This is a genomic window from Nocardia sp. MDA0666 (assembly GCF_003023875.1).
GTDB classification, from domain to species: domain Bacteria; phylum Actinomycetota; class Actinomycetes; order Mycobacteriales; family Mycobacteriaceae; genus Nocardia; species Nocardia aobensis.
Genome location: NZ_PYHT01000014.1, coordinates 1 through 56,328, shown reverse-complemented (window position 1 = coordinate 56,328; position 56,328 = coordinate 1). Strand labels below are relative to the sequence as shown.

53 protein-coding genes and 2 pseudogenes are annotated in these 56,328 nt (G+C 68.3%); 25 read left to right on the top strand and 30 right to left on the bottom strand.

Annotation, left to right across the window (positions count from 1 at the left end; all coding sequences use genetic code 11):
- Window positions 1–38: 38 nt before the first annotated feature.
- Both C8258_RS19950 and C8258_RS19945 read left to right on the top strand, forming a co-directional pair.
- Window positions 39–1,820 carry an MFS transporter gene (locus C8258_RS19950; protein WP_106956504.1) on the top strand — a complete coding sequence of 594 codons (1,782 nt, stop codon included), beginning with the start codon at window positions 39–41 and terminating at the stop codon, window positions 1,818–1,820.
- Between the two features lie 131 nt (window positions 1,821–1,951).
- Window positions 1,952–2,986: a Gfo/Idh/MocA family oxidoreductase gene (locus C8258_RS19945; protein WP_106956503.1), complete on the top strand. Its 1,035-nt coding sequence runs from the start codon at window positions 1,952–1,954 to the stop codon at window positions 2,984–2,986.
- Between the two features lie 7 nt (window positions 2,987–2,993).
- Here C8258_RS19945 and C8258_RS19940 read toward each other — a convergent pair whose 3' ends face one another.
- Window positions 2,994–3,791: an SAM-dependent methyltransferase gene (locus C8258_RS19940; RefSeq protein WP_106956502.1), complete on the bottom strand. Its 798-nt coding sequence runs from the start codon at window positions 3,789–3,791 to the stop codon at window positions 2,994–2,996.
- A 490-nt stretch (window positions 3,792–4,281) separates the two neighbouring features.
- On the opposite strand from C8258_RS19940, the gene C8258_RS19935 reads away from it, so the two are divergent.
- Window positions 4,282–5,778, top strand: a complete 1,497-nt coding sequence (locus C8258_RS19935; protein WP_233225213.1) for an NAD(P)/FAD-dependent oxidoreductase — start codon at window positions 4,282–4,284, stop codon at window positions 5,776–5,778.
- Between the two features lie 138 nt (window positions 5,779–5,916).
- Here C8258_RS19935 and C8258_RS19930 read toward each other — a convergent pair whose 3' ends face one another.
- Window positions 5,917–6,528: a dihydrofolate reductase family protein gene (locus tag C8258_RS19930; RefSeq protein ID WP_106956501.1), complete on the bottom strand. Its 612-nt coding sequence runs from the start codon at window positions 6,526–6,528 to the stop codon at window positions 5,917–5,919.
- A gap of 368 nt (window positions 6,529–6,896) precedes the next feature.
- Between C8258_RS19930 and C8258_RS19925 the strand changes: the two genes are divergently transcribed.
- Window positions 6,897–8,150, top strand: a complete 1,254-nt coding sequence (locus tag C8258_RS19925; protein ID WP_233225212.1) for a CdaR family transcriptional regulator — start codon at window positions 6,897–6,899, stop codon at window positions 8,148–8,150.
- 9 nt (window positions 8,151–8,159) lie between these two features.
- Here C8258_RS19925 and C8258_RS19920 read toward each other — a convergent pair whose 3' ends face one another.
- Window positions 8,160–9,347, bottom strand: coding sequence for an AI-2E family transporter (locus tag C8258_RS19920; RefSeq protein WP_106956500.1), 1,188 nt, complete (start codon window positions 9,345–9,347; stop codon window positions 8,160–8,162).
- Window positions 9,348–9,422: 75 nt separating this feature from the next.
- Window positions 9,423–10,457, bottom strand: coding sequence for an alpha/beta hydrolase family protein (locus C8258_RS19915; RefSeq protein WP_106956499.1), 1,035 nt, complete (start codon window positions 10,455–10,457; stop codon window positions 9,423–9,425).
- A 302-nt stretch (window positions 10,458–10,759) separates the two neighbouring features.
- Here C8258_RS19915 and C8258_RS19910 point away from each other — a divergent pair, with 302 nt between their 5' ends.
- Window positions 10,760–11,800 (top strand): alpha/beta hydrolase family protein, encoded by a 1,041-nt coding sequence (locus C8258_RS19910; RefSeq protein ID WP_233225210.1) that lies wholly within the window; start codon window positions 10,760–10,762, stop codon window positions 11,798–11,800.
- Between the two features lie 13 nt (window positions 11,801–11,813).
- Here C8258_RS19910 and C8258_RS19905 read toward each other — a convergent pair whose 3' ends face one another.
- Complete coding sequence (locus tag C8258_RS19905; protein WP_106956497.1) at window positions 11,814–12,407, bottom strand: dihydrofolate reductase family protein; 594 nt, start codon at window positions 12,405–12,407, stop codon at window positions 11,814–11,816.
- Window positions 12,408–12,429: 22 nt separating this feature from the next.
- The gene (locus tag C8258_RS19900; protein WP_106956496.1) at window positions 12,430–13,239 is read right to left on the bottom strand and encodes a metalloregulator ArsR/SmtB family transcription factor; all 810 of its coding nucleotides are present in this window, start codon (window positions 13,237–13,239) and stop codon (window positions 12,430–12,432) included.
- Between the two features lie 280 nt (window positions 13,240–13,519).
- Here C8258_RS19900 and C8258_RS19895 point away from each other — a divergent pair, with 280 nt between their 5' ends.
- From C8258_RS19895 to C8258_RS19880, 4 genes are all read left to right on the top strand, one after another.
- Window positions 13,520–13,906 (top strand): helix-turn-helix domain-containing protein, encoded by a 387-nt coding sequence (locus tag C8258_RS19895; protein ID WP_233225209.1) that lies wholly within the window; start codon window positions 13,520–13,522, stop codon window positions 13,904–13,906.
- A gap of 120 nt (window positions 13,907–14,026) precedes the next feature.
- Window positions 14,027–14,563: an SRPBCC family protein gene (locus tag C8258_RS19890; RefSeq protein ID WP_106956494.1), complete on the top strand. Its 537-nt coding sequence runs from the start codon at window positions 14,027–14,029 to the stop codon at window positions 14,561–14,563.
- Window positions 14,560–15,663 carry a DUF6670 family protein gene (locus C8258_RS19885; RefSeq protein WP_146161283.1) on the top strand — a complete coding sequence of 368 codons (1,104 nt, stop codon included), beginning with the start codon at window positions 14,560–14,562 and terminating at the stop codon, window positions 15,661–15,663. The genes C8258_RS19890 and C8258_RS19885 overlap by 4 nt, the downstream gene beginning before the upstream one ends.
- Window positions 15,664–15,697: 34 nt before the next feature.
- Window positions 15,698–16,042 (top strand): hypothetical protein, encoded by a 345-nt coding sequence (locus C8258_RS19880; protein WP_106956492.1) that lies wholly within the window; start codon window positions 15,698–15,700, stop codon window positions 16,040–16,042.
- A gap of 444 nt (window positions 16,043–16,486) precedes the next feature.
- Here the strand turns inward: C8258_RS19880 and C8258_RS19875 are convergent, their stop codons facing one another.
- Entirely contained in the window at window positions 16,487–17,572 is a 1,086-nt protein-coding gene (locus C8258_RS19875) for a hypothetical protein (protein WP_146161282.1), read from the bottom strand.
- A 269-nt stretch (window positions 17,573–17,841) separates the two neighbouring features.
- Here C8258_RS19875 and C8258_RS33675 point away from each other — a divergent pair.
- Window positions 17,842–17,988: pseudogene (locus C8258_RS33675) on the top strand (Mu transposase C-terminal domain-containing protein); the annotation flags it as partial.
- A 172-nt stretch (window positions 17,989–18,160) separates the two neighbouring features.
- Here the strand turns inward: C8258_RS33675 and C8258_RS19865 are convergent.
- The 4 genes from C8258_RS19865 to C8258_RS19850 all read right to left on the bottom strand — a co-directional run bounded on the left by C8258_RS19865 (window position 18,161) and on the right by C8258_RS19850 (window position 21,689).
- Window positions 18,161–19,162: a wax ester/triacylglycerol synthase domain-containing protein gene (locus tag C8258_RS19865; RefSeq protein WP_106956489.1), complete on the bottom strand. Its 1,002-nt coding sequence runs from the start codon at window positions 19,160–19,162 to the stop codon at window positions 18,161–18,163.
- Complete coding sequence (locus C8258_RS19860; protein WP_106956488.1) at window positions 19,163–19,753, bottom strand: hypothetical protein; 591 nt, start codon at window positions 19,751–19,753, stop codon at window positions 19,163–19,165. It abuts the gene before it with no gap.
- A 270-nt stretch (window positions 19,754–20,023) separates the two neighbouring features.
- A complete protein-coding gene (locus C8258_RS19855) occupies window positions 20,024–20,890 on the bottom strand; it encodes an alpha/beta fold hydrolase (protein ID WP_106956487.1) in 867 nt (288 codons plus the stop codon).
- A gap of 4 nt (window positions 20,891–20,894) precedes the next feature.
- Window positions 20,895–21,689, bottom strand: coding sequence for a dienelactone hydrolase family protein (locus tag C8258_RS19850; protein ID WP_106956486.1), 795 nt, complete (start codon window positions 21,687–21,689; stop codon window positions 20,895–20,897).
- Window positions 21,690–21,857: 168 nt separating this feature from the next.
- Between C8258_RS19850 and C8258_RS19845 the strand changes: the two genes are divergently transcribed.
- Together C8258_RS19845 and C8258_RS19840 are read left to right on the top strand one after the other, a co-directional pair.
- Window positions 21,858–22,838 carry a YafY family protein gene (locus C8258_RS19845; RefSeq protein ID WP_106956485.1) on the top strand — a complete coding sequence of 327 codons (981 nt, stop codon included), beginning with the start codon at window positions 21,858–21,860 and terminating at the stop codon, window positions 22,836–22,838.
- Window positions 22,839–22,894: 56 nt separating this feature from the next.
- Window positions 22,895–23,521 (top strand): hypothetical protein, encoded by a 627-nt coding sequence (locus tag C8258_RS19840; protein ID WP_106956484.1) that lies wholly within the window; start codon window positions 22,895–22,897, stop codon window positions 23,519–23,521.
- 52 nt (window positions 23,522–23,573) lie between these two features.
- On the opposite strand, the gene C8258_RS19835 is transcribed toward C8258_RS19840, so the two are convergent.
- From C8258_RS19835 to C8258_RS19820, 4 genes are all read right to left on the bottom strand, one after another.
- Window positions 23,574–24,569 (bottom strand): M56 family metallopeptidase, encoded by a 996-nt coding sequence (locus tag C8258_RS19835; RefSeq protein WP_106956483.1) that lies wholly within the window; start codon window positions 24,567–24,569, stop codon window positions 23,574–23,576.
- Entirely contained in the window at window positions 24,566–24,964 is a 399-nt protein-coding gene (locus tag C8258_RS19830; protein ID WP_106956482.1) for a BlaI/MecI/CopY family transcriptional regulator, read from the bottom strand. Before C8258_RS19830 ends, C8258_RS19835 begins: the two co-directional genes overlap by 4 nt.
- A 108-nt stretch (window positions 24,965–25,072) precedes the next feature.
- Complete coding sequence (locus C8258_RS19825; RefSeq protein ID WP_106956481.1) at window positions 25,073–25,819, bottom strand: hypothetical protein; 747 nt, start codon at window positions 25,817–25,819, stop codon at window positions 25,073–25,075.
- Between the two features lie 400 nt (window positions 25,820–26,219).
- Window positions 26,220–27,674, bottom strand: a complete 1,455-nt coding sequence (locus tag C8258_RS19820; RefSeq protein WP_233225208.1) for a hypothetical protein — start codon at window positions 27,672–27,674, stop codon at window positions 26,220–26,222.
- Window positions 27,675–27,745: 71 nt separating this feature from the next.
- On the opposite strand from C8258_RS19820, the gene C8258_RS19815 reads away from it, so the two are divergent.
- Entirely contained in the window at window positions 27,746–28,633 is an 888-nt protein-coding gene (locus C8258_RS19815) for an IclR family transcriptional regulator (protein ID WP_106956480.1), read from the top strand.
- Here the strand turns inward: C8258_RS19815 and C8258_RS19810 are convergent.
- Entirely contained in the window at window positions 28,630–29,676 is a 1,047-nt protein-coding gene (locus C8258_RS19810; protein ID WP_106956479.1) for an alpha/beta hydrolase family protein, read from the bottom strand. The genes C8258_RS19815 and C8258_RS19810 overlap by 4 nt on opposite strands.
- Before the next feature lie 249 nt (window positions 29,677–29,925).
- On the opposite strand from C8258_RS19810, the gene C8258_RS33570 reads away from it, so the two are divergent.
- The 3 genes from C8258_RS33570 to C8258_RS19795 are packed head-to-tail and all read left to right on the top strand — an operon-like array spanning window position 29,926 to window position 33,903.
- Entirely contained in the window at window positions 29,926–31,350 is a 1,425-nt protein-coding gene (locus C8258_RS33570; protein WP_106956478.1) for a condensation domain-containing protein, read from the top strand.
- On the top strand, window positions 31,347–32,915 hold the full coding sequence (locus tag C8258_RS19800) for a glycosyltransferase family 39 protein (protein WP_106956477.1): 1,569 nt from the start codon (window positions 31,347–31,349) through the stop codon (window positions 32,913–32,915). Before C8258_RS33570 ends, C8258_RS19800 begins: the two co-directional genes overlap by 4 nt.
- A gap of 10 nt (window positions 32,916–32,925) precedes the next feature.
- The gene (locus C8258_RS19795; RefSeq protein WP_106956476.1) at window positions 32,926–33,903 is read left to right on the top strand and encodes a glucosyl-3-phosphoglycerate synthase; all 978 of its coding nucleotides are present in this window, start codon (window positions 32,926–32,928) and stop codon (window positions 33,901–33,903) included.
- Here the strand turns inward: C8258_RS19795 and C8258_RS19790 are convergent.
- A complete protein-coding gene (locus tag C8258_RS19790) occupies window positions 33,830–35,908 on the bottom strand; it encodes an acyltransferase family protein (protein ID WP_106956475.1) in 2,079 nt (692 codons plus the stop codon). The two genes, C8258_RS19795 and C8258_RS19790, sit on opposite strands and share 74 nt — an antisense overlap.
- 188 nt (window positions 35,909–36,096) lie before the next feature.
- Between C8258_RS19790 and C8258_RS19785 the strand changes: the two genes are divergently transcribed.
- From C8258_RS19785 to C8258_RS19770, 4 genes are all read left to right on the top strand, one after another.
- Entirely contained in the window at window positions 36,097–36,696 is a 600-nt protein-coding gene (locus C8258_RS19785; RefSeq protein WP_106956474.1) for a TetR/AcrR family transcriptional regulator, read from the top strand.
- A 12-nt stretch (window positions 36,697–36,708) separates the two neighbouring features.
- Entirely contained in the window at window positions 36,709–37,173 is a 465-nt protein-coding gene (locus C8258_RS19780) for a nitroreductase family deazaflavin-dependent oxidoreductase (RefSeq protein WP_106956473.1), read from the top strand.
- Between the two features lie 60 nt (window positions 37,174–37,233).
- A complete protein-coding gene (locus C8258_RS19775; RefSeq protein WP_233225207.1) occupies window positions 37,234–39,657 on the top strand; it encodes a glycoside hydrolase family 3 protein in 2,424 nt (807 codons plus the stop codon).
- Between the two features lie 113 nt (window positions 39,658–39,770).
- Window positions 39,771–41,834 (top strand): neutral/alkaline ceramidase, encoded by a 2,064-nt coding sequence (locus C8258_RS19770; protein ID WP_106956471.1) that lies wholly within the window; start codon window positions 39,771–39,773, stop codon window positions 41,832–41,834.
- 9 nt (window positions 41,835–41,843) lie between these two features.
- On the opposite strand, the gene C8258_RS19765 is transcribed toward C8258_RS19770, so the two are convergent.
- The gene (locus C8258_RS19765; protein ID WP_106956470.1) at window positions 41,844–42,458 is read right to left on the bottom strand and encodes a TetR/AcrR family transcriptional regulator; all 615 of its coding nucleotides are present in this window, start codon (window positions 42,456–42,458) and stop codon (window positions 41,844–41,846) included.
- A gap of 99 nt (window positions 42,459–42,557) precedes the next feature.
- On the opposite strand from C8258_RS19765, the gene C8258_RS19760 reads away from it, so the two are divergent.
- Window positions 42,558–43,391, top strand: a complete 834-nt coding sequence (locus C8258_RS19760; RefSeq protein ID WP_106956469.1) for an alpha/beta fold hydrolase — start codon at window positions 42,558–42,560, stop codon at window positions 43,389–43,391.
- Window positions 43,392–43,416: 25 nt separating this feature from the next.
- Here C8258_RS19760 and C8258_RS19755 read toward each other — a convergent pair whose 3' ends face one another.
- The 4 genes from C8258_RS19755 to C8258_RS19740 all read right to left on the bottom strand — a co-directional run bounded on the left by C8258_RS19755 (window position 43,417) and on the right by C8258_RS19740 (window position 46,861).
- On the bottom strand, window positions 43,417–44,496 hold the full coding sequence (locus tag C8258_RS19755) for a DoxX family protein (RefSeq protein ID WP_106956468.1): 1,080 nt from the start codon (window positions 44,494–44,496) through the stop codon (window positions 43,417–43,419).
- Between the two features lie 84 nt (window positions 44,497–44,580).
- On the bottom strand, window positions 44,581–45,066 hold the full coding sequence (locus C8258_RS19750; RefSeq protein ID WP_232329527.1) for a universal stress protein: 486 nt from the start codon (window positions 45,064–45,066) through the stop codon (window positions 44,581–44,583).
- A gap of 9 nt (window positions 45,067–45,075) precedes the next feature.
- Window positions 45,076–45,495 carry a MarR family winged helix-turn-helix transcriptional regulator gene (locus tag C8258_RS19745; protein ID WP_106956467.1) on the bottom strand — a complete coding sequence of 140 codons (420 nt, stop codon included), beginning with the start codon at window positions 45,493–45,495 and terminating at the stop codon, window positions 45,076–45,078.
- Entirely contained in the window at window positions 45,488–46,861 is a 1,374-nt protein-coding gene (locus C8258_RS19740) for an MFS transporter (RefSeq protein ID WP_199195773.1), read from the bottom strand. Before C8258_RS19740 ends, C8258_RS19745 begins: the two co-directional genes overlap by 8 nt.
- A gap of 106 nt (window positions 46,862–46,967) precedes the next feature.
- On the opposite strand from C8258_RS19740, the gene C8258_RS19735 reads away from it, so the two are divergent.
- Complete coding sequence (locus C8258_RS19735) at window positions 46,968–48,389, top strand: amino acid permease (RefSeq protein ID WP_106956466.1); 1,422 nt, start codon at window positions 46,968–46,970, stop codon at window positions 48,387–48,389.
- A gap of 1 nt (window position 48,390) precedes the next feature.
- Here C8258_RS19735 and C8258_RS19730 read toward each other — a convergent pair whose 3' ends face one another.
- The 5 genes from C8258_RS19730 to C8258_RS19710 form a co-directional block, all read right to left on the bottom strand.
- The gene (locus tag C8258_RS19730; protein ID WP_233225206.1) at window positions 48,391–48,957 is read right to left on the bottom strand and encodes a hypothetical protein; all 567 of its coding nucleotides are present in this window, start codon (window positions 48,955–48,957) and stop codon (window positions 48,391–48,393) included.
- A gap of 117 nt (window positions 48,958–49,074) precedes the next feature.
- The gene (locus C8258_RS19725; RefSeq protein ID WP_233225205.1) at window positions 49,075–49,632 is read right to left on the bottom strand and encodes a TetR/AcrR family transcriptional regulator; all 558 of its coding nucleotides are present in this window, start codon (window positions 49,630–49,632) and stop codon (window positions 49,075–49,077) included.
- A 129-nt stretch (window positions 49,633–49,761) separates the two neighbouring features.
- Window positions 49,762–50,043 carry a hypothetical protein gene (locus C8258_RS19720; protein WP_036508560.1) on the bottom strand — a complete coding sequence of 94 codons (282 nt, stop codon included), beginning with the start codon at window positions 50,041–50,043 and terminating at the stop codon, window positions 49,762–49,764.
- 166 nt (window positions 50,044–50,209) lie between these two features.
- Entirely contained in the window at window positions 50,210–50,425 is a 216-nt protein-coding gene (locus tag C8258_RS19715) for a hypothetical protein (protein WP_036508533.1), read from the bottom strand.
- Between the two features lie 191 nt (window positions 50,426–50,616).
- Window positions 50,617–51,417 carry an SAM-dependent methyltransferase gene (locus C8258_RS19710; RefSeq protein ID WP_106956464.1) on the bottom strand — a complete coding sequence of 267 codons (801 nt, stop codon included), beginning with the start codon at window positions 51,415–51,417 and terminating at the stop codon, window positions 50,617–50,619.
- 420 nt (window positions 51,418–51,837) lie between these two features.
- On the opposite strand from C8258_RS19710, the gene C8258_RS19705 reads away from it, so the two are divergent.
- Both C8258_RS19705 and C8258_RS19700 read left to right on the top strand, forming a co-directional pair.
- Window positions 51,838–52,068, top strand: a complete 231-nt coding sequence (locus tag C8258_RS19705; protein WP_030515774.1) for a DUF397 domain-containing protein — start codon at window positions 51,838–51,840, stop codon at window positions 52,066–52,068.
- A 127-nt stretch (window positions 52,069–52,195) separates the two neighbouring features.
- Entirely contained in the window at window positions 52,196–53,095 is a 900-nt protein-coding gene (locus C8258_RS19700) for a helix-turn-helix transcriptional regulator (protein WP_106956463.1), read from the top strand.
- A gap of 99 nt (window positions 53,096–53,194) precedes the next feature.
- Here the strand turns inward: C8258_RS19700 and C8258_RS19695 are convergent, their stop codons facing one another.
- Complete coding sequence (locus C8258_RS19695) at window positions 53,195–53,410, bottom strand: hypothetical protein (RefSeq protein ID WP_063820466.1); 216 nt, start codon at window positions 53,408–53,410, stop codon at window positions 53,195–53,197.
- A gap of 607 nt (window positions 53,411–54,017) precedes the next feature.
- Between C8258_RS19695 and C8258_RS19690 the strand changes: the two genes are divergently transcribed.
- Window positions 54,018–54,860, top strand: a complete 843-nt coding sequence (locus tag C8258_RS19690) for an acyl-CoA thioesterase domain-containing protein (protein ID WP_233225204.1) — start codon at window positions 54,018–54,020, stop codon at window positions 54,858–54,860.
- Between the two features lie 18 nt (window positions 54,861–54,878).
- On the opposite strand, the gene C8258_RS19685 is transcribed toward C8258_RS19690, so the two are convergent.
- Both C8258_RS19685 and C8258_RS19680 read right to left on the bottom strand, forming a co-directional pair.
- On the bottom strand, window positions 54,879–55,703 hold the full coding sequence (locus C8258_RS19685; protein ID WP_106956462.1) for an aminoglycoside phosphotransferase: 825 nt from the start codon (window positions 55,701–55,703) through the stop codon (window positions 54,879–54,881).
- Between the two features lie 102 nt (window positions 55,704–55,805).
- Window positions 55,806–56,258: pseudogene (locus tag C8258_RS19680) on the bottom strand (PucR family transcriptional regulator); the annotation flags it as partial.
- Window positions 56,259–56,328 lie beyond the last annotated feature (70 nt).

Sequence of the window (56,328 nt, the reverse complement as noted above, 5' to 3'; positions counted from 1 at the left end):
CATAGCGAAACTGAAAGTATCGTTTCTCGGGAGGCGCGATGAACGCAACCATGACCGAGCTCGTACCCGTGCGCACCCGATGGGTGATCGTCGTGTCCTGCCTGGCGGTCGCGCTGGTCGTCGCGTCGATGGCGGGGCTCTACACCGCCTTGCCGCAGATCGCCTCGGCCACCGGCGCCACGCAGTCCCAATTGACCTGGATCATCGACGGTTACACGCTCGCGCTGGCCTGTCTGGTACTGCCGGCCGGCGCCCTGGGCGACCGCTACGGCCGCCGCATCGTGATGATCATCGGACTGGCGGTGTTCGCGATCGCGTCGGCGGTCCCGCTGGTGGTCGCCGGCCCGGAATGGCTGATCGGCTCGCGGGCAATCGCCGGAGTCGGTGCGGCACTGGTGATGCCGTCGACGCTCTCGTTGCTCACCGCCGGGGTCGAGCCGGATCGCCGCAATGTGGCGGTCGGTATCTGGGCGGGCACGGTCGGCGGCGGCGCGGTTATCGGCATCCTGGGCTCCGGAGTGCTGCTGTGGCGCTGGTCGTGGCTGTCGATCACGCTCGCGATGGCGATCTCGGGTGCGGTTCTGGCGGTCGCGGCGTGCACGGTCCCCGAATCGCAGGACGGCGAGCGGGCACGTTTCGATCCGTGGGGTGCGGTGAGCGGCGCGGCCGCGGTCGGCCTGATCGTGATCGCGGCACTCGAGGCCCCGCAGCGCGGCTGGACCGATCCGATGGTGCTGGGCGCGGTGGTCGCCGGGTTGGCGGTCGGCGCGGCTTTCGCCGTGATCGAACTGCGCGCCGAGCACCCGCTGCTGGATGTGCGGCTGTTCGCCGGGCGCGGTTTCGGAACCGGGACACTGTCGGTGGCGGTGCAGTTCCTGGTCTCGTTCGGGTTGTTCATGGTGATCGTGCAGTTCTTCCAATTGATCCTGGGTTATTCGCCGCTGCTCTCGGCGGTCGCGATGGCGCCGATGATCGTGCCGATGGTGGGACTGTCGGTGATCGCGCCGTGGCTGGCGCAGCGGTTCGGGCTGCGGGCGCCGACCACGGTCGGGTTGGTCGTCGTCGGGGTCGGGCTGCTGTGTCTGTCGCGGTTGACATCCACGAGCAGTTTCGTTGATGTGCTGTGGCCGTTGCTGATCATGAGCACCGGCCTCGGCCTGGCGGCCGCGCCGGCCACCGCGGCGATCGTGGACGGCGCGCCGGCCGACAAACAGGGTGTGGCGGCCGCGGTGAACGACGCCGCTCGCGAGATGGGCGCCGCGCTGGGCATCGCACTCGCCGGCAGTGTGCTGGCGGCCGGTTACAGCCACCGCATGGCCGAGATCGCCGACCGGATTCCCGAACCGATCCGCGGGCCCGTCACCGGCTCGCTCGCGGGCGCGCTGGCCGTGACCGAGCGCATCGGACCGCAGGCGAAACCGCTTGCGGAACAAGCGAAATCCGCCTTCGCGCACGGCCTGCACCAGGCCGCCCTCGTGCTCGGGGTGGTGACTCTGGTAGTCGCGGCGATCCTCGCAGTGTGGGCACCCTCTCGGGCACGATCCGGTGCCGAATCGCCCGGTGCTGAATCTGCCGGTGCCGACTCGGCCGGGAAGGGACCTGTCGATGCCGGATCTGTCGGCTCCGACTCTGCCAGGGTGGGATCTGCCGGGCCGGGATCTGCCGGTGCCGGATCTGTCAGGTCCGACTCTGCCGGGGTGGGTCCTGCCAGGTCGGGATCTGCTGGTGCCGGATTTGCGGGATCCGACTCTGGCGGGGACGACTCTGCCGGGTACGAGTCTGCCGACTCCGAATCGGCTGCTGGAGCCGGGAAGCGGTGAGTCGGAGTGTCGGGCCCGCCGTCCCCGCGCCGGAGTACGCGGCCGTGTTGTGATGGTCGCGGGCCGGGCACCGGTCACCCGCGGGTGTGAAGGTCGGCCCGCGCGAGCGGAGGTCGAATCGAGGAGCGGCGATGGCGCAGGCGAATGTGGCGGTGATCGGATACGGATTGTCCGGGGCGGTGTTCCATGCCCCGCTGATCGCCGCCGACCCCCGGCTCCGCGTGGCCGCGGTGGTGACCTCCTCGCCGGAGCGGGCCGACCAGGCGCGCGAGGAACATCCCGGCGTGCGGGTATTCGCCACGGACGACGAATTGTTCGGCGCCGCAACGGATATCGACCTGGTAGTGATCGCGAGCCCCAACCGCACCCACAGCTCCCTGACGCTGCGGGCCGTGGCGGCCGGGCTGCCGGTGGTGGTCGACAAACCCTTCGCCCTGACCGCCGCCGAGGGCGAGGCGATGATCGAGGCCGCCCGGCGTGCCGGCACCATGCTGACGGTATTTCAGAATCGGCGCTGGGACAGCGACTTTCGCACGGTACGCCGGCTGATGATCGACGGTTCCCTGGGTGAGGTGCGCCGCTTCGAATCCCGCTTCGAGCGCTGGCGGCCGCGGATCAAGGGCGGGTGGCGGGAGGTCGGCGGCGCCGACGAGGGCGCCGGCATCCTTTACGACCTCGGCAGTCATCTGATCGACCAGGCGCTCGACCTGTTCGGCCCGGTCGACGACGTCTACAGCGAACTCGACGCCCGCCGCCCGGGCGTGCGGGCCGACGACGATGCCTTCGTGGCGCTCACTCATGTCTCGGGCGTGCGGTCGCATCTCTGGATGAGCGCCGTTGCGCCGCAGCTGGGTCCGCGCTTCCGGGTGCTCGGCTCCGAGGCCGGTTACGTCTGTTACGGGCTGGACCCGCAGGAGGCGGCATTGCGGGCCGGTCGCCGTCCCGGCGACGGGCGCCCCTGGGGGAGTGTCGATCCCGTCGACTGGGGTCAGCTCGGCGCCGAGGGCGATCTACGCCTGACCCCCAGCGAACCCGGCGCCTATCCGGACTTCTACGCCGGGGTGGCCGCCGCCCTGCTGGACGGCGCCGAACCACCGGTGGACCCCGCCGATGCCGTCGCGGTCCTGCGCATCATCGAGCGGGCGCGCGCGGTGGCGGCTCGATGAGCGGCCGTCAGGGTTTGCGGGCGACGCCGCCGTAGGCCGCGATCTCGGCGGCGCGGCCGACCTCGCGGGAGTCGGGCAGCCACTGCGTGATGCAGGTGAAGCCGGGCTCGACGAGCTCGAGTCCGTCGAAGGCGGCGGCGATCTCGGCACGCGTGCGCGGATAGTACGGTGTACCACCGGTTTTCGCGTATTCTGCGCACAGGTCGACATACGGCTGACTGTCGTCGGTGCCGTCCCAGAGCACGAGGTAGCTGCCGGAGGGTACCGCCGCCAGCACCGTGCGCACGATGCGCAGCATGTCCTCATAGCTGCGGGCGTGGCCCAGGACGCCCATGAACATGACGGCCACCGGCTCCTGCAGATCCAGGATGGCCTCCGCCTCGGCGATGATCTTCTCCGGCTCGTGGAAATCGGCGTTGACGTAGGTGGTCACGCCCTCCGGAGTGGTGCTGGTGAGCAGTGCGCGGGCGTGCGCGAGGACCAGCGGGTCGTGGTCGACGTAGACGACCTTGGCGTCGGGCGCGACACTCTGCGCCACCTCGTGAGTGTTCTGCATCGTCGGCAAACCGGTTCCGATATCGAGGAATTGCCGGATTCCGGCCTCGCCGGCCAGGTGGCGCACCGCCCGGATCAGGAATTGCCGCGACTGCACCGCCATGGTCGCGATATCCGGATCGATCTGCAGACTCGCCTCACCGACGGCGCGGTCGACCTCGTAATTGTCCTTGCCGCCCATCCAGAAATTCCAGATGCGCGCCGAGTGCGGGATATCGGTGCGGATCTGCGCCGGATCGTCGATGGCCATAAGTGCTGAGCTCCCGTAGGTGTGGGGCGCCGCCGAACCGCGCGGCATCTCGTCGGTGCGAACTACGCGAGTATAGACCTCGTTGCCGCTGTCGTGTCGGAATATGTTGCAGGGCCGAAATATTCGCAACCGATCTAGGGGAACGGCTGTGCGGACCGAGCGGAATAGCCGGTACCTATTGTGCGGCAACGTTATTCGGGGAGACGGCGTGGCGGCACGGGGGGTGACGGCGCCCTCCTGTTGGGTTAGCTGAAAGTGTGCCAATCGACTCGACTGCTCGCGTCGGCCGTCGGTGTCGTACACTCTCGCCCTCGCTTTCGACGGCGGAAGCCTGGTGTCTCTCAACACTAATCAAGCGTCCAATCTGGAAAGTTGTCCATATCCGTCCACCGAATCGACTCGTCCCATTCGGTCTGTGCGAGCGTGGTTTTAGGTTTTCCTTGCCTCAGGACGTAAGGTTGCCAATCGGTTACTGGATATCTCTTCTCACATGGAGGTGGTAGAGGGCTTGCACAGCACAGTGGTCGTCGTCGGATCCGGATTCGGGGGGATCGGCATGGGAACGGCGCTGCGGCGCGCGGGTATGGACGATTTCCTCATCCTGGAGGAATCGTCGGAATTGGGTGGCGTGTGGCGTGACAACACGTATCCGGGTTGCAACTGTGACGTACCGGCGCACCTGTATTCGTTCTCGTTCGCGCCGTATCGCGATACGGCCGTCCGTTTTCCGGCCCGCCGCCGGACCTTGGAATATCTACGGTCCGTCGCCGCCGCCGAGGGCCTACCCGCCCACCTGCGCACCGGCACCGCCGTCACCGAGGCGACATACTCGGAATCGGAGGCGCGCTGGGAACTACGGACCGCGAACGGGATTCGGCTCACCGCCGATATCGTGGTCTTCGCCGTCGGCCAACTGCATCGCCCGAACATTCCGGAGATCCCGGGCCGCGACGAATTCGGCGGCGCGTCGTTCCACACCGCCGACTGGGACCACGCCGCGGATCTGCGCGGCCGGCGGATCGCCCTGATCGGCACCGGATCCAGTGCGGCGCAATGCCTGCCGGCGCTCGCCGACACCGCCGCGTCCGTACGGATATTCCAGCGCACGCCGCAGTGGATCCTGCCCAAACCGGCTCCCGAATTCGGCCCGGCGACCCGGGCGGCGCTCAGGCTGCCCGGCGCGCAGCGCGCCTACCGCTGGGGTCTGCAACAGGCCGCCGACTCGCTGCTGGCGCCGATGATGCACCGCCGATGGCCCGCCCGGCCCGCGGAATGGGTAGCGCGGCAGTATCTTCGACGGAGCATCGCCGATCCGGTGCTGCGCGCCCGGCTCACCCCGGATTACCCGATCGGCGCCAAACGGATCGTCTTCGACAGTCACTTCTATCGCACGCTGCGCCGCGACAACGTGGAACTGACCACCGCCGCGATCGCCCGCATCACCCGCGACGGCATCGTGACCGCCGACGGCGGACGCTACGACGCCGACGTCATCGTCTACGCGACGGGTTTCCGCGCCTCCGAATTCCTGGCCCCGATCACGGTGCGCGGCCGCGGCGGCCGGTCCCTGCAGGATCGATGGCGTTCGGGGCCGGATGCCTTCATGGGCCTGGCGGTGCCGGGATTTCCCAACGCATTCCTCATCGCCGGACCCAACTCGTTCACCCCGGCGGGCAGCAATCCGACGATGAAGGAACACCAGATCGCCTACATCATGCGCTGCCTGCGCTGGCGTGACGAGATCGGCGCGGCGGCGATCGAGGTGCGCGCCGACGCGATGGCGGCGCATCGGGAATGGCTGGCCGACGCGCTCGCGACCACGGTGTGGTCGACGGATGTGCCCAGCTGGTACACCCACGACAGCGGCGCGATCACCAATCCCTGGCCCGCCTCCGTGCGCACCTACGCCCGAATGTTGCGCCGCCCACCGGCGCTGAGCTTCGCACCGGTGCACCACACCGCCACCGCCGAAGCGGTCGGCGCCTGACCCGGCTCGCGTGAAAGGACCGCCCGGCGCGAAAGTCATTGCGCCGGGCGGCCTTCCGGTCAGGCCACGGTGGCGTTCGGCGGCGCGCGCCGTCGCGTCCGTCGGGTGACGCAATCGGTGTACGTCACCCGGTCGCGATCAGCCCTCGTCGTGGGCCAGATGTTGCTTGGCCTGGTCGTAGTCGCCCTCGAGCTGGTGCCCGGGCCCGTAGACGAGATGGACGACACCGGTACGGAAGGCGGTCGAGCGCAGCAGAGTGAGCGGGAGGGTGGCGTCGGCGTCGTCGAACAGGCGCATGCCGGACCGCACCGCGATCGGATGCACCAGCAGATGCAGTTCGTCGAGCAGCCCAGCGCCGAGCAATGCGCGCACCACCGACACCGAGCCGGAGATGGCGATATCTCCGCCGGGTTCCTGCTTCAACGCCGTCACCCCGGCGATCAGATCACCCTGCAGCACTTCGGAATTGCGCCATGTGAAGGTGTGATCGCTGCGCGACACCACGATCTTGCGGGCATCGCCCAGCTTGCGGCCGAAGTCGGCGTCCGGCCCGCCCGCGGCCTCGCGTTCCGGCCAGGCGCCGGCGAAGCTGTCGTAGGTCTTGCGCCCCAGCAGCAGGGTGTCGGCGGCGCCGAGTTGCGCATCGACCGCCGCGCCCATCTCGTCGTTGTAGTAGGGGAAGTGCCAATCCTGCGGGTTCTCGACGACGCCGTCGAGAGCGATGAACAAGCCGGCCGTGATCGTGCGCATGATGTCTCCTGGATCCGAAAGTCCCTGTCGCACAATTCGACGGCGCGAGCGCCCCGAACTCATCGCTGCGGGAGAAGGCCGCGGATGCGGGCGCGGCGGTGGGAACGGAGCAAAAAGTGAGCGGTTCCCCATATTTTGTCGGCAAATATCCCGTTCGTCCCATGCTGTCGGCGATTCGCCCAGGTCAGCGGCAATGTCGCCAGGTGTCGACTATGTCCAAAACGGAGTAGAAGGTGAGCGGAGACTCGCATTACCGTTCCATCAGGTAACACCTACGGCCGGTGATCGGGCGGTGTCGATATCGCCCGATCACCGATCCGGCAGATCTCGCGAAGGCTGCGGATCTGGTCGGTGACAAGGAGGTCAAAGTGACTACAGCAAGCACAATCGGTGCTGAGCGCGCGATATCCGGCCGCGCCACCTCGCTGTCCATGCGGGATGCGCAGGCCATGTCCCGGGAACTGGTCCTACACCTCGGCGGATCCGTGGCGCCGTTCACCACCCTGCCCGCCGACGTGATGTCCGGTGACGTGTCGGCGGTCGCGCGGATCTGTGTGGAATGGTCGATCCGCCGAGTCAACGGCGGGGATCTTCCCGAACGCACCGATCGCCTGCGGGCCGCGGCCGCGCGCTGGTGCCGCGCCGGCATTCCGATCGAAGTGGTCGTGCACGCAGTCCACGAGGGATTCAAGGCCGGACTGGACCTGCTGTTCGCCCGAGCCCAGGCCAGCGATGCCGAACTCGTCGTCAAGGGCACCGCGACCGCGCTGGAACTGCTGGATCTCATCACCGCGACCGTCAGCAAGGCCTATGTCCAGGAGCGCCGCGCCGACGCCGTCGAGCACCACACCGCCGTGCACACGCTCACCTCGGCGCTGCTCGGCGGGCACGCCACCACGAAGATGGCGCGTGAATGCGGGATCCGGATCGCCGAGCGGTATCACGTTCTCGCGCTGTGGATTCCGCCGCATCCTGACGAGACGCATCCGCGGCTGGACCGCAACGTGGTCGCGCGCCGCAAGCTGCGGCGGGTGCAGGCCGCGCTGGCGAAACTGCTGCGCGACCAGCCGCTGGCCATGCTGTCGGTCGACGGCGGCACCGTGCTCGTCCCCGAAACCGCCTGCACCGAACCGGAATTGGACAATCTCGTCGCGCAGCTGTCGGAGCTGGCCGGGGTGCCGCTGACCGCCGCGGTGGTGGGCGCCGCCGCGGCCGATGTCCCGGCCGCGGCGCAACAGGCCCACGATCTGCTCGACACGGTGCGCCGGCTCGGACGCGGGCCCGGGGTCCATCGCTTCGCCGAACTCGCGCTGCAATACCAGCTCACCCGTCCCGGGATCGGCCGCGACATCCTCGATGCCCGCCTCGCGCCGCTGGACGACCACCCCGAACTGCTGGAAACGCTGCACGTGTTCTTCAACACCGACCTCAACCGGCAACGCGCCGCGCGGCAGCTGTGCATCCACCCGAACACCATCGATTACCGGCTGCGTCGCATCGGCCAGCTGACCGGGTTCGACCCGTCGCGCACCACCGGATTGTGGTATCTGCGTTCGGCATTGGTCGCGCGGCTCAGCATCGCCGACCGCGAGGCGTCGACGCCGGCGCGCCGGCCCGCCTGAGCCCGGACGTCACGCGTCGGGGCCGGCTGGTGGCGGGTCGGTGGTGCCGTCCAGGTGCGGGTACACCACCTCCTGCACGATCAGCAGGACCGCGGCGGCGGCCGGTATCGCCAACAGCGCGCCGAGGACGCCGAGCAGGGCGCCGCCCAGGATGATCGCCACCACCGTGACCACCGCCGGCACCCGCACGGTGCGGTCCATGATGCGCGGGACGAGCAGATAGTCCTCGAGCAGCCGCATCGCGAGGAAGAATCCGGCCGTGGCGATGCTGACCGGCAGCGAAACGGTCAGCGCGACGGCGGTGATGATCAGCCCGGCGACCGTCGAGCCGATCAGCGGCACCAGGTCCAGCAGGGCCACCAGCACCGAGAGGATCAGCGGGTACGGCACCGAGAACACCGTCAGCCAGACGAAGGTGGCGATCGCGGTGATCAGCGAGATCAGCAGATTGCCCAGGACGTAGCCGCCGACCTTGGCGAAGATGGCGTCGCCGAGCAGGATGGCGCGGGGTCGGCGCGACTGCGGGAAGAACCGGTACAGGCTGTGCCGGATCCGCGGGAAATTCGCCGAGAAATAGATGGTCAGCACCGCCACGATCAACGCGCTGGCCAGCGCGCCGAAGACCCGCTCACCGGCGCCGAGCAGGCCGTGCCGCAGCGAGGGGTTGTCGGTGAGCCCGTGTTGGAGTTCCTGATCCAGGTGTAATCGCTGCGACCACGATCGGATCAGCGGGTACTGGTTCTCCAGGTCGTGCAGCTGGTCGGTGGCGTGGTCGACCAGATCGCCGCCCTGGATGATCAGCGGTGTGATGGCCGCGGCCAGGAATCCGGCGACGAGCAGTGTGGCACAACCGAATACGACGGCCACCGCCGCCCAGCGTGGCAGCCGGTGCCGATGCAGCCAGGCGACCACGGGCTCGATGCCGATCGCCAGGAACAGCGCGACGCCAACCAGGACGAGGGCCTGTCGCGCGGTCGCCAGCATCTGCACGATGCCGATCGCGAGGAGTACGCCGAGGCCGCCGGTCACGCCGATCACGAACGGAGAATTGCGGTCGAACCGCGGGCCCGGCCGCCCGTGAGGGTGCCGCGCACCGGCCGACTCGGAGGCCGCGCGTTCGGCTGCCGCGATCGGCTCCGGGACCGACGGTTCGCCCTGCGGGCCGCGCTCGGCGTCCGAATCGGCGGAACTGCCCATTCTTGGCAGCGTAGTGCCCGTGCGCCCTGCTCGGACCGGACTAGGTGAGCGGGCCCGTACCGAAACCGGGTCGGCTCACAGTCCCAGTGCCTGCGCGAAGACCGGCCAGCTCCGGTGCAGGTCCTCCTGCCAGTAGCCCCAGGAATGGGTGCCGGTGGGACGCATGTCGAAGGTGGCGGGGATGGCGAGCTCGGTGAGCCGGGTGCGCAGTTCGCGCGTGCAGCGGACCGCGCCGGTTTCCAGTGCTCCGCCGACGAGGATCTGATCGGCCAATTTCGCCGGGCTGGAACGGATTCCGGGACCGTCCAGGGTGTCGAGAGGCCCGGGGAGGCCGGTGCCGGTGGAGACGTAGATCGCGGTGCCGCGCAACCGGTCCGCGTGCAGGTAGGGGTCGTTGGCCGCCCACGCCGGGTCCGTCGGCGGGCCCCACATGTTCACCGTATTGCCCCTACCGCCGCCCACGACCGCGTCGACGATGAGCTGACCCGCAGGATCGCTGGTGCGTGCGCAGCCCGAGTACGACCCGATCGCCCGGTACAAGCCCGGGGCGGCCAGCGCCAGCTGAAAGACCGAGGTCCCCGCCATGGATATGCCGATGATCGCGTTCGTGCCGTTCCCGCCGAAACCGGAATCGATGATCGGCGGCAGCTCCTCGGTCAGGAACGTCGTCCACCGCTGCCGGCCTAGCACCGGATCGTCGGCGTGCCAGTCGGTGAAATAGCTGCTGGCTCCGCCGAACGCCACCACCACGTTCACCTGTTTGTCGTCGAAGAACTGCGCGATATCGGTCCGGTTGATCCAGTTTCCGTCGGCGCCGCCGTCGATACCGTTCAGCAGATACACCGTGGGGGCCGGGCGCGAGCGGTCGGGCGCGGGAAGGACCTCCAGCCGGATCGGACTGTTCATCGCCGCGGAGTGGACGGTGACCGTGAGGGCGCGCGGCGAACCGGGCGCCGCGGTCGTCAGGACGGAACCGTCGGGGGAGGGGTGGGCGTTCGTCATGGCTTGTGTGGCCGAAACCGAGGCGGTGGCAGGCGAATTCGGTGCGGCAGGCGGTTGGGCGGCAGGCGGTTGGGCGGCGGCCAATCCGCAAGCGAGCCCGGCCGCCATCGACAGGGCTGCGGCCAGTCGAGCCGAGGTTCGGCAGAAGCCATGTGAGACAGCAGAATTCACGCGCCGCCTTTCCTGGATACGAAACCGCGGAACCGCTGACGCCGACGATAGGGCGGTACAGTGTTGCCCGACAATCACATCGCGTCGGTTTTGGTCCGTATGCCAGCGCGGGCGCGTCCGGTCTGGTAGTGGCCACAAATTCCGCGTTATCGGCTGGCGGGGTGGGGGTCGGCGTCGTTGACTGTGGTCGGCCGTCGGGGAGTCGTGCCGCGAACACCTGTCGAGATCGGAGTGCGAGGATGGTCAGCCGTCCGCCGAGAATGCGCATCGCCCGTGCCGTCGCCGTCCTGTCGGCCGTGATCACCGTGGCAGCAGCGATCACCGCCACGAACGGTCGCGCGGGCGCCGATCCCGACGATCCGGCGACCGTCACCGCGCCGGACGGGTCGCATATCAGCGATATCCATCGGCGTGACGAACGGATCCTCGATATCGGCGTGTACTCGGCGGCGATGCGCACTGTGACTCGCGTACAACTGATCCGGGCCGCCGACCCGGACCGCCCGGCGCCGACGCTGTATCTGCTCAACGGCGCCAACGGCGGCATCAGTGACGGCAGTTGGTCCGATCGCACCGATATCGCCGAGTTCTTCGCCGACAAGCAGGTCAACGTGGTGGTGCCGTTCGGCGGCGCCAGCAGCTACTTCACCGACTGGCGCGCCGACGACCCGGTGCTGGGCCGGCAGCGGTGGCGCACCTTCCTGACCAAGGAATTGCCGCCGATCATCGACTCCGGTTTCGGCGGAACCGGAGTGAACGCGATCGCGGGAATTTCGATGGCGGGGACCTCGGTCTTCCAGCTGGCGCTGGCCGCACCGGGTTTGTACAAGGCGGTCGGCTCGTACTCCGGATGTGTGCGCACCAGCGACCCGCAGGGCCAGTTGATCGTGGACGCCGTGGTCGGAAATCGGATGGGCAATACCGTGAACATGTGGGGGCCGCCGACGGACCCGGCGTGGGCGGCCAACGATCCCTACCTGCACGCGGATCGCTTGCGCGGCACCGCGATCTACGTCTCCACCGGCACCGGGCTCCCGGGACCGCTCGACACCTTCCAGGGCGCTCACGGCGACGCGACGCAACTCGCGTATCAACTGGTCTTCGGCGCGGCCCTCGAAGGGGTGACGAATATCTGCACCCACCAGTTGCACGACCGCCTGCAGCAACTCGGGGTGCCCGCGACCTTCGATTTCCGGGCGACCGGTACCCATTCCTGGGGCTACTGGCAGGACGACCTGCACACTTCCTGGCCGCTGTTCGCCGACGCCCTCGGCGTGTGAGGACGCGACCCGGTCAACGCACGCGGTCGTAGACGACGGCCATCTCGCCCAGCTCACCCGTTTCCTGATGGGAGAGCGACCAATTCGTCGCCGGCAGGCCGTCGTCGAACAGACGCGGTCCGCCACCGGCGATCTCGGGGCAGACGATGAGGTAGAGGCGGTCGAGCAGATCGGCGGCGAGCAGATCCTTGATGACGCTCGCGCTGCTGTTGACCAGGATGTCGCCGCTGCCGGTGCTGCGCAGGTCGGCGATCACGTCGGCGGCCGGGGCGTTCACGATGCGGGTGCGGTCCCAGGGGGCGTCGGTCAGTGTGCGGGACAGCACCACCTTCTCCGCATCGACCAGCCACTTCGCATATCCGCGGTCGCGTGGGTCGGCGGAGTCGTCGGCGGCGACCGAGGGCCAGAAGCCGAGGAAACCCTGGGCGTTGAGCCGGCCGAGCACGGCCGTCGTGGCGTTCTCCCGCATCCGGGTCATCTGGTCGCGCGCGACTTCGGTGGTCGCGTAGCGCACGATCGGGCCCATATCGCCCGGGCCGGCGGGGCCGTGGTAGCGGCCGTCGAGGGTGATGCTGAGGTTGGCGGTTACTCTGCGGGTGTCGCTCATTGTGGGGCTCCTTTTGTTTGGTTTATTCGGTGGACGTGGATGCGCCGACGGCGTCGGCGAGGTTGTCGAGGACTGCGGCCCAACCGGTTTCGATTCCGGCGATGAAGGCGACCGCGTCGACGGTGGTTTCGGTGATGGTCAACGCCAAGTGCAGCCGGGTGCCCTCGGCGGTCTCGGTGAGGGTGAGGGAGTAGCGGCCGGTGAAGGCCACGGCGCCCGCGGCATCCAGGACGGACAGATCGAAGACCAGGCGCTCGTTCTTCTCCGCTGCCAGCACATGGCCGTGCGAGCGATACCGCTGCCCCTCGGGATCGCGATAGTCCAGTACGGCCCGGCCGCCGGGTGTGGGTTCCAATACGCATTCGGTGATGCGCATCGGCGCCGGCGCCCACCAGGCCGCCAGCAGATCCGGATCGACCCAGTGTCGCCACACGGCGTTACGCGGCGCGGACAGTATGCGCTCGAAGTTGAACGTCCGCCCGTCGGCCCATCGATCCTGTTGCGCCGCAGCGGTTTCCGACTCTATCGCCGCGCGGTAACGGGCAACCACATCCCGCTCACCGGCATGCGCCTCAGCGGTCTCCGCCAACTCGCACAGCCGCCGCCCCAGCTCACGCAGCGGTCCCGCCTCGAGGGCGTACACCCGCCGCTGCCCCAGCGGAAAAACCGCCACCACCCCGGCCCGCGCCAGCGTCTGCAGATGTTTGGTCGTCTGCGGCTGCCGCAACCCGGTCGCCTCCGCCAACTCTCCCACCGAGCGAGGCCGCTCGGCCAGCAGCTCGACGATCCGCCACCGCGAACCGTCGCCCAAGGCGGAGAAGATTTGATCCATGAGCTAAGTATTCACTTGCAAGAATATTCCTGTCAAGGAATATCTTGTCGTCGCGCTGCAGAGAGTGTCGGTGGAGGGGGTATTCCAACCTCGGTCCATCCAGCTAGGGCAACGAAAGTTCTGGCCATCCCATGACTGGCCGGAACCGGGCAATGGCCGGCCGCCATCGACCGAGGCATAGGCTACGAGCACTCTCCCGGGACTGATACCTCCGTCTCGACGGGTGGGCGGCCGTCAACGCTCGAATGGTTGGATTATCGAAGCGCTATAGGGTGGTTCGATGGGTGAAACAATGCCTCCCCGGCCCGGGGTGCCGGTGCGAGGATCGACCTCTGGCCAGCCGTTGATGGCGGCTTTCGATCTCCTGGGGCGTCGGTGGGCGATCACGGTGCTGTGGGAGTTGCGCGGGGATCCGGTCGGATTTCGAGAGTTGCGGCGCAGTCTTCCGGGAATTTCTTCCAGCGTGCTGTCGACCCGGTTGCGCGAGCTGGTCGCCGGCGGCGTGGCCGACACTTCGGACGAGGGCAAGTATCGGCTGACCTCGATCGGCGTCGAACTGCTCTACGCGCTCGCCCCGCTCAAAGCGTGGTCGCGCAGCTGGGCCCAGCATCTGGGCGTGCAGGACTTCGGGTCCAGTCCCGTCGACGAGCTCGACCGCCTGCCCTGAAATTCGAATCCCAGTCCCACCTGCATACGAGTTCAAGCGCCTGACAACCATCCAAGTTGGTTCGATTTTCGAACCGGACTGGGTTAGAGTCGTCGCGGTTGGACGTAGTGACCCCAGATCATGGAAGTGAGTTTCGACGTGCGGTGGTTCCGTTTGCAGGGGGTGGAGGAGTCGTTTTTCGACGATCGGCGCTGGCGGGAGAGCCGATTCGGGTTTTCGGTCTCGTCGCCGGCTTCGGCGGAGACGGTGTGGCGGGAGTTGCACGGCGCGCACCCGTTGTCGTGGTGTTCGTCGTTGCGGGAGTGCCGATGGGAGGCGGGTTCGCCGTGTGGAGTCGGTTCGCGGCGCACCGTGACGGTGGCACCGGGTGTGTCGGTGTGTGAGCGCTACTTCCTGTGGGAGGAGCACAGCGACCGCTTGGAGAATGCGTTCGCGGTGGAAGCGTGCACAGTGCCGGGATTGCGCCGTTTCGGCGAGCGGTATCGCGTGGTGCCGACGGCCTCCGGCAGCAGGCTGGACTGGGACTTTCTGATCGAGCCCCGGTTGCCGCGGCCGTTGCAGAAACTGGCGCGTCCGGTGACGCAGGTGACGATCGATCGCCTTGCCCGGGATACGACAACCCACTTGGGCCAAGTGCGCGACGGGGGTGTGCGATGACAGGCCCCGCGCAGAATCCGGCAACGCGACTCGCTCTGGCCGGCACGCGTCGTGTGGTCCTCGGTTACGCCGAGCGCGGCACGCAGTCTTCCACGCGCGCGTTCGACAGCTCCTACCCGCTGACCCCGCTGCCCGGGCATCGCTTCTACGGGTGGACCCACTACGGGGTGATGATCCCGAATCTGCCTGCCCCGCATCGGTATCTGAGCGTGATGGTGATGGCGGGAATGCCGGGACAGCGGGCCTTCGATGTCGACGATGTCGTGACCACCACCCCCCGCGATACCGCCACGGTGTCGATCTCGACCGCGGCGGCGGCCTACTACGGCACGGTGTCCATGCGAGAGGACTGTGTCTTCCGGCCGGGCGACGACGAACTGCAATTCGGTGTCGAATTGACCCTCGGCGGGCACTATCCGGAATTCGTCGTGGCCATCGACATTCCCGGCCTGACCGCACGCCTGCAGTTCACCCTCGCCGAACGACCGACATGGTTCGTCCAAGGGCGTCTCTACGATCACCTGAGCCTGTTCGGACGCTACACGGGCTGGATCCGGACACCCGACGCCCGCATCGACGTCTCGGGAAGGGGCAACATCGAATACGCGCGCTGTGTGGGCCCCTACGCCGCTCGTGATCGCCTGCTTCCCTGGCGTTTGAAGGCACCGATCGATTTGTTCACCTACCAGGTCGTCGACCTGGGCGCCGATGCCCAACTGCTGTTCTGCCGGGTCGGCATGCTCGGTGACCGGGTCGGCGACATCGTGCTCCACCGCACACTGTCGGGCAGGGGGGACTGGCGCGTCAACGAAGTCGCCACCGACCGCACCTTCTACGAGGTCCTCGAATACCAGGACGCGCCATCGACCGACAGCGCCGGGGGACACCCGATGCTGCTGCCTCGCCGCTTCCGGTGGGGGGTACGCGATCGCGTCGAAGTCGTCGGAACCTACGACACCCCGCCACGTTTCGGGGTCGGCCGCGGCTACATCGCCGGATACCGCGCCGACGTCGACATCGACGCACACCACACCAGCACCCGCGGCTACGCCGAATACGTCGACGTCACCAGCGAAGGGGCACGTCGTCTCAGCCGATAGCAACCACCGCCGTACCCGCTCTGGCTCCAGCTGCATGAAGGTAGAGGATGCCGAACAGGACTGGGACGCTCCTGATGTCGTGATCCGGCAGGCGGGTGAGGACGCGGAATATATCCAGATCGACAGGCCGTTCGCGAGTGTCGGCAAGGTCGATGTCATGGCCGTGCTCACCGAGATCGGGGCCACGGGAACCATCGGCGGGCTCGTCGTCTTGGACGAGCAGATCATGCCTCGACACGTGATGCGGTTGAGCGAGGCCCTTGAACTCGACGAGGACTACGACAATGCCCTCAAATACGAGATCCCGTTAGCGGAAGTCATCGACGCGGCCCGCAAGCTCGGCCGGCGGCTCGCCGGGCACGACAGCGACTGGACCTGAACGCCACAACATACGGCGGGCGGGCGTATTCGGCCGACGTCGGCATGGGCGTAGCCAGGTGGTTCAGAGAAGGGGCGGCCGCCCGCGATCGGCCGAGTCGCTGTGGTGGCCGGGAAAAAGCTGATTCCGGTAAGCGGCCCGGCCGGGCGCGTCCGAGCCGGGCGCTCAACGGTCCGGCCCGTCTACGTGACGCCCGCCCGGCGAGCGTCTCCGGCCGGTTCACGCACAGCCTCGATCCCCAACTCGGGCAGGTCATTGGCGCGGAACGGGTGTTCGGAAAACGACCGTTCAACGAACGACCGCCGGTTCGGTGGCCGCAGGAGCGGTGTGACTCGCGGCGGAAAGAGGCGGTGTTTCCGCGGTGCTAATTGGCGGCGATACTCCGCGGTCCGGTTACCTACCGAAACGTTGCCTGGTGCGGCGATGTATGCGTGCCGGCGCGACTCAGAGGTGTCGAGTCCCCCACTGCACGAGCTTCTCGACAGGAATGTTCCATGCCCGCACCGCGGAGTTGGGGACGAACGCCGTGATTTCTGGAATTCCCTCGAGCTCCGGGACAGTGGCGAGGAAGTGGAGGTATCTGCCATCTTCGAGCCGGATCCAGAAGGGTTGCTCCTGCCAGTCGGGGAGAGGTTCGGACAACCACCATTCGGGCTCATCGGCGAGCCACGGTTTCAGCCGATCCTCGACTTGGGTGAAAGAGACTCCTGTGAGCCAGTCTCGCTGCGGCTGATCCATGACGTAACCGTCGATCACGGAGAAGCAGAGAACCGGCCAGTCTTCGAACTCGCTTTCCCGGCACTGCTCGGCCAGCCCATGTATGCCGAAATCATGCGCCTCGCGATTCGGATTGCCTGCAACCAAGCTGACGTAGCCAGCGTCGATAGTCTGGCCGTCGGCGCCGAACGCACCCAAGGCAGCCTCCACCGCTGCGACGAACCTGTTGTACTCGTCGAGTGTGAAGTATCCACACCAGCCAGGGACTGAATCGCGCCGGGCGGGTGGGTCCACGCGCGCGGCTTCCCAGCAGATAGCAAGGGTTTCCCGCAGCTGGGCGGCGGATTTCCGCAGGGTGCCCCGTTCTCGATCTCGGACCAGTTGATGCAGAAAGAACTCTAGGATCAATCCGTTCGCGAACTCCGCCGGAGCGTTGGGGCGGATGACCGGGGCGCAGTAGGGGTTGAGGTCGTCATCCGCACGATCCTGATAACCCCAGCGGGCCGGCGCGACACGCAACAGGACTTCACCGATGTATCGCAGCGTACCGGTGGTCAACTCCGCGTTGTCCTCGATACCGATGGCCGCCTGGTCCGGATAGCGCGCGAGCACGACCGGTTCCAGCGCGTCCAGGGAGTCGAGGGTGAAGTCGAAAGGAAAGTCCGCGGGCAGGTAGGAACGGCGCCACTGCTGCAGCGCACTTCCCATGCCGGCCAGCCATCTGTCCAGAAAGACGCACGCCGACTCGGTCATGTTCTTGCGGTCCTCGGCCATGTACGCCTCGGTTCGGTCATCCGCATGCACGATGTCCATCCTCGCGTACTGCTGGCGGGCTCCCACCTTTGAGTAGCGTGCTCGATCCCTGACCCCGAACGTCGGTCGATACACCGACCGTGCCTGGCGATCCGCTGGTATCCGGTTCAGCGGTGAAGCGGATCCAAACCGGTTACCCCGCCGGCGTTGTCACTACGTCAGCTCGACGAGGCGATCGGGGCGTTCATCACCACCATAACCGGCGCGTCCACGCCGAAATCGGTGTCACTCCACAGGATTGCTGGGTCGCAGAAGGTCGGCTGCCACGCATGCCCGAGGGTCTCGAACAGCTCGATCTGCTGCTGGTGCGGGCCGCCACGGCACGTCTCATGCACCGTGACGGCATCCACTTCCAGGGTCTGCGCTACCTGCATCCCGCCCTCGCCGCCTACGTCCGCGAATCGGTCACCGTCCGCTACGACCCGCGCGACATCACCGAGATCCGGGTCTTCCACAAAAACCGGTACCTGTGCAAGGCCGTCAGCCCCGACCGCACCAGCGACACCATCGGGCTCAAAGACATTCAAGGCGCCTGCCGCCCCTACCGCCACCGGATCCGCGACCAGATCAACGAACGCATCACCGTGGTCACCGACTACCTGCCCGCACCCGAGCGCCCACCGGTGCCACCGAAACCGGCGAAACCTCCTCCAGCACCGCCGCCACGGTGGCGGTACGGCGCCCGGAGACCGGAATCGATATCACCAGCCGGTGCGGTCGTTCCCCGCGCGCGTCGAGGATCTCGAGCAGGGCACCGGTGACCGCGGCGAGGACGACATCGTTGACAGTGCCCCCGAACCGGTGTGCGGTGGCGGCCACCTCGTTCAGCGCCACAGCGGTCGCTGCCAGCCTGCGGCGGTGTGTGGTGGGCCGGATCAGCGAGATCTGTTCGGCCGGACGCAGTAAGGGCGCCCCGAACGTCAATTCCCGCAGTCCCGCCCAGCCACGCCGGAGATCGGCCGCAAGCGAGCCGATCGCGTGCAGCTTCGCCAGTGTCGCGTCCACCGCAAGTCCCCGGATGCTTGGCGCCGGGCGGGGAAACCGCGCGACGGCTGCGTGGTTGCCTTCGTCGGCCAGGGCAGTCAGGACGGCCAGACTGCCGAGGCCGTCCGCGAGCACGTGATGCAGGACGACGACGAGTGCGGCATGGCCGGTTCCGGTCACCGAATATGCCTGCCACAGTGGAAGGTCGGGTGCGAATGGACGGCACAGCAGGTCGGCGGCGACATCGAACAGTGCCCGGCGAGTGCCTGGTTGCGGCCACCGCAGGTGTGTCAGATGCCGGTCCACCGAGAACGTCGGATCGTCGACCCAGATCGGTCGGCCGCAGCCGAAAGGGGTGCGGCGCAGCGCCTGTCGCAGCCGCGGGACGTGCGGGACACGTTCGTGCAGCAACGCGCGGATGTCGGCCGGAGTCGGCCCCGCACCATCGAAGATCAGAATTGCGCCGAGGTTCATCGGCACCGAGGCATGGTCCGCCGCCAGCACCGTCAGGTCCGCCGGCCCGGCTCGATCGATCCGGCCTCGGCGTGAACTGTCAGCGTGCGATCGGAATCCGCTGGCTCGCAACGACTGCCGGTCGATATCCATTCATCCCCGTGTTTCCGCATCCGTAGCGATCGTGCGCAACGTGGCCCGCATTATGTGCGCCACGAACGGGCGGATCAACCACCAGTACCGCAGAAATCGCCGCCGCGATACGGGATCGGTGGTGACGGTGCGAACCTCGTAGCCGAGCAGGCTGGCATGCTCGCCATAACTCGTGACGGTGAAGTTCGCCGCGATCTTCCCCCATCCCGGCTCGGTGAAGCCGGCGAAGTCCGCCCGTGGTACGTCGCGCCATTCGATATCCGGCCGCCAGAACTTGCCGACCGCACCGAACGCGATCTCACGTCCCGGTATCTCGCCGAGCAGCAGCCACCCCGGCAGCTCGACCCCCTCACCCACCACCAGTCGCTGCGGAGTGGGGACCACCCGGCCGCTCCAGCGAGCCGGCAGTCCCCGAATCCACATCGAGACCGTCGTCAGCGGCGTACGCACGCTCAGTAAATCCAGACCGCGTGCAGCCTGATAGGTCGCAGGCGGATCAGCGTGCACCACCCGATGCTCGATCAGGGCGGCATCGAAGGCCGGCACCGCGGACTCGATGAGCATGGGGCCGACACCGGATCCCGTCGTCATAGATCCATCATCGGCACAGCTCCGCAGCCGCCCCAGGGCCGAAGGTAACCCCGCCCCGAGACCTTGGGAGGAGATATTCGACCGATCCGGCACGCTCGACGACACCCTCGTCGCTTCGGTGCGCGCAGTGATATCCACGCGCAGATCATCAACCCCAGCGCGCACCTGCTGGCGATCGCCCGAACTGCCGAGTGAGCGCAGGCGGTGGCGACGAGACCTCCACGGCGAGATCCCGTGATCGTAAAGCGCTCGCCGCGAACGGTTTCCGGATCAGCGGTGGGCGTCGAGTACCTCTCGCAACCGCTGTGCGAATGCCTCGGGCTGTCCCGCGTAGCCGGCGTCGCCGCCGACGAAACCGCTGTGATGGCTGGGGAATACGGTGGGCTGTTGTCCGAGGAGGGCGGCTGTCGCTGCCGCGGTGCGGCCGGTCAGCACGTTCCCCGTCTCCTCGCCGACGGCGATGAGGACGCGGGTGGGGGCCTCCGTCAGTGCGGCGACGTCGGGCCGGTAGCCGCTGACCGCCCAGGACCGATCCGAGACCAGCGGATCGTCGCGAGAGCCGTCGTCCTCGGTGGGCATTCCGAACTGCGCCGGATCGGGGGTGGGCAGGGCGAAGAAGTCCTCGGTGAATTCGCCCTCCCACGACGCCATCGCGATGAATGCCGCCATACCGGCTCCGAATCCCTTGGCCTCGTACGCATCTCGCACGCCGATCTGTGCCCGGCGGGCCGCTTCCGCGTCGGGCAGCGCCGGCAGGATCGGCGGTTCGTGCGCGACCAGTGTGGTCACATCGCCGGGGTGGGCGGCCACCAGGGCCAGGGCGGTCACGGCTCCGCCGCTACTGGCGAAGATCTCCACCGGGCCGCCGATGTGCTCGATGAGCGCGTGCAGATCCTCGGCCTGCACGACGGGCGAATTGTCGGTCCGCCCGTCCTTGCGCACGCTGCGCCCCAGCCCGCGCGGGTCGTAGGTGATCACGGTGCGGTCGGGGAAATAGGAGGCCAGGGCGGCGAAACCGTCGGCCGTCATCGGCTGGCCGACCATGAGCAGCGGCGCCCGGCCGTCGGCGGTGGGCAGCGGACCGCGGACGTCGTAGGTGAGATCGGCCTCGGGGGTGCTGAGGATTTCTGTCTGCATGCTCCTAGGACGAGGCGGGCGCCGGAAATTCATCGGTCACCGCCCCCAGTGTCGCGGCGAACAGTTCGGTCACGCGCTGCCAGGAATCGGCCGCTGCCGCAGGGTCGTGCACCGGACGTCCGGGGAAGAAGTAGGCGTGCTGCGCACCGGGGTAGACGACCAGTTCGTAGTCCGCCCCCGCCTGGGCGAGTGCGGCGTCGATGGCCGCGCGCTGCTCGGCGTCGATCACATGGTCGCGCTCGGCGAGCAGGAGCAGCAGCCGGGTGCCGCGTTCAGCGATCGACGAGGTGTGGGCGAGCAGCGGATCCGGGATGCTCAACGCGGTACCGGCGACCGGCAGCCAGCCGGGGTAGAAGATCGCCGCGGCATCCAGATCCAGCCTGGTCGCGGCGAAGTAGGTGATATGCCCGCCGAGGCTGAAACCGAGCGCGCCGGTGGTTTCGCCGCCCTCACCCTGTTCGCGGGCGAAGGCCACGGCCGCGCGCAGATCCGCCTCCACGCCGTCGCGGGTGAGCGTGCCGAGCAGTTCGAAGGCCCGCGCCCGGTTCTCGTCGGATTCGGCCAGTCCGGCGGCGGTCTCCGGTCCGCACCGGTGATACAGATTCGCGACCACCGCCACATATCCCAGCGCGGCCACCCGGTCGACCACTTCCCGCACTTCGGCTGTCAGACCCCACAATTCGGCGCCGACCAGCACCACCGGCAACCGGCCGCCGTGCGCCGGCCGCGCCAGATAGACGGCCATCGGTGAACCGTCCACCTCGACCTCGGCATGCCGGCCCACGATTTCCTCGGTCATTTCAGCCTCCACTGTGCCGCGACCTGCCGATCAGGTTGCGCCCCAAGCATTCTGCCGTAGCCCGGACGCTGTCCCCAGCGATGAACCGGCGACGTGGCCGACCACGCGCTCGACGAGCGACGCGCATAACGGCCGGAAACTGTCCTAATTCTGCGCGAGAATGGGCCGGTGACCGATACGACGCAGCGCCTGCTCACCCTCCTGTCGCTGCTGCAGACACCGCGCGAATGGTCGGGGAGTGAGCTCTCGCAGCGACTGGGCGTCAGTCCCCGGACCGTGCGCCGCGATATCGATCGGCTGCGCGAGCTCGACTATCCGGTGCAGGCGACGATGGGCGTGTACGGCGGGTATCGGCTGGCCGCGGGGACGGCGATGCCGCCGCTGCTGCTCGACGACCACGAGGCGGTGTCCACCGCGATCGGGCTGCGGACCGTCGCCGCGCACGCATTGCCCGGTGCGGACGAGGCGGCGGTGCGAGCGCTGGCCAAACTCGAACAGGTGCTCCCGACCCGGCTGCGGGCCCGCGTGCGTTCGGTGAGCGCGGCCACCGAAACCCTTGCCGCCGAATCGGATTCGCCCGTCGACACCGCCGTGTTGACGGTGCTGGCGGCCGCGATCGGCGGGCGGGAACAACTGCGCTTCGGCTACGTCTCGAACTCCGGTGCGCGGACCCGGCGACTGGTCGACCCGCATCGCCTGGTCGCCGCGGGGCAGCGCTGGTATCTGGTCGCCTTCGATCGCGAGCGCGACGATTGGCGGATCTTCCGGATCGACCGCATCGAGAATCCGCAGCCGATCGGCTTGCGCTGCGAGACACGGGAACTACCCGCCGAGGACGCGGCCACCTACGTTCGTGATTCGTTGTATTCGATGGCGCCGGTGTACCGCGCGGAGGTGACCGTGTTCGCTCCAGCGGCCACCGTCCGCGCCACGGCGGGTGCGCTGGGCGAGATCGAGGACGTTGACGAGCACACCTGCCGGCTGCGCACCGAGGCCGACACCGTGCAATGGCTCGTCGTGCGACTGCTGCGGCTCGGCCACAACTTCCGCGTCGACTCCCCGCCCGAGCTCGCCGACCATGTCCGCGAACTCGGCGCCCGTTTGCAGCGCGCCGCACCCGCGCAATCGGGGGCGAAAAAGCTACGGTGACCGGATATACGCAATTTCTCAGCAAGCTGTACCGGAATACTCGAGGAGAACTGGTTATGCGTCGACTGAGTGTCACCCGTCGTCTCACAGCGGCCGCGGCGGCAGCCGCGGCGGCTGCCGTGGTCTTCGCCGGTCCCGTCGCGGCGGAACCGGCCGCCGTGGACTGGTCCGCGGCGACCGCGCATCTGCGTGCGGCGGCAGCCGGGAATCCGGCGGCCGAACAGGCAATCGACCGCCTGCTCGCCGCGGGACCGACCGTCGAGCAGGCGGCTCTGCCCGCCCAGCCGTTCCAGATTCCCGCCCAATCCGACATCGGGCGCGGCACCGGCCCCGGCGTCTACGGGTCCGGAATCGCGTTCAACTACGACGGTTTCCGCCTCGGCTTCTTCGGCGGCCCGGGCACCATCGCCCCGAATCAGGCCGGGGCGAATCTGCAGGTTGTCTGGTACAACCTGTCGAACGGGCGCAGCGGCACCCAAAGCCTGCTCGAACACAACGACGTGCCGGTGGACACCACCATCCGCACGCCGGTCTTCGATCCGGGGGCGGGCATGGTCGTGGCCGCGGTGTACGGGACGCTCTGGCACCGGTGGCCGGTCCCGGTTTCCGATGCCAACCCGGACGGTTTCCAGTACCAGCTGGGCACCATTTCGGTCCCGTCGTTCGGCGCCTTCTACAACTGAGCGAACGACAGTGCGCGAGACCGGTTCGCAGCGAACCGGTCTCGTCGCCGTTTCAGTGGATGAACGGCAGACAGCTTGCCATCCCGAAGTGCACCAGCAGATATCCGGACGCCGGTACCGCGGCGACGAGAGCCGCGAACAGCGCGAGCGGAATCCCGCGCCCGGCCCGCCGCGTACGCGAGTCGGCGCGCACCAGCCGGTGCACCCGGTCGGCGACGGCGAGTGTGCTGGTGCCCAGCGCGGTATCCGGTAGCAGCGAGCGGATCTCGGCATCGCCGGTCGCTCCCGACAGCGTGAGCAGCGCGGTGAGTACGGCCGTGCGGCTGTGGCGCCCGGCGGCGCGGTCGTCGGCGCACATTTCCAGCAGCTGGGCGATGCGGTCGTCGGCCGCCGCGAACAGCGGAATGCGAGGCAAGGTGGTGGTCAGCGCACGGGTCGACGCGCGGATCAGATGATGCCGCCCGGCCAGATGCGCGTCCTCGTGGGCGAGCACCGCCGCGAGCTGCGGCCGATCCAGCGCGGCCACCGCGGCACTGGTCACCACGACCGTCCCCGGTCGCCCCGCCACACAATAGGCCGCCCGTTGCGGCGCATCGATGACCACCGCCGCGGCCGCACCGGTGTCGTCGTCCAGTCGCCGACCGACGAGCGATGCCGAGCGGGCGTGCCGGGCGCTGCTACGTCCCGCGCGCACCACCGCACCGATCACCCGCACTCCCCGCACCGCGACGAATCCGATCAGCGCGAGCGCCGAGATCAGCGCCGCGAACTGCGCGACCGGACCGTGGCTGCCGTCGGCGGTCGCGTGCACGGCCACCACACAGTCGTCGAACAGGTGGGCCATCGGCAGATCCCAGGTGTGGGCGACCTGCACGGCCAGAGCCACCGCCGCGGCCGTCCACGCGCCGAGCACGGCGGCGATCGCGGTCAGCCAGGCCAGCACCCCGAGCGCGGGGACGCTGCCGTGCGCGGTGAGCCGGGTCAGGATCGGCGGGCCGAGAACGCAGACCAGTGCCGAGTAACCCAGCAGGCACAGCGCGAGGGTCACTCGGCGACCTCGGTGCCCGGCTGCTCGGTATGGGCATTGCGGGTTTTCGCGCGGCGCAACACCTTGCGCAGTGCGGCGGTGTCGTCGTCGGAGATCTGCTCGACGAAATGGGCGAGCACCAGATCGGAGCGACCGCCGCCGAGCGCCTCGCGCATCAACTGGGCGCTGTACTGTTCGCGGCTCAGGCGCGCTCGATAGCGATAGGCCTTACCCTCGCGTTCGCGTTCCAGCCAGCCCTTGCGATGCAGATTGTCCATGGTGGTCATGACCGTGGTGTAGGCGATTTCCCGGCTGCGCAGCAGATCCTCGAACACGGTCCGCACGGTGATGGTGTCGGGAGCGGACCAGATGCGGTCCATCACCACCGCCTCCAGATCCCCGAAACGATGTGCCATCGCACCTCTCCACCATCGACTACGTACCGGGATAGTACCCATTCCCAGCCCCCGGGAACGGCTGTGGCCCCGCCGCAACGACGGGGCCACAGGGTGGGAGAGCCGATTTCAGGAAGCGGCCGGAGCAGGTGCGTTGAGGGTGTTGTACATCTGCACCGCGCTCGCGATACCGACCGGGACGCCGAGGATGGCGGCGCCGATCAGCGGTCCGACGGTGGCACCGAGTCCGGCGCCGACCAGGCAGCCGGCCGGGGCGCTGCCGAGGAAGAACTCCGGCACCAGAGCCAGGCCGATCGTCGCGCCGAGCACACAGCCGGTGATGCCGCCCACCGCGCCGCCGGCGAGGCTGCCGATACCGGTCGCCAGCCCGAACTGGGTGGCGGCCACGCTCAGGGCGGAGTTGAACTCGTCCTGGGTGTAGATCGGCTGGGCGGAGGTGACCGGTTGTTCGACGGCGGCCGGCTGGGGCGCCGGCTGCTGTGCGGCCGCCTGCTGGGTCTCCGGCAGCGAGGCGGGTGCGGTGGCGGCCTGTTCGGCCTTGGGCGAGGTGGCCAGGGCGGTACCGGCGACCAGGGCGCCGCTGCCGTCCTTGACCTGGAACTGGGTGCCCACCGTGGTGAGCGAACCCAGTCCGGTCTGAATGCTGACCGAGCCGTCCTGCGTGTTGCTGGTGTAGCGCACGCCCGGAAGGATTTCGGTGGTCAGTGTGAACGGGTCGGCGGCGATCGGTGCGCCGGCGGCGGGGGCCGCGGGCGTGCCGGTGGCGGCGTTCGCAGTGGTGGCGGTGGTGGCTACGGCACCGGTCACCATCAGAGCTATGGTCGCGCCGGAGACCAAACGGGTGGTCTTGTTCATCGGATCCTCATCGTGGTCGATCGGATAAGGCGGCGAGCGATCGGGAATTCCAGAGGGAGAATTGCCGAATTATCCGCTGCCGGTGCGAAATCCGGATTATCCGGACCGCGCGAACCGAGATTAACGAGTACCGAACCCGCGTAAAGGTACGACGCGAAAACGTTTACGGTTGAGAAATGTTGCTAACCAAGCGGATACAGCTGCGTAATAAGCATTTAACGTGAGAACCGAATGGGCCGAGCGGTTTCCGGACATCGTCGTGGCCATTCGACTATGTACGTACGCATTTAGTAGAGGATCGTACGTATCCGTCGGCGACAGTAGCAATCTTCGAGCGATCCGAAGAATCACAGGGGCGGGACCGGTAGCGGTCTCGCCCCTGTGGCAGCCGAAACGTCGTTCAGCTCGGTGTGATCCGGAACAGTCCGGTCGTGGTGCCCTGGTACTGCACGCGGCCCGGTGCGATCGTGCCGACCATCTGCAGGGTGTCGTGCACGGTGCTGGTGCCGATCAATCGGCTGGAATTCTCCGTGCCGGTTTCCGCGTCGATCACGACGAGGTGATAGGTGTCGATCACCGCTCCGGCGCTGCCGGTATCGATGCCGGCGATCTGATTCTTGCGGGCGACCGTGTAGATCTTGCCGTCCGCCAGGGAAAGCCGGGGGACCGCAGCGGATTTCACATCACTGGTCCATTTCCGGGTGCACCCGTTACCGTCGGCATTCACATCGATGCGGACCATACCGCCGGTGAAGTCGGCTTTGTCCGGCTCGCTCGGACCGGCGTTGTCCGGCAGCGCCGGATACGGATAGCCGTAGGTGCTCGCCACGAAGACGCTGTTACCCGAGCCGATCGGCGAGTTCTCGGTGCCGTCCACCGCGGGCATCGAGCAGACCGCGCGGCCGGTGCGGGTGTCGTAGACGAGCAGATTCTCCTGCGGTACCGCATTGTCGGTGATCGCCAGATAATCGGTACCGTCGCGCGGGCCGAAGAAGGTCGGACTGGCCCCGCTGCCCCAGCTGAGCTGCCCGGGTTTGCGCGCCGGGCCGCGATCGTAGGGCTGGCGCCACACCTGGTGTGGAGCACCCGAGGCGTCCGCGGTGAACAGGTAGGTGGCGTGATCGGTGGTGACCGCGGTGCCTTCCGGGGCGGTCGAGATGCTGTTGTCGACATGTTCGCCGGGCAGTGTGACCGATTGCGCGGCACCGGTTTTCGGGTCGACCGCACCCACCGCGCCGTTGGCGGTGGCGAACCACACCCGGCCGTCGCGATCGGGCATCAGCGAGGCGACGCTGTCGCAGCCGTTCCCACCGCAGTGACCGGTCACCGCGGCGCCGAGGGGAGTCGAGGAGTCGATCGCCAGTTTCCAGCCGTTGCCCTCCTTCGTATGCGCGACCCGCACCAGATTGTCGTCACCGTCGACCATGACCATGCGATCGGCATTGTCCAGATAGGCGTAGACCCCGCCGAGCAGACCGCCCTTGGGCAGTGACAGCGACGTGAGCGGCTGACCGCTGTGCGGGTCGAGCAGGAATATCTTGGGCGAACGGTCGGTGACGGTGGTGCACAACGCCTGCGGCATGCCGTCGGCGCCCTGCAGAATGGTCGGGCACGCGGCGGCCAGTTCCCGGAACTGCGCGTTCACCGCGCCGGTACCGACACCCGGCAGCGGAGTGCTGTCGGAGGACTCGGCATCGCCGTGCATGGTGGCGGTGCCGACCGGCCCGAGATACGGATCGACCGGAGGGGGTGGGCCGAACGCGGCGTTCGCGGTTCCCGCGCCGATGGTCAGTATCGCCGCCGCGGCGGCAGCGATCGAGGTGATCGCGCCCTCGGTAAAGCCCTTACGTCGCACAAGCACTCCTCGATATGATTATTCGTATCGAATGATTCAATTATTCGTATCGCGACAGGTTAGGAGACCCCGTGCCGACTGGCAACACCGGACGGGCCGAAAGCTCGCCGCCGACCCGGCGGGTGGTGTCGGTGGTGGAACTGCTCGCCGCGCACGACGGTGCGCTGACCTCGGCGGAGATCGCCGACACGCTGGGGTTGAGTCGCTCCACCATGGGAGCGATTCTGGGCACCCTGGAGGAAACCGGTTGGGTGCGGCGGCTTCCCGACCTCGGCTACGAACCCGGTCCCGCGTTGCTCGTGCTGGGCGGACGGTTGCGGGATCGCCTGCGCGATCACGACCGGGTGGAGGCCGAACTGCGGCGGCTGGCCGAACGGGTGGGCTGCGGCGCCGCGCTCACCTCCATCGCCGGCAGCGAAGTGATCTTCGTCGCGGTGGCCGGCGGGCCCGGGCTGATCCCGGCCGGAATCGAGGCCGGCACCCGGATACCGTTGCGCCCTCCGGCGGGTGCGGCCGTCCTGGCCCACGCCGGCCTGCCCGCGCAGCGCGCGTGGTTGCAGCAGGCGCCGCCCGAGCGCCGGGCCGAATTCGAACAGGTGCTGGAAACCGTTCGCGCCCTGGGATATTGCGCGTGGGGTCTGGACGCGGCCAGCCTGCCCACGCTGCGAGTGCTGGCCGAGGTGGTCGATCATCTGTCCGACCGGCCCGCGGACAAGGAGTTGCGGGAGCGAGTCCTGGCACTGCTGGCCACGATCGGCGGCACAGCGCACAGCCGTGCCGATCTCGACAGCGATCGCGCACTGCCGATCAGCTATCTCGCGGTCCCGGTCTTCGACGGTGAGCGGGTGGTGATGGAGGTCCAGATCGGCCCGCTCAGTGCCGCCGTCGGCGCGGCCGAGCGCGCGGAGTACGTGCGCGAAACCGTCTCCGCCGCACGGAAAATCGCGGCCGCGGGTTAGCGGTTCAGGGCCTGTTCGAATATCGGCCAGGAGCGGTGCAGATCCTCCTGCCAGTAGCCCCAGGAGTGGGTGCCGTTCGCGCGCAGGTCGAAGGTCGCGGGAATGTTCAACTGCGTCAGCCGGTCCCGCAGCGCGATCGAGCAATTGTGAGTGGCGGCCTCGAGCACTCCGCCGTAGACCAGCTGCTCGATGAGTTTGCGGGTGTTGCCGTGGATTCCGGGCCCGTCCGGATTGTCGAGGGGACCGGGAATTCCGTTGCCGGTCGAAACGTAGATCGCCAGCCCGCGCAGCCGGTCCGCGTTGACGTACGGGTCGTGGGCCGCCCACAGCGGATCGTCGGGCGCACCCCACAGATTCAGCGGATCACCGTGCCACCGCAGCACCACGCCGTCGACGAACGCCTGCCCCAGTGGATCGCTGGTGCGCGCGCAGCCACTGTAGGAGCCGACCGCCCGGTAGAGCTGGGGCGCGGCCAGGGCCAGCTGGAAGACGGAGGTGCCGGCCATGGAGATGCCGGCCACCGCGTTCGCGCCGGAGCCGTGAAAGGCCGAATCGATGATCGGCGGCAGCTCCGTGGTGAGGAAACTCGACCACTTCTGCCGGCCGAGCACGGGATCGTCGGCGCGCCAATCGGCGAAATAGCTGCCGTTGCCGCCCATCGGCGTCACCACCGTGACCTGTTTGCCGCGGAAGAAGTCGACGATATCGGTCTGTTCCGGCCAGCTGCTTGCCTCCGAACCACCGCTGGCGCCGTTGAGCAGATACAGCACCGGCGCCGGGGTCGAACCGTCCGGCGCCCGAAGGACTTTCACCTCGATCGCGCGATTCATCGCCGCGGAGTGCACGCGCAGATCCAGCATGCCGTCGGATTCCTGCTCGACACCGAGCAAATGCGCGCCGTCCGCGGCGGGTTCGGCGGCGGCGGTGAGCGCGGCGACGCTCACCGGGGTGGGTGGCGGGTCGTCGGCCACCGCGGGTGTCGCGCACAGCGCCGCGGTCAGCACCGACGCCAGCAGGGCGGTGGGCAGTGAGCGGCGAATCATCCGCCTACCTCTCTCGTTCCGTCGGGTCCGGACGGCGGTCAAGGTAGGCCCGCGAAGGTCACGGTCGCAAGGTGTTCCGCCGACTGTTGGGACCGGCGGCCTATCGGACTCGACCGGATCTGGGGAAGGTCACAAACTTCCACAGCGATGGTTGGCGGATGGGCGCGGGTGCCGTTGACTCGGTCCGCGTGATTCGGCGGCGCGGCCGGCGCCGGCGGGTCGTCACATCTGGACGAAACGAGGGTTTCCATGGTCGGTTTCGGCTTCTTCGACGATTGGCATCCGCAGCCCGGCAGACTCATCGCCTGGGCACCCACTGCGCAGTCGCGTGCGGCGGTCCTGGCCGCCCCGGAACATCCGGTCGGCCCGTCGTACCAGCAGCGCGAATATCTGCGCGCGGCATATCGCCAGCGCGACAGCGGATCTCGCGCATCCCGGCTGTGCATGATCGCCTTCGACTTTCCCGGCGTGCTGGACCGGGACGCCATGACCCGGACGATCACCGCGTTCGCCCGCCGCCACGACACGTTCTGGAGCTGGTTCTCCTGTGAACCCGGTGAGCGGATCGCGCGCCACGTCGCCGACCCGGCCGATATCGACTTCGAGCCGTGCGACTACGGCGAGATCACCGACAGCGATGCTGTCCGCGACCATGTGCAGCGGCATGCGCGCGATGTATTCGATTGGGACTGTTTCGGTTTCGGCGTCATCGACCGCGGCGACTCGTTCACCGTCTACGCGGCCGTGGACCACCTGCACACCGACGGTGTGGGACAGGCGCTGTCGTGTGTTGATCTGCTGCTGCTCTACGGCAACGAACTGTCCGGCGGCCAGGTCCCCATCGAACCGGTCGACGGTCATATCGCCTACTGCGAACGGGAACTGAACTACAACGCCGAGCTCACCACCGAATCCGCGCCGGTACAGCGCTGGCTCGAGCTGCTGATCCGCCACGACGGCGCGGTGCCGTCGTTTCCGATGGACCTCGGCGTGGCGCCGGGTGCCGGCGGATTCACCCGCGGCGCGCAGATCACCGTGCCGCTGTTCGAGGAGGCGGAGGCGCTGCGATTCGAGCAAGTGTGCCAGGACTTCGGCGGGAAGTTCCTCGGTGGTGTGTTCGCCGCGATCGCGCTGACCGAACACGAATTGACCGGCAGGGACAAATATTTCGTGTTCACACCGGTCAACACCCGCGCGACTGCGGGGGAGCAGGGTGCGATCGGCTGGTACACCAGCCTGGTGCCGGTCGCGGTAGCGGTACGGCCGGACGAGACGTTCACCTCCCTGGTGGGCCGCGCCCAGGCCCAGGCCGATTCGGCGAAGGAGCTGGCGCAGGTGTGCGTGCACCGGGTGCTGGAACTGGCCGCCGGCGATCCGCGCATCCGCACCCGGCCCGGGTTCTCGGCGCCGATGGTCTCCTACGTCGATGTGCGGCGGATGGCGGGTGCGGAGATGTTCGACCGCATCAACGGCGGGCTGTACGGCAACCGGGCCAGTTCCAGCGAGGTCTACCTGTGGATCAACCGCTTCCCCGACATCACCCAGCTGAGCATGGTGTTCCCGGATACTCCGCGGGCGCACGAGGCGGTGGCGCAATATCTGTCGACCCTGACGACGCTGTGCCGCGACATCGCGCTGACCGGCACCGAACGGGTCGATGCCGCATTACTGTGACCGATCGCGCCCCGAGTCGTAGCGAGACCACCTCGGCCGGAATCGGTTTCACCGATGCCGTCGCGCATCGCGATATGCCTTCCGGCGCGGTGTGGGTCGGCGTGGTAGCGGTGCTCACGGCGGCGGTGCTCGTGGCCCGGTCCGCGCGGTACGACTGGTTCGGCGACGAGTTGTACTTCGTCGCCGCCGGATATCACCCGGCCGCCGGATACGTCGATCAGGGACCGCTGATTCCGCTGCTCGCACGCGCCGCGCACGCTGTCGCGCCCGACTCCCTGACCGTGCTGCGACTGCCGGCCATCCTGGCCGCAGTGGCGGCGATCGTCGTCACCGCGGCGCTCGCGCGGGAGTTCGGCGGCGGCCGCGCCGCGCGGATCCTGGCCGCGATCGGTTATGCCTGCTGCCCCTATGTGGTCACCCAGACCGCCTCGCTGTCGACCTTCGCCCTCGACAGTACGGCCGTCGCCGTTCTCGCCTGGCTGTCGGCACGCTGGGTGCGGACTCGCGCGGACCGGTTGCTGCTGATCGCGGGGGTGGTCGCGGCGATCGATCTGCAGGTGAAACTGCTACTGCCCGTGGTCGTGGGCGCATTCGCCGTCGGCATCGCCTGCTGCGGGCCGCGGGAGATCGTGCGCCGGCCCGCGCTGTGGGCCGCCGCCGGTATCGCGGCCGTGTCGGCGGCACCGGCACTGCTGTGGCAGGAACGCCACGGCTGGCCGCAGCTGGCCATGGGCGCGGTGATCCGCGACGAACAGCAGGCGGCGACAGGCGGGACGGCCGGCTTGCCGGTGCAGCTGGTGACGATGGCCGGAGTGCTGGGTGTGGTGCTGATCGTCTGTGCTGCTTGGGGATTCGCGGGTCGCCGGTTGCGCGATCACCGCTTCCTGGCCGTCGCCGCCTGCGTCATGGCGGTGTTCGTGGCCGCAACCGGCGGGCGTCCCTACTACCTTGCCGGGCTGCTGCCGGTGCTGTTCGCGGCGGGTGCCTGCGTCCTGGTGGAGCGGTTGCCCGTGCGATGGTCGCGGGTCGCGGCCTGCACCGCCGCGGCGTTGTCGATCGTCATCGCCCTGGGGGTGGTGCTGCTGTTGCCATCGGGTGACCCGCCACGGACGGTGACCACGCGGGCCGAATTGTCCACGCGCATGCGGATTTCGGGCACCACCGGCTGGGAAGCTCTCGTCGCGGGCGCGTCGCTGGCCGCCGAACGAGCCGGTCCGGATCACGCCCCTACCGCGATACTGACCCGGACCTATTGGCAGGCCGCGGCGCTGGCTCGTTTCGGGTCGCCGGAACTGCCGCCGGTCTACAGTCCCGATCGCGGTTTCGCGGAGTTCGGCCGCCCACCGCCCGGCACCACCACGATCATCTACGTCGACACCGACACCGCCGAAACACGGTTGCGCCGAACGTTTTCCATCGTCGAACCCCTCGTCCGGCTCGACGATCCGCGTGGGTTCCCCGGTATCGACGCCCACGTGACCATCTGGCGGTGTACCGGGCCGCGCGACACCTGGGCGCGGCTGTGGCCGGAGCTGACGACCGACATTCTGGACCCGGGTATCTGAGGAGATATCGATGACGTATGCCGCGCCCACCGAACCGGCCTGTCCCGCACACGATGTCGGCACGACCGACCTGATCCGGGCCAAAGGCGACCGGACCGTCTCGGTCGTGATCCCGGCCTTGAACGAACGTGACACCATCGCGGGAGTCATCGGTTCGATCCGGGATCTGGTCGGTGGACTCGTCGACGAACTGGTCGTCGTCGACTCCGGCTCGACCGACGACACCATCGCCCGCGCCCGCGCCGCCGGTGCGAGCGCGGTGTATACCCGCGAGCAGGCGCTGCCCGGGGTGCCGGTGCGCACGGGCAAGGGGGAGGTGCTGTGGCGGTCGCTGGCGGTGACGACCGGCGATATCGTCGTGTTCATCGATTCCGACCTGCACGATCCGCACCCGGGCTTCGTGCCCGCGCTGGTGGCGCCGTTGCTGCGGGATCCGGGCATTCAGCTGGTGAAAGGGTTCTACCGGCGCCCGCTCGGCGACGATCCGCTCGGCGACACCGACGGCGGCGGGCGGGTGACCCAGCTGGTGGCCCGGCCGCTGCTGACCGCGCTCGCCCCCGAGGTGGCCGATGTGCGGCAGCCGCTCGGCGGTGAATACGCCGCCACCCGCGCCCTGCTCACCGAGATTCCGTTCGCGCCCGGCTACGGCGTCGAGATCGGCATCCTGCTCGACACCCTGCACCGCTACGGCCGCGCCGCGATCGGTGAGGTCGACCTGGGCGTCCGCATCCACCGCAATCGGCCCACCCACGAACTGGCCGTGATGAGCCGTCAGATCATCGCGACACTGCTCGCGCGCCTCGACATCGCCGATTCGGGGGTGGGGCTGACCCAGTTCCGGCCCGGCGCGACGGGGTGGCGGCGGGTGACGACTCCGGTGTCGGCGGCCGAACGTCCGCCGCTGGCGTCGCTGGTCACCACCAACCCAGCAGCGGGCTCAGCTGCCGGCCGAGTTCGGGGGCCAGCGAACGCGCGTAGCTCGCGGTGAAGTGGTGTTCGTCGTGATAGACGAGGATGTTGCCGACCTCCACCGGGCAGACGTCGCGTTCGCACACGGCGTCGGTGAGGTCGATCGGAAAGACGTTCGGGAAGGCGGCCGACGCGTCCAGGGCCGGATTGACCGGTGAGAGCGCATCGGCGCGGTGCATGCCGCAACTGATCCGATCGCCGTGGCGGGCCAGGCAGTCGATCGCGCGGTAGCGCACACCGTCGCGGCGCAACCACGGGGTGTCGCGGACCGCGATCACCCGGATGCCCTTGTCGGACAGGGCTTTCCACACATCCTGGTAGTCGGTCGGGGTTTCGTCGCCGCCCGCGTCGACCGGACGGGTGCCGGTGGTGAACACCCATTCGGGCCGCTCGTTGCCCAGCAGATCGATCACCTCGTGCGACCAGTCGCGGCAATCGGGATTCGGTTCGCCCTTGTACATCGCGTTCTGATCGAGGGTGAGCGGACAGCCCATCTTCAGGTGCACGAGGATCTTGAAATTGTGCTGTGCCGCCAGCTGCTGCAGTGCCGGCATCCAGTGCTCGGCATGGGAGTTGCCGACCACCGCGAGCGTGTGCGGGGCATCGGCCGCCCCGTAGGTACAGGTGACGACCTCGCGATGATCCCAGTCGGCGATACATCCGTCGACGGTCGGGCTGGGCAGTTCGGCCGGCGCCTCGTACAGCGTCGGCCGCATGCGCGCCTGCGGGACCGACGCGCCGCCGACCAGTGCCTCGGCGCCGGGATACTGCACCGGGTCGAGGGCACCCACCGCACGCGGCGGATGAGTCTGCACGACCGCACTCCAGGTGACCGCCGCGCAGGCGACCACCGCCGCGGTCACCGACAGCGCGACCCCGGCGGTGCGGCGATACCGCGGCCCGAACATCGGTGCGTCCGTCTCCTGCCGGGGGCGCAGGCGCAGCGGCTGCTCGATGTAGCGATGGGTGAGGTAGGCCAGCCCCAGGGAGACGGCGATCACCGCCGCGCCGCCGCTCACCCCGGCGCGGGAGCCGCCGCGTTCGGCGAGCAGGAAGATCAGCAACGGCCAATGCCACAGATACAGCGAATAGGCCAGATCGCCGAGCCGGACCAGCGGCGGCGAGGCCAGGAGCCGGGTGAGCCGCGGCTGGTCCTCGGTCCCGACCCCGGCACCGGCGAGGATCAACGCCACGGCCGCACCGACCGGCAGCAGCGCCGGCGGCCCCGGGAACTGATTCGCGCCGTCGGTGATCCAGCCACCCACAGCGACCACCAGCAGGCCCGCGGCCGCCAGCACCGCCCGTACGACTCGCGGCACGCGCAGCGAGGCGGCGGCCAATGCCAATCCGGCGCCGACCAGCAGTTCCCACGCCCGCGCCGCGCTGTCGTAGTAGTTCCAGCCCTGGTGGGTCGCCGAACCCTGCGCGGCGTAGAGGAACGAGGCGAGGGCGGCGACCACGATCACCGCCGCCAGCGCCGGCCTCATCGCGCGCTCGCGCCCGAGCCGCCGGCACACCCATACCGTGGCGGCCACCACGAGCAGGGCCGCGAGGTAGTACTGCCCCTGCACCGACATCGACCACAGATGTTGCAGCGGGCTCACCGAGGGATCGGCGGCCAGATAGTCCGACCACGTCGTCGCCAGCCGCCAGTTCTGGTAGTAGAGCAGCGAGGCCAGGGTCTGGCCGGCCAGATCACCCCACTGCGTGTACGGCCGCATCGTGACGGTCGCCACGACGACGGCGCCGAGCACCACGACGAGGGCGGGCAGTAGCCGGCGGGCGGTACGCCGCAGGGTAAGGCCGATGCCGACCTCCCCGGATTCGGCCCGGCGCAGCAGCGATCCGGTGAAGAAATAGCCGGACAGCACCAGGAAGATGTCCACCCCACCGGACACCCGGCCGAACCAGATGTGGAACACCACCACCAGCGCGATGGCCAGTCCGCGCAATCCGTCCAGGTCCCGGCGATAGCCCACCGCTAGCGCGTGATCGATGGCCGCCTCCGTCAACGTCGCGGGCATGACGTCGCGGCGGTGTAGACGGGATGAACGGAAGGGGTGCATGACACGACAATTCCCTATCACACCGTCCTTACCCGGGACCAACTCCGCGAGCGTGGCGTGCGGCAAGTCGACGGCCTCTTGTGACCACGGCCAATGCCGCGATACAGTTTGGTCATTCGCCCAAGGCGAACGTCCAAGGAGGTGCGATGGTCACCGCGGAAGAACAAGGCCGCGAGACGCGGGCCCGGCTGATGGACGCCGCGACGCAGCTGATCGCCGAGCGCGGCTGGGGAGCGGTGACGACCAGGCTCGTCGCGGAACGGGCCGGGGTGCGGGCCGGGCTGGTGCACTATCACTTCCGCTCGGTGGACGATCTGCTGATCGACGCGGCGCTGCGAATGATGCGGCGGCTGGCCGGTGACGTCCCCGCGGACCTGCTCGGTGATACTGCGACCGGCATCACCGCCCTGTTGTCGCTGATCGGCGGCTACGACCAGTCGAGCGCCGACACCCGGGTGTTCAGCGAGATGCTGCTCGCCGCCACGCGGCACGAACGGCTGCGCGACGGCCTGGCCGCCGTCCTCGCCGAATTCCGCGCCACGATCGTCGCCCGGCTGCGCGCCGACGGATCCGTCCCCGATCCGGAGGCGACCGCGGTCGTGCTGGTGGCCGCGCTGGACGGCCTGGTGCTGCATAGGCTCATCGATCCGGGACTGCGCGAGCTGGACCTCGCGACGCCGCTGCTGCGGATCGCGGGCGTCCGGGCCGGTCCCGGGCACGAGCGGCCCCGACCCACCGTCGACTAGGAGGAGACCGCCATGGCATTCGCCGAATTCGCCGCAGGGCTGGGTGCGCGTGCGCTGCACACCCGCGCGCTGGTCCGCGCGCCCATCGGGCTGTACCGCGCGGGTCTCGGATTCGTCTTCGGACAACGGCTGCTGATGATGGAACACATCGGTCGCACGAGCGGTGCGAAGCGGCACGTGGTGCTGGAGGTGGTCGACCACCCGGGCCCGCGCGAGTACGTCATCGTGTCCGGCTTCGGCACGCGCGCCCAGTGGTACCGCAACATTCAGGCCGAATCGAAGGTCCGCCTGTGGGTCGGTACCCGCCGCGCGGTGCCGGCGACGGCGACGGCGATGACCGAGGCCGACTCCGCGGCGGCGCTCGCGCACTACGTTCGCGAGCACCCGAAGGCCTGGCAGAATCTGCGCGCCGTGATCGAACGAGCGACCGGAGCGCCGGTCGACACGCTGCCGATGGTCCGGTTGCGGCTGCGGTAGCTCCGACGCGCGGCGGCCGATACGGCGCCGACCCGTCGATATCCCGTAGCGTCGAGGCCGATGCGCAGTCGAGACGAAACGGGGCACCCGATGGACGACCGGATCGAGCAGCTGGCAACACAATTGGATCCGGCGGCCGAACTACGACTCGTCTCCGGCGCCGGAATGTTCCGCATGGCCGGGGATTCCGCGATCGGCCTCGCGGAGATGCCGGTCTCGGACGGGCCGTCGGGTGTGCGCGGTGAGAACTGGGACGAACGCGATCCCTCGATCAGCCTGCCGTCCGGAACCGCGCTGGCCGCCAGCTGGGACCGCGACCTGCTCACCGAGATCGGGGCACTGATCGCGGCGCAGGCCCGCCAGAAGAATGTCTACGCCGTCCTCGGTCCCACCGTGAACCTGCACCGATCACCGCTCGGCGGAAGGCATTTCGAATGCTTCTCCGAGGATCCGATGCTCACCGCGGAGATCGCGGCCGCGTATGTGCGTGCGGTGCAGGCACACGGCGTCGCCGCCTGCCCGAAACATTTCGTGGCCAACGATTCCGAGACCGACCGCTTCACCGTCGACGTCCGCGTCGCCGCGCGCGCACTGCACGAGCTGTACCTGTATCCGTTCGAACGCGCGGTGCAGGCCGGCGCGTGGATGGTGATGGCCGCCTACAACAGCGTCGACGGCACCACCATGACCGAATCGCCCCTGCTGGACGAACCTCTCAAGGGCAGTTGGGGATTCGACGGTGTGGTCGTTTCGGACTGGACCGCCGTGCGCAGTACCGAAGGCGCCGCGCGCGGCACCGACCTGGCCATGCCGGGCCCGTCGCCGCTGTGGGGTTCGGCCCTCGCCGACGCGCTCGCGGCCGGCACCGTGCCGAAGTCCGCGATCGAGGACAAGGTCAGGCGCATCCTGCGTTTCGCCGATCGCGTCGGCGGGTTGGCCCCGCACGAACTCCGGCCGGTGCCGGACTTCACCGCCGAACAGGCCCACGATCTGGTACGCCGCGCCGCCGCGGCCGCGATGGTGCTGGTGCACAACGACGGTGTGCTGCCGCTGCCGCCGCAGACCTCGGTGGCGCTGCTCGGGCCCGCCGCCGCGCAGCCGCGGTACATGGGCGGCGGCAGTGCGACCGTGATCCCCGACCACACCGTCACGCCGGTCGAGGGTCTGTCGGCGGTGCTGCCGGTCACCCACACACCGGGTGTGCGCACCGGCGACGACCTGATTCCCGTGCCGCTGGAGCTCGTCACCGACCCGGCCACCGAGACGCCGGGACTGTGCCTGCGCTATCTCGACGGCGACCGTGTCCTCGACACCCAGCACCGCGCGGCGGGCCGGCTGGTGCTGTTCGGTGATCCGCACGCGGCCGCCGCGTCGGCGATCGAACTGCGCGCGCGGCTGCGCGCCGATGTGGCGGGTGAGTGGCGGCTCGGTGTCGCGGCACTCGGTCGCTGCGTGATGGAACTCGACGGCGCGACCGCGATCGACACCGAAATCGCCTTCGAGGGATCGGATCCCGTTGCCGCGCTGCTGGATCCGCCGCAACGCTTCGTCGCGCGCGAGCTCGCCGCCGGTCAGGAGGTCGACGTCCGGATCACGGTCGGTTCGGGTGTGTCGGCGGCTGCGGGGCTGGGCATGATTCTCGGTGTCGGCCTGGTCGTGGCGCGGCCGGAGCGCGCACCGGAGGAGGAATTCGCCGCGGCGGTCGAGGCCGCGCGCCGGGCCGAGGTGGCCGTGGTGGTCGTCGGCACCACCGAACAGCTGGAGAGCGAGGGGCGCGACCGGACCACGCTGGCGCTGCCCGGCCGCCAGAACGACCTGGTCGCCGCGGTCGCCGCCGTCAATCCGCGCACCGTGGTGGTCGTGAATGCCGGTGCGCCCGTAGAGATGCCGTGGCGCGACGAGGTGGCGGCGGTGCTGCTGTCCTGGTTCCCCGGTCAGGAATTCGGCGCCGCGCTGGCCGATGTGCTGACCGGCGCGGCCGAACCCGGCGGCCGGTTGCCGACCACCTGGCCGAAGGAACTCGCCGATGTGCCGGTCCGTGACACCACCCCGGCCGCCGACGGCACCCTGACCTACGACGAGGGCGTGCACATCGGCTACCGCGCCTGGCTGCGCGCCGGTGTGCAGCCGGCGTACCCGTTCGGCCACGGACTCGGCTACACCATATGGGAACTGAGCGATCTCGCGGTGGACGGCCACGATGTCGAGGTGACCGTGGCCAATATCGGTGAGCGGACCGGAAAGCAGGTCGTGCAGGTCTATCTGTCCCGTGAGGACAGTGCGGTCGAGCGGCCGGTGCGGTGGCTGGCGGCCTTCGCCAGCGTCACCGCCGAGCCAGGTGGGGTGCGCCGCGTGCGAATTCCGCTGCCGCAGCGGGCGTTCCAGCACTGGACGGAGGCGGGTTGGGACACCGAACCCGGGGCCTTCACCGTGCACGTCGGCACCTCGGTGATCGCCCTGCCGCTGACCGCGCCGATCGAGTAACCCGGACAACACGAAATCGGGGCTAGCGTACTGGACGAGTGATCAGTAATCTCCGGTGCACACGGTTGGAGGAGGCGGTCGCAGCGTGGCGGCCGGAATCGAAGGAGCGATCAGTGACGTTTACCCGGCGATCGATGCTGGCCGGCACCGTGACCGCGGCCGTGGCCGCGGGTGTGGGGGCCGCCGCTTCCGCGGGGGCGGCACCGATCCGGGTCACCGGCGACGAGGCGGGATATCTGGTCGGCGCGGGCATCGCCGACGTCACCGGCGCGGTCGCCGGGCAGGGCATGATGGGCTACTCCGAACTCGACCAGGTCGCGACCGGGCTGCTCATGCGCACCTGGGCGCGCGCCTATATCGTGGTCGACCGGGCCAGCGGTGAGCGGGTGGCCTTCGTCAACGCGGATATCGCCTGCCTGTTCCAGTCGGTGCATCTGGCCGTGATGCAGCGCCTGGCACAGCGGTACGGTGCGCTGTACACCGAGCGCAACGTCAACCTCAACGCCACCCATAATCACAATTCGTGCGGCGGCACGGCGCGCGAATACGCGTATTCGCTTGCCGCATACGGCTTTCAGAACAACTCCCATCAGGCCGAAGTGGACGGTATCGTCGCGGCACTGGTCGCGGCGCACGAGAATCTGGCGCCGGGCACACTGTCGCTGGGGCACGGCGAACTGCACGACGCCTCGGCCAACCGCTCCCGGGTGGCCTTCGACCTCAACCCGCCGGACGACAAGGCCGCCTTCCCGAACGCGATCGATCCGCAGGTGACGGTGCTGCGATTGCGGCAGGGCGGCAACGACATCGGCGCGATCACCTGGTTCGCGACGCACGGGACCTCGCTCACCGACGCCAATACGCTGATCTCGGCCGACAACAAGGGCTATGCCAGCTATCGCTGGGAACACGACGAGATGGGGGTGCGCCCGGGCGCCGGAAAGCCCGGTTTCGTGGCGGCGTTCGCGCAGACCAACGCCGGCGATATGACGCCGAACATCGGACTCACGCCGTGGCATCCGTCCGGGCCCACCGAGGACAACCGGCTCAACTGCTCTCTCATCGGCGAGCGTCAATATCGTGCGGGCCGTGCGGCTTTCGACGCGGCGCGGCCGATGCGCAGTGGGGGAGTGGACGCGGCACTGCGCTATCTGAACATGGCCGACATCGCCATCGACGGGTCCTACACTCCCGACGGCAAACCGGCGCGCACCGCGCCCGCCATGATGGGCGCCGCGGCCGCCGCGACCAGTTCGGAGGACAACTGGAAGACCCAGCTGTCGTTCCTGCAGGAAGGCAACGCGGATCCGGTCGTCGCGGCGCTCGGCGGACTGGACGGCCCCGTCGAGCAGTGGATGCGGGATGTACAGGCGCCCAAACTGATCGTGGCGCCGCTGGGTGTGCTGCCGCCGCGCCCGTGGGTGCCGCTGACGGTGCCGATCCAGATTCTGCGGATCGGCGATCTGGTGCTGGCCTCGGGTCCGGCGGAATACACGGTGGTCTCGGGCTTGCGCATCCGGCGGGTGGTGGCGCACGCACTGTCCGTGCCGCTGGAAAACGTGCTGCTGCAAGGGTATTCGAACGGCTACTGCGGCTACGTGACCACGCCGGAGGAATACGCCTCTCAACAGTACGAGGGCGGGGAGACGCTGTACGGTCGCTGGACACTGCCCGCCTATGTGCAGGAATTCGATCGACTGGCCCGCGCCGTGGCCGCGCGCGTCGACCTGGGCCGCGGCCCGGCCCCGCTGGACTGGACGGCGGGCATACAGCCGAATCTGCTGCCGCCGGTACCGGCCGATGCGCCGATGACCGGGCGCACATTCGGTGAGGTGATCACCGCGCCGAAACCCGGCTACGGACACGGCGATACGGTGACGGTCGAGTTCTGCGGCGCCCACCCCGCCAACGATTTCCACACCGGCGGAAGCTATTTCGAGGTGCAGCGCGCCGAGGGCGAGCAATGGCGCGCGGTATTCGACGACGACGACTGGTGCACCGAACTGCACTGGTCACGCCCGCCCGGCCAGCCCGAGGCCTCGCGGGTCGCCATCCACTGGACCGTGCCCGCCGATGCGGAAGCGGGACGCTATCGCATCGAATACCGCGGTGACCGCCGCGACGGCGCCGCGACCGTCCCGTTCACCGGCACGACCGCCGAATTCACCGTGGGCTGAGCGTCTGTTTCATTCCTCGTAAATCGTTGCCGGGGAGCGGGTTTCGGTGAGCGTGTCGAGATAGGCGGCCATCGCCACCCCGGCCGATTCGATCGGGCCGGTCGAGCGCAGGGTGCGGCTGAGAATGAACGCACCCTCCAGGGCGCCCAGGACCGCGATCACGAAGGTGTGAGCCGCGGGCGCGGACAGCCCGCGGGCCCGGAAGTACGCGCTGCCCTGGTCGATCCACGACTGCATCACTTCGGCGGTCACCTCTCGCAACGCAGGTTCGCTGTCGGCGATCTCGCCCGCGACCGTGCCGACCGGGCACATGTTCATCCAGCCGGACTGCTCGATCTGTTCCGCGGCGGCGGTGAACGCGGCCACCACCGCCACCCGCAGGTCCGGATACGGATCCATCAGCAGCGGTAGCAGCTGGATGTAGGCGGCGCCGCTGGTTCGCAGCGCGGCGGCCGCGATCTGCTGTTTGCCCTGCGGGAAATGGTGATACAGCGATCCGATCGGGGCCCGCGCGGCGGCGGTGATCTGTTTGACACTGGTGGCGCCGTAGCCCTGGCGGCGCATCAGTTCCGCCGTGGCGGTGACGATGCGCTCGGCGGTCGGGGTTGACACGGTCTCGGACATGATCCCATACTAGAACACACGCTCTAGAGCGAACGTTCTAGCAGGTGGACACGTCTTTCCGGACGTGGCCGCACGTGTCCGATGTGGAGGTGGCAGCGCATGCCGGTCGTCGAGGTTCCCGCCGGGCCGATCCATTACGTCGAGGAGGGGCAGGGTCCGCCGGTCGTGCTGCTGCACGGACTGCTCATCGACCACACGGTGTGGGATCGCGTGATGCCATTGCTGCCCAGCGGCTTTCGCTATGTGCGGCCGGTGCTGCCACTCGGCGCGCATCCGGAACCGATGCGGCCGGACGCCGACCTGAGTATGCGCGGCCAGAACGTGGTGCTCGCGGACTTCCTCGACGCGCTGGATCTTCGCGATGTCACCCTGGTGCATTCGGACTGGGGCGGCGGACTGTTCCTCACCGCCTACGGTCTGGACAAACGCGTCGCCCAGCTGGTCGTGCTGCCGTGTGAGGCCTTCGACAACTTCCCGCCCGGCCTGCCCGGAAAGCTGGCCGTACTCGCGCTGCGCGTCCCGGGTGCGCTACCGATCGTCCTGCGCCAGTTGCGGATCGGGCTGCTTCGTCGCTCGTCGCTGATCTACGGGCAGATGGCGCGCTATCCGGTACCCGACGAACTGATGCGCCGCTGGACCGAACCCGCCCTGCGTAATCGGGACATCGGCCGCGACGTGCGCAAATACGGCCGGGTGCTGCCACCGGCCGCAAAACTGATCGCCGATACCGAAGCCCTGCGGAACTTTCCCGGCCGCGCCCTGGTGCTGTGGTCCCCGGCGGCCGCCCCGATGCCACGCGAACACGGGCGCCGCCTCGCCGAACTCCTGCCCGCGGGCCGGCTGGTGGAAATCGAGGACGCCTACGTCCTGTCGATGCTGGATCAACCCGAGGCCGTGGCCGCGGAAATGACGGCGTTTCTCACCGGCGCCTGATCCGGCGCCGGTGAGAAACCCGGTGTCACTTGCCGTTTCGGGCTTCGGCCAGACGTTCGCGGGCGGTGTCGGCGGCCTTCTCCGCACGCTCGCGCGCGGCCTCGGCCGCCTTCTCGGCGCGCTTGCGCGCCTGACGCGCGAAGATCGACCCGCGCTGCTTGGCCACCTCGGCCCACTCGCCACCGTGTTCGCGGGCGGCCTCGGCCCACTCGGTGCCGCGGTGCTTCGCGAGCTCGGCCCAGTCGCCGCGGTGATCACCCGCGGTGTCGGCGAGTTCGGCGCTCTTGCGCTTGGCCAGCTCGGCCCATTCACCGCCGTGTTCGCGGGCCGCTTCGGCCAGATCCGCGCCGCGCCGCTTGGCCACCTCGGCCCACTCGCCGCGATGGTCGAGTGCGGTGCCGGCCAATTCGGCGCCGCGGCTGCGTGCCAATTCCGCCCATTCGGTGCCGTGCTCGCGAGCCGCCTCGGCGAGTTCACCGCCGCGAGACTGGGCCACCGAGGCCAGTTCGGCGCCACGCGATTGCGCCACCGAGGCCAGGTCGGCGCCCTTGTCCGCGGCTACCGACGCCAGTTCCCGGCCGCGGACGGCCTGCTGCTGCAGGCGATCCCGCACCGTGTCGGCGGTGGTGGCGGTGAACGGGAGGGCGGCGGCGGCCTTGCGCGCGGCCCGGCGGCCCCGCCAGCTCAGCGAGGGCTTGCCCTCGGTATCGGCGGCGGCGATGAGCAGGCCGCCGAGCAGGCCGACGTCCTTGAGGAAGGCCGTGCGCTTGGCGGCGCGCTGCTGCGCATCCGATTCGTTCCAGAAGTCCTGCTCGGTCACGGTGGCCGGGACGACGGTCACCGCCAACGCCAGCGACGAGAGCCGGGGTGCGCGGTTCAGCGCGAGCAGGGTTCCGGCGCCGACTCGGACGATGGCATTGATCCGCACGATTTTCGCCGGATCGGAGGGCAGTTTGGCCGATACCGAATCCGGCAGACGCTGTTCCCCATGGGATACCAGCGTGGTGGCGGCCTGCGCCCGTGGCTCGGGATGCATCAGAGTGTCGACTCCGTCGACGACGAACACCGATGCCAGTAGCGGCCGGGCAAGGCGGCGAATCAACATAGTGAAAACCCTTTCCTCAACGGTCTCGTTCCGGCGGGTTCCCCCGATGCCGCGTCCCAATCACACTCGGGACGCCGACGGAGCTCAGGGCACGACAGTAACCGGCCAGCGCCCCGCTTTCACCAGACGCACCGCGACCGAGCCGATAATTCGATGCCCGGCCTTCTCGGACGCGCCGACCACGACGCCGTCGGCCTTCAATTCGTCGGCGGCCTCGGCCAGCACGGTGAACGGATCGCCGCGGCGGGTGATGAACTTCCAGCGGGTGCGGTAGACGTCCTTGACCTTCTCCGCGTGTTCGCGCACCTCCCGGGCCAGATCCTCGGCCATCTCCGCGGTCGCGCCCTGGACGTCGACGCCGTAGGCGCCGGCCATGGCCATCCAGGGCTGGACGTAAATCATTGCCAGCAGGGAGTTCTGGCGCCGGGCCAGTCCCGCGGCATAGGCGGTCGCGCGCCAGGAGGCATCGGATCCGTCGATGCCGACCATGATCACCCGGGGGCCGTCGGTGCCCAGTTCGAAACCCGACGACAGGCCGGGCGCCCACTCCGGTGTTGTCTCTTCGGCCACGACCCGAGCCTAGAGCAGGCGCAACAGATCGTGCAGCGTGCGCAACTGCTCGGGCGACAGCGCGGTGAGGGCGGGCGGCGGCGGATCGGGAGTGGCCATCGCCTGGGCGAGCACCTCCCGCCCGGCATCGGTGATCGTCACCAGCTTGCGCCGCCGATCGTCTGCGGCGGTGTCGCGCGAGACCAGACCGCGGGCCTCGAGATCGTTGACCACCACGGTGGTGGCCGGCGCGTCCATGGTGGCCACCCGGGCGAGTTCCTTGAGTGGCAGCGGGCCGGGCGCCAGCCGACGCAGTACTCGAAACCTGCTGAACGGCATGCCCGTTCGATCGACCACCGCGCGCTTCCAGGTGTCGCGGGTGTCCTTGACCACGTCGGTCAGTACGCGCCAGACCTCGTCCGGGTTCGGGGCGAGCGGGCCGTCAGACATGAATGGGCTCCTTGTGTTCGAGCAGGGGAGCGATCCGGTCGCGCGAGCGCAGTGCCCATCCGGTGTTGGCGGCGATGCCCAGCACCACGACGCCCGCCGCCAGGGCGGCCACGACCCACCACAATTCCGCCCCGGCCAGCAGCCCGCACAGGGCGACACCGACGCTGACGCCGATCTGGCGGCTGGTCGAGGCGACCGCCGAGGCCGCGCCCGCCCGATCCATCGGCATCCCGCTGACCGCCGCCGTCGTGATCGGCGGGTTCACCGTCCCGAAACCGGCGCCGAAGATCGCGAACATCACCACCAGCTGCCAGATCGGGGTATCGGGTCGCAGTGTGGTCAGCAGCGCGGCGGCTGTCGTCATCAGAATTCCGGCGGCGACCAGCGAGGGCCGGGTGCCGAAGCGGCCGACCAGCCGGCCCGACAGCGGCGAGCAGATCAGCATCGCCAGCGCCATCGGCAGGTAGAGAAGTCCCGTGTGCACAGCCGAATAATGCCGTACGCCTTGCAGATACAGCGAAGCGCTGAAGAGGAAGGCGCCCAGTCCGGCGAACGCGCAGATCGCGGTGACGGTGGCCGTCGCGAACGGCACGCTGCGGAAGAATCGCAGATCGATGAACGGCGAGCGATGCCGCCGTTCGGCGTAGAGGAATCCCGCCAGCGCCACGGCCGTGATCCCGAAGATCTCCGGGCGATGTTCGATCAGCCCGAAGACCAGCGTGAACATCACCACGACCGCCAGCACCTGGCCGAGCGGATCGATACCGCGTGCCGTCCGCGATTTCGATTCCGGGACGTAGACCGTGGTCAGCACCAGCGCGACGGCGCAGATCGGCAGATTGATCCAGAACACCGACTGCCAGCCCAGCGCGTCGATCAGCACGCCGCCGACCATCGGGCCGATCGCGGTGGAGATGCCGACGACCGCGCCCCAGACGCCGACCGCGCGAGCCCGTTCGACGCGGCCGGTGAAGACCGTGGTGATGATCGACATCGCGATGGGATTGAGCATCGAACCGCCGATGGCTTGGATGAAACGTGCCCCGATCAGCATGTCGATATCGGGCGCGAGGCTGCACAGCAACGAGCCGAGGGCGAAGATGCTCAGCCCGATCCGGAACATGCGTTTGCGTCCGAAGCGGTCGGCGGTCGCGCCGGACAGCATCAGCAGGCTCGCCAGGGTGAGGGTGTAGACGTCGACGATCCACTGCAGCCGCGACAGCGGCGCGTCCATATCGCTGCGGATGGTCGGAATCGCGACATTGACGATGGTCGCGTCCATCGACGAGATCAGCAGGCTCAGACAGCAGGTGACCAGCACGATCGTCTTGTGGCGCGGCGTCAGCCCGGAAACAGTTGTAGGCACACAATGATTGTGCTCTCACAACTATTCGGTGACAAGGACTGTGAACTAGTTCACTGCACGGTTGCACCGGTCGCATACCGGCCCCGACCCGGTACGGTGCTGCGATATGACGACCGACCGGAAACCCGAGGAGCCGGGCGCGCCCGCCCTCGCGTCCGCGGGTGAAGAAGAGGGCTACCAGCGCGGCCTCAACCCCCGAACCATCCAGATGATCGCCATCGGCGGGGCGATCGGCACGGGACTGTTCTACGGATCCGGTGGGGCCATCGAACAGGCCGGCCCGGCGCTGATCCTGTGCTACCTCGCCGCCGGCCTGGCGATCTTCGTGATCATGCGCGCGCTGGGGGAGTTGCTCACCTACCGGCCGGTATCGGGCAGCTTCGGTGAATACGCCCACGAATTCCTCGGTCGCTTCGCCGGCTTCGTCACCGGCTGGACCTACTGGGCGGTGTGGGTGGCGACCTGCATGGCCGAGATCACCGTCGCCGGCAAATACATCAAGTACTGGTTCGCCGTACCGGAATGGGTGACCGCGCTGGTCGTGCTCGGCGTGCTGTTCGCCGCGAACCTGATCTCGGTGAAGCTGTTCGGCGAGGGAGAATTCTGGTTCTCCACCATCAAGGTGACCGCCATCGTCGCGATGATCGTCATCGGTATCGGCGTGCTGATCTTCGGTTTCGGCCACGCGCCCGATCCGACGGTGACCAACCTGTGGGCCGACGGCGGTGTCTTCCCGAACGGCTTCGGCCAAGCGCTGCTGGCGTTGCAGATCGTGCTCTTCGCCTATGTGGGCGTCGAACTCGTCGGCGTGACCGCGGGCGAGGCCGCCGATCCGCGCCGCACCCTGCGCCGGGCGATCAACTCGCTGCCGCTGCGGATCGGGCTGTTCTACGTGGGCGCGCTGATCGTGATCATGTCGGTGTCGAGCTGGCGGGTGTTCCACTCCGGGCGCAGCCCGTTCGTGGAGGTGTTCGAGCAGATCGGCATTCCGGGGGCGGCGGGGATCATCAACTTCGTGCTGCTGACCGCGGCGCTGTCGTCGTGCAACTCCGGTATCTACTCCACCGGGCGCATGGTGCGCAGTCTCTCGCTGCGCGGTGAGGCCCCGGCCGCGCTCGGTGGTCTGAGCAACCGCCGGGTGCCGTTCGCGGGCATCGTGCTCTCGGCGGCGATGATGGTGATCGGTGTGATCGTCAACCTCGTCTCACCGGACAAGGCGTTCAACTACATCACCTCGGTGTCGACCATCGGCATCATCTTCGTCTGGGGCATGATCCTGGTCTGCCACCTGATCTACCGTGTCCGCGTGCGGCGCGGCGAGCTGCCGGCCAGCGACTACCGCCTGCCCGGGGCGCCCGTCAGCTCGGTGCTGGCGCTGGCCTTCCTCGGATTGGTCGTGGTGTTGCTGTTCTGGACCGACAGCGGCCGCACCGCGCTCGTGGTCGGCCTGGTGTGGGCGGTCCTGGTGTGCGCCGGATACCCGGTGGTGAACCGGCTGGCGCGCCGCCGGGAGTCCGCGGCGAGCTGACCTACTTTCCGTCCGGATGGCCGACCGCGGCCAACGCGGTGGTCCAGTCGCCCGCGATGGCGTTCTGCGCGTCCGCCAGGCCGACCGCGCCGGAGCAGATCAGCGAGTGCAGTTTGTTCTCCACCGAATCCTTGGGGTTGTTCGGCCCGGACCCGGCCTTGTGGTCGGGCGAGGGCGGTTCGACCCAGAGATTGCGCGGATCGTTCGGGTCGCCGCCGAGTTCCAGTGAGATCAGGTGGTCGTATTCGGCATCGTGCAGATTGCCGGTGTAGCCGTAGGATTCGGCGTTGGCCTTCTTCTCCCGGTCGGTGATATTCGCCGGCGGGCGGATGGACTGGGTGTATCCGCCGACGCAGATCGTCGACTTCACGGTGTCGGGCGTGACCTTGGGATTGATCGCGCCCGGCGTGCAGTGCGGATCCGGAAGTGGCTGTCCGTCAGCGGATTTGCCGACATGGCAGGTGCCCGGTGCCGGTTGCGCGGCGACGGTGTAGGTACCAGAGGGACCGGGACCTACCGCGGGTGCGCCCTGATGGGCGATGGAAACCGGATGTGCCGCCTGGCTCACTGGCGACGAATTCTGGTGGGAGCACCCACATATCAGCAGCGGCGCCGCGAGTGTCGCAGCCGCCAGAAGGGTTACGCGTGTATTCATAATGTCCTCGGGCCGACCTACATCAGGGTCTCATTGTGCCCGTTCGTAGATGGCCAGCGCGATAGCTTCTGCGGCCCGGCGACATTGCTCGTCGGACAGGTCGACGTCGCCCATCATCCCGATACTCCACGAGATGGCCAGCAGAGCTTGGCGGGCATGGAAGACCGCCAGGGGATCGTGGCCGGGTGCGGTCATCGCCTCGGCGACCGTGCGGAACTGGTAACGCAGCACAGATCCCACGCCGAGCCGGCGGAACGCGGGCTGGTTCTCGTACATGAACCGCGTCATCTCTCGCCCGGTGTGGTGCAGCACGGCGCCGTAGCGGCGGAGGATTTCGCGACCGGTCTCCGGTCCGGGCGGTTGACCCTCGGCCCAGGCCAGGAGGTCGTCGATGCCCGTGCGCAGATCGTCGGCGAGGCTGACGACGATGTCTTCCTTGGATCGGAAGTGGTAGTAGACCGCGGCTTTGGTGATGGCGAGCCGATCGGCGATCTCCCGGATCGAGGTGTGTTCGTAGCCGTGCGCGGAGAACAGCTCCATCGCGACCGACCGGATGCGGTCCCGGGTGTCGGTCCGCCTGCCGGCCACGGGCCCTCCCTTCTCGACCGAGGGACGGCACCGGATCCGCCGGTGGTCCGCGTTCACCCTACTGGGACGGTGCGCGGAGGCGGGGCCGGACCGTGCCGTTTCCGGGTGAATCGTCCGGAATGTCGGGAACTACTGTGTGAGAATCGAATTCATCAGAGTTCCGGCGCTGGTCGCGACCAGGCCACCGACGAGGGCGCCGGCCACCATTTTCGGCGACTGCAGCGGGCCGCCGTTCCACTTCTCCCAGGCGAACCGGCCGCCCGCGAAGATGATCGCGCTGGTCCCGGACAGCAGCATGAACCAGGTGAAGTAGCGCACCAGTTTCAGGAGTTTGTCCGCCGCCGGAGGTGTCTCGGGCGTCGGATTGCCGACCTGGGCCACTATGACGTCGTGCACCGCGAGAAGGATCATGATGCCCTCGTTCCACAAGATGGTGTGGTGCGGGTACCACCATCGTAGGGCGCGTATTCGTCCTGATGGCAAGCGAATGCGAGCCGGGATGCGGAATCGCGGTGTCGGGGACCGGTTTCGAGGCGTTCAGCCGTCTTGACGGGGTCCCCGCCGAGCGTGGAACGAACTACTCGTCGTCGAGTCCGGCGGACAGATACGCCGCGGCGGCGATCCACTGCCGGCACGACAGGTGCCGATCGTGTGCGTAGAGAATCGCGCGAGCGCGGGGATAGGTGAGTTCTCGGGGTTCGGTGGCGCAGTCACCGACCTGATCGGCACCGGGCGCGCGGTGCTCGGATAGGCCGTGATCGCATGTACCGGAATGCTGGAGCAGTTGGTTCATGGGATGCCCTCGACCGTTGGCGAAAGATTGCGGAAGCGAACGTTTCGGCACGGCCTCCCGCTGCTTCCGGCCTGCCTGCTCCGGCGTGGTCCGGCCATGTCGTGCGGTCGAGTTTACGGCGCTGCAAGGAGCAAATGCAAGTACATCTGCACACTCGTCGGTGATCGGAAGTGTTGTGCCGCAACGGGTGATCACGGTTTGCGCGCCACCGCGCCGTAACCCGACACCGGCACGGTCGGTACCGGTTCGCCGAGCGGTCGGCGCCATCGAGTCAGTGGGACGAAGCCGGGTTCGAGCAACTCGAGCTCCGCGAAGATGGAGCGCAGCTCGCAATGGTCGCGCGGGAAATACGGTACGGCCGTGACGTTTTCGTACGTCGCGCACATCCGGACGAAATCGGCGCTGTCGGTGGTGCCGTCCCAGTAGGCGAGGTAGCTGCCCCGGCAGACCCGCGCCATCGAATCCGCGACGACTCCGCGCAATTCGCCGATGCGCTCGCAGTGGCCCAGCACGCCCATGAACATGACCGCGACCGGCTCGTCGAGATCGAGAATGTCTGCGACACGGTCGAACAGGAGATCCGGTTCGCGTAGATCCGCATCCAGATATACGGCCCGCGGGTCGGTCAGCAGCGTCCGGCCGTGGGTCAGCACCAGGGGGTCGTTGTCCACATAGACGACCCGCGCCGCCGGATTGCGCCCGCACGCGACCTCGTGGGTGTTGTCCGTGGCGAGCAGTCCGGCGCCGATGTCGAGAAATTGCCTGACCCCGAGGTCGCCGGCCAGATGACCGACCGCGCGCCGGAGAAAGCGGCGGCTCTCGGCCGCCAGGGCGGTGATACCGGGATCGAGTTCCGTTGCCGCGCTGCCTACCCGGCGGTCGACCTCGTAATTCTGCCGTCCCCCCATCCAGTAGTTCCAGATTCGCGCGGTATGCGGAATATCGGTCCGAATCTCACGCTGCCGGCTCGGCTGCTGCTGTCTTGGCGGCACCGATTCCCTCCTGCTCCCGGTTCCGACGCTCGAGTCCCGTCCGGCGGTTGCCGATGGCGGGTGGGCGAGACGGTAACCGAAACGTTCGCATCCGGTGGGCCGATCCGCGCGGAATGTGTCATCCGCCCCGGTCGAGGCCCGAAACCGACCGGTCGGACACCGTTTTCGGGCGTCCGGAGGGCGATTCGAAAGATGACGAGTCAATGGAAAAGGCCTTGTCGCCCTTGGTTTTTTGCGATTTTCCGCAGGGCTCGATCCGGGCCAACCCCCGTGCTATCGTTCAAAGCGTCGGTTTCAAATGCAAGTACATTTGCTCGAACATATGCAAGAGCTGAAGATAGGCATCAGCTCGTTCAATCCGGATCGCCGAGTGTGGGCCTCTGCTGCCGAGCTCGGCCACCACGAACCCTGGAGACAGTCATGACCGATTCCACTGCCACCACAGCCGGCCGCCTGTCCGAAGCCGCGTGGCGCAAGAGCACGTTCAGCAATCCGAGCGGGAACTGTGTCGAATTGGCCGATTTGTCCAATGGCCTGGTTGCCGTGCGCAACTCGCGTGACCCCGAGGGTGCGGTGCTCGTCTACACCCGCCCCGAGATCGATGCCTTCCTGCGTGGCGCCAAGAGTGGAGAGTTCGACGATCTGGCCTGATCGGCGGTAGCATGGCATTCGGCGCGGTGTCGGTACGCGACGAGGCAGAGATTCCTGATGTTCGACCAGCTGCTCTCGATGGTTGTACCCTCATTGCCGGTGATCGTCGAGCATCGGAGTAGACCTCATGATGGCAGAGCCCGTCCGGATCGGCCGTGTGGATTCGCTTGTCGCCGAACGCGGTCCGACAGCGCTTCGGATCGCGGTCGGCGGACAGCTCCGCAAACTGCGAGAGGGCGCCGGCATCACGCGTGAGGCGGCCGGCGAGCACATCCGTGGTTCACACGCGAAGATCAGCCGACTCGAATTGGGCCGCACCGGTTTCAAGGAACGCGACGTTCGTGATCTGCTGACGCTCTACGGCGTCGAGAACGCCGAAGAACGTGAGATGTTCCTGGATCTGGTGAGCCGCGCGAACCAGCCGGGGTGGTGGCACAGCTACAACGACCTGCTGCCCCAATGGTTCGAGACCTATCTGGGTCTGGAACACGCGTCGAAGTCGATCCGTACCTTCGAAGGTCAGCTCGTTCCCGGTCTGCTGCAGACCGAGGAGTACACCCGCTCGGTGGTGGCGCTCGGACATGAGAACGCCGAGGCCGCTCGCCGAGTGGAACTGCGCAAGAAGCGCCAGGAAATCCTGGACCGCCCCGGAGCGCCGACGCTGTGGGCCGTCCTCGACGAAGCGGTGCTGCACCGGCCGATCGGCGGTGAGCAGGTGCTGCGCGCACAGCTCGACCATCTGGTCGCGGTCTCGATGAAACCGAACGTGACCATTCAGGTGCTGCCGTACGCGGCCGGCGGTCACGCGGCGGCGGGCAGCTCGTTCACCATGCTGCGCTTCGCCGAACCCGAACTGCCCGACATCGTGTATCTCGAACAGCTGACCAGCGCACTGTATCTGGATCGTCAGCAGGACCTGGAGCTCTACCGCCAGGTCATGGATCGGCTCAGTGTGCAGGCCGAACCGCCGGAGCGGTCGCGGGAGATGATGAAGAAGGCTGCGGCCGACCTGCCCGACATGGCCTAGGCGCTCGCCCGGGTGGTTCGGGTCCCTGAAGACAGCAGTAGCCGTAAGACAGCAGTAGCCGCCGACCCGAAGGCCGGCGGCTACTACTTCCGTCCTGATCTATTGTTTGATGAAGCTGGATGCGATGCGCCAGAAAGCTTCCGGTTGCATCGCGTCGAAATCCCAATCGTTCACCAACGCGTGCGCGGTGGTGACGATGCGATCGATATCGAAATCGTCGCGTGTGGCCGCACCGGTGGACTCGACCGCACTGATGACGAAAGATGTTGCGGTTTCCCGCGAATAGATGTGATGCCCGGTCCGGTTCCTGTCCATCACTCCGAGCCGACCGAGACCCATTGGCTGGTTCATACGAACGCCCCTGACGCCAGGCCGCATGATTTCCTTCGGCGAAAATTGGCTTCCGGTTCACCCTGCGGCTCACGGGTAGTCCCCTGCATTGCCTTGCAGCCCGAGTCTAGGGTGGCCGCGAGATCATATGCAAGCACATCTGCAACATCGAATCCCCGGTCAGAGCGTGGTTTTCGGCTGCTGACGGGTTGCTGTGCACTCCTGCCGGAGCCCTCCGTTCGGACGGGAATCCGGCGCCGATTCCGATAGCGGGGGAGATATACCGACCGGCACGGCGGCCCGGGCGGGCGGGTGGCTTGCTGCACTGTTTCCACACGGACCGGACGGCTGGTTCTCTCGCCGAAAAAATGTGGTATTGCCGCCGGGAATCGACATGCCGACCATGATCGAACACGGTGCCGAGCGTGTCGCACGTGTCCCGCGCAGCGGCCCCGGCGTGGAACCGGTTCTCGTCGCCGTGCTATATCTGCCTGGACCAGCAAGATCAGTCGCCGACGGCGAACGCGCGCTGTCGCCGACGGCGGCCGGTGCGGTACTCGCGGGCGGTGACCCGAGGAGACAGGCACGCGCAGTGGACAGCTCGCACGGATATTTCGCGGTGGACGGCCGGGGCTTCACCCCGAACCGGATGGCGGCCAGTCAGTGGTCGGCCGATCAGGTGGTCGGGCCGGCGCTGTGCGGGCTGCTGGCGCGCGCGCTCGACAACGAGCACGCCACCGACGGGTTCGTGCCGGTGCGGCTCACCGTGGACCTGTTCAAACCGGCGCGCATGCACGAGCTGTCGGTCTCGACGACCCGTGTGCGCAACGGCAAGCGCATCCGGCTCGCCGACGCGGTCGTCACCCAGGACGGCGAACCCGCGGCACGCGCCTCGGTGGTCTTCCTGCAACCGTCCGAGCAACCGCCGGGCGAAATCTGGACCCGGGACCAGCAGCCGGTGCCGCCGTCGCTCGAGGTGGCGCCGCCCTCCGCTCTGCCGACTGCGCCGCTGTGGCACAGCGACGATTCCGCACACTGGTCGCGGGTGCCCTCGGAACACGAGAACGGCAGTCGCAAACGCAGCTGGCAGCATCCGGTGAACGTGGTCGACGGGGAGCGGCCCTCGCCGTTCGTGGTGGCCGCGATGGCCGCCGAGCAGACCAGTATGGTGACCAACTGGTCCAGTGCGGGAGTGGGTTTCATCAACACCGATCTGACGCTTGCTCTGGTGCGGATGCCCGAGGGGGCCGATATCGGACTCGAGGCCGATAATCACTTGAGCCGCAACGGAATCGCCGCCGGCACCGCGACCCTGTTCGATCGCTACGGCGCCTTCGGCAGCGCGATGATCACCGCGGTCTCCAACGCCGCCCGCCAGATCACCGCGAGTCACCTCGACGGTGTGATCGCCTCGGCCAACGGCGCGCGCCGCTAGTCCGGCTGCCCGCGCTGCTCACCCGACGCGGTGGGCGGCCCACCGGCGGGCGGCGTCGCGCAGGCCGTGGGTCCACACATTGGGGCTGCGGTTGGCGGTGGCGGTCCACTCCGCGGCCAGGGCGGTGGAGAAGATGCGCAGGTCGCGCTCGGATGCGGCATGCCAGGCCGGGACATGGGCCGCCCACGACTCGGCGGCGGCCGGATCGTGGCCGGCGAAGATGAGCCAGACGATCCAGCATCCGGGGTCGATCCACGCCGCACCCCGGGTCGCCCACGGCCAGTCCACCAGCCGGGCCTCGTCGTGATCGATGATGACGTTGCTGTAGTTCCAGTCGGTGTGCAGCAGGGCGTCACCGGCGAACACCGCGATGTCGGCGTCGTCGTCGAGATAGGCGCCCCAGCGGACCTCGGCATCCTTGAGCTCTACCTCGGCGGGCGGGTGCAACCGGCTCAGCGCGGACATCGCGGCCGCGGTGGCGGCGAGGTCGGAGTCGACGCGATAGTCCGCGAAATGCCCTGCGATGAACTCGAATCCGAGCAGATCCCATCCGCCGGCCGCGATCTGCCACCGTAGCCGCGGGCCCACCGGGGTCACATGACGGGCCAGGGCGGCCTCGCGGTGCTGGGTCCACACCTCCGGATCTCGTTGCGGCACACCCTTGATGAAGGTCCGGCCATCGGCCGTCTCGATCACCGTCGCGAGTTGACTGCTGAAGCCGGCGATCACCGAATCGGCCCGCGCGACCCGCCCCGTCACCGCTTCGACCGCTGCCCGGGTCGCCGAGGGCAGTTGTTCCCAGTTGCGCCGGCGCGAGGAGGTCTGCGCCCGATCGACTGTCACCCTCGAAGAATTACCCCCGATGCCCTGCTCTGGCAAGGGAACTCGATCATTCCACAGCCGCTTCCGGCAGCGTTCTTTCACCTGTGTTTTCAGGTGCGGTTTTCATGCGGTGGTGTAGGTGCGGGCGACGAGGGCGCTGCGGAGGTACCAGAGTCCGCTGGCTTGGGTGGGGTCGAAGCCGGTGAGTTGGGCGATGCGTTTGAGGCGGTAGTCGACGGTGTTGGTGTGGACGTGGAGGAGTCGGGCGGTGCGTTGGCGGTTGAGGTTGTTGGCGATGTGGGTTTGGAGGGTGGTGAGGAGTTCGGGGTGGTGGTCGAGGGGGTTGAGGAGGGTGCCGAGGTGGTCGCGTCCGGGTCCGGGGCGGGTGAGTTGGTATTCGAGGGCGAGGTCGTCGAAGCGGTAGAGGCCGGGGATTGATTGGAGGCGGGTGACCATGTCGAGGAGTTGGTGGGTTTGGTCGGTGGCGGTGGGGATGTCGGTGGTGGGTGTGGTTGTGGTGGTGGCGGTGATGGGGACGCGGGCGGCGTGGGAGAGGTGGGTGATGAGGGTGTGGAGGTCGGTGGGTGTGGTGGCTGTCTCTTATACACATCTGACGCTGCCGACGAAGCTAGAAGTGTAGATCTCG

Coding starts and splice junctions, on each gene's coding strand:
- C8258_RS19950 (WP_106956504.1), top strand. CDS start 39: ATGAACGCAACCATGACCGAGCTCGTACCCGTGCGCACCCGATGGGTG.
- C8258_RS19945 (WP_106956503.1), top strand. CDS start 1,952: ATGGCGCAGGCGAATGTGGCGGTGATCGGATACGGATTGTCCGGGGCG.
- C8258_RS19940 (WP_106956502.1), bottom strand. CDS start 3,791: ATGGCCATCGACGATCCGGCGCAGATCCGCACCGATATCCCGCACTCG.
- C8258_RS19935 (WP_233225213.1), top strand. CDS start 4,282: ATGGAGGTGGTAGAGGGCTTGCACAGCACAGTGGTCGTCGTCGGATCC.
- C8258_RS19930 (WP_106956501.1), bottom strand. CDS start 6,528: ATGCGCACGATCACGGCCGGCTTGTTCATCGCTCTCGACGGCGTCGTC.
- C8258_RS19920 (WP_106956500.1), bottom strand. CDS start 9,347: ATGGGCAGTTCCGCCGATTCGGACGCCGAGCGCGGCCCGCAGGGCGAA.
- C8258_RS19915 (WP_106956499.1), bottom strand. CDS start 10,457: ATGGCGGCCGGGCTCGCTTGCGGATTGGCCGCCGCCCAACCGCCTGCC.
- C8258_RS19910 (WP_233225210.1), top strand. CDS start 10,760: ATGGTCAGCCGTCCGCCGAGAATGCGCATCGCCCGTGCCGTCGCCGTC.
- C8258_RS19905 (WP_106956497.1), bottom strand. CDS start 12,407: ATGAGCGACACCCGCAGAGTAACCGCCAACCTCAGCATCACCCTCGAC.
- C8258_RS19900 (WP_106956496.1), bottom strand. CDS start 13,239: ATGGATCAAATCTTCTCCGCCTTGGGCGACGGTTCGCGGTGGCGGATC.
- C8258_RS19895 (WP_233225209.1), top strand. CDS start 13,520: ATGGGTGAAACAATGCCTCCCCGGCCCGGGGTGCCGGTGCGAGGATCG.
- C8258_RS19890 (WP_106956494.1), top strand. CDS start 14,027: ATGGAAGTGAGTTTCGACGTGCGGTGGTTCCGTTTGCAGGGGGTGGAG.
- C8258_RS19885 (WP_146161283.1), top strand. CDS start 14,560: ATGACAGGCCCCGCGCAGAATCCGGCAACGCGACTCGCTCTGGCCGGC.
- C8258_RS19880 (WP_106956492.1), top strand. CDS start 15,698: ATGAAGGTAGAGGATGCCGAACAGGACTGGGACGCTCCTGATGTCGTG.
- C8258_RS19875 (WP_146161282.1), bottom strand. CDS start 17,572: ATGGACATCGTGCATGCGGATGACCGAACCGAGGCGTACATGGCCGAG.
- C8258_RS19865 (WP_106956489.1), bottom strand. CDS start 19,162: ATGGATATCGACCGGCAGTCGTTGCGAGCCAGCGGATTCCGATCGCAC.
- C8258_RS19860 (WP_106956488.1), bottom strand. CDS start 19,753: ATGACGACGGGATCCGGTGTCGGCCCCATGCTCATCGAGTCCGCGGTG.
- C8258_RS19855 (WP_106956487.1), bottom strand. CDS start 20,890: ATGCAGACAGAAATCCTCAGCACCCCCGAGGCCGATCTCACCTACGAC.
- C8258_RS19850 (WP_106956486.1), bottom strand. CDS start 21,689: ATGACCGAGGAAATCGTGGGCCGGCATGCCGAGGTCGAGGTGGACGGT.
- C8258_RS19840 (WP_106956484.1), top strand. CDS start 22,895: ATGCGTCGACTGAGTGTCACCCGTCGTCTCACAGCGGCCGCGGCGGCA.
- C8258_RS19830 (WP_106956482.1), bottom strand. CDS start 24,964: ATGGCACATCGTTTCGGGGATCTGGAGGCGGTGGTGATGGACCGCATC.
- C8258_RS19825 (WP_106956481.1), bottom strand. CDS start 25,819: ATGAACAAGACCACCCGTTTGGTCTCCGGCGCGACCATAGCTCTGATG.
- C8258_RS19810 (WP_106956479.1), bottom strand. CDS start 29,676: ATGATTCGCCGCTCACTGCCCACCGCCCTGCTGGCGTCGGTGCTGACC.
- C8258_RS33570 (WP_106956478.1), top strand. CDS start 29,926: ATGGTCGGTTTCGGCTTCTTCGACGATTGGCATCCGCAGCCCGGCAGA.
- C8258_RS19795 (WP_106956476.1), top strand. CDS start 32,926: ATGACGTATGCCGCGCCCACCGAACCGGCCTGTCCCGCACACGATGTC.
- C8258_RS19790 (WP_106956475.1), bottom strand. CDS start 35,908: ATGCCCGCGACGTTGACGGAGGCGGCCATCGATCACGCGCTAGCGGTG.
- C8258_RS19785 (WP_106956474.1), top strand. CDS start 36,097: ATGGTCACCGCGGAAGAACAAGGCCGCGAGACGCGGGCCCGGCTGATG.
- C8258_RS19780 (WP_106956473.1), top strand. CDS start 36,709: ATGGCATTCGCCGAATTCGCCGCAGGGCTGGGTGCGCGTGCGCTGCAC.
- C8258_RS19775 (WP_233225207.1), top strand. CDS start 37,234: ATGCGCAGTCGAGACGAAACGGGGCACCCGATGGACGACCGGATCGAG.
- C8258_RS19765 (WP_106956470.1), bottom strand. CDS start 42,458: ATGTCCGAGACCGTGTCAACCCCGACCGCCGAGCGCATCGTCACCGCC.
- C8258_RS19760 (WP_106956469.1), top strand. CDS start 42,558: ATGCCGGTCGTCGAGGTTCCCGCCGGGCCGATCCATTACGTCGAGGAG.
- C8258_RS19755 (WP_106956468.1), bottom strand. CDS start 44,496: ATGTTGATTCGCCGCCTTGCCCGGCCGCTACTGGCATCGGTGTTCGTC.
- C8258_RS19745 (WP_106956467.1), bottom strand. CDS start 45,495: ATGTCTGACGGCCCGCTCGCCCCGAACCCGGACGAGGTCTGGCGCGTA.
- C8258_RS19735 (WP_106956466.1), top strand. CDS start 46,968: ATGACGACCGACCGGAAACCCGAGGAGCCGGGCGCGCCCGCCCTCGCG.
- C8258_RS19720 (WP_036508560.1), bottom strand. CDS start 50,043: ATGATCCTTCTCGCGGTGCACGACGTCATAGTGGCCCAGGTCGGCAAT.
- C8258_RS19715 (WP_036508533.1), bottom strand. CDS start 50,425: ATGAACCAACTGCTCCAGCATTCCGGTACATGCGATCACGGCCTATCC.
- C8258_RS19705 (WP_030515774.1), top strand. CDS start 51,838: ATGACCGATTCCACTGCCACCACAGCCGGCCGCCTGTCCGAAGCCGCG.
- C8258_RS19700 (WP_106956463.1), top strand. CDS start 52,196: ATGATGGCAGAGCCCGTCCGGATCGGCCGTGTGGATTCGCTTGTCGCC.
- C8258_RS19695 (WP_063820466.1), bottom strand. CDS start 53,410: ATGGACAGGAACCGGACCGGGCATCACATCTATTCGCGGGAAACCGCA.